The following is a 56,959-nucleotide window of genomic DNA, read 5'->3' as shown; positions in this document are numbered from 1 at the left end:
CCCGCTTTGTCGCAGAGAAGACGACTGAGAAAGTATGGCAAGCGGTTGAAGAATTGAACTACGCCCCAAGTGCTGTGGCGCGAAGCTTGAAGTGCAATACAACACGTACACTGGGTATGTTGGTGACTAAATCCACCAACCCCTTTTTCGCCGAACTGGTTCACGGTGTGGAAGACTATTGCTATAAGCAAGGCTACACGCTGATTCTCTGCAATACCGAGGGTAACCTTGAAAAGCAACGCGACTACCTGCGTATGTTGTCTGAAAAACGCGTCGACGGACTCATTGTGGTGTGCTCTGACCTCAACGAAGATTTGATGCTGTTATTAGAAAAAAAACGCGATCTGCCTATGGTCGTGATGGATTGGGGCAGTCATCATATCGATACAGACCGTATAGAAGATAACGCTGAATTGGGCGGTTACCTTGCTACCAAACACTTTATTGATAATGGTCATACTAGGATTGGCTGCATTTCTGGCCAAATGGATAAAAATACCTGTAAGCATCGCTTAAACGGTTATTTCCGCGCGTTAAAAGAAGCCAACATTCCAGTAAATGAAAATTGGTTGATTGAGGCAGATTTTGAAGCCGATCAAGCGCAAATTGCAGCGAAGCAATTAGCGACAATGTCAGACCGCCCGACCGCTGTGTTTTGTTTTAATGACATTATGGCATTAGCGGCCATTAGTACATTTAACGAGCACGGCTTGAAAGTGCCAGATGATATATCGGTGATTGGTTACGATAATATTGATCTCACCGAGTATTTCTCGCCACCATTGACAACTATTCACCAGCCCAAACGCCGCCTAGGCAAAACGGCCGTCAAGCTCTTGCTCGCGCGAATTGCCAACAACGAGACTCAACAGCAAGTGTTCGAAATGCAACCTGCACTAGTGAGTCGACAGTCAGTTAAAACACTATCTTAATGTTTTAACGAAATTTTTATGAAGAGCACCGTCAATGCCTTGGCGGTGCTTTTTTACGCGACTACTCTTCCTATAGTGCTTTTACTCTAGTTCATCAATTACACCCACCCTGAACCAAGATCACACTTTGCGTAATAGGAGAGGACGACATCGGTGTCTAATTATTATATGCTTAATAGCGATTGAACAAGGCAAACCATGGCGAAAGCATGGGACGCAAAGCCTCCGGCCTAATGGTAATTTGACATGATGTCAAAATATCAACGGTAGCGGGGTTGCCAACATATCAAAGCTGACAAATTTGATGGCTCGTTGACAATTCTGCGATCTTGCCTTGTTACATTATGACGTCTTTTTTAGGCATTAGTAATTCATCGAGATTTTAATCAAATGGATAAACCAGCTTTAAAGAACGCAATGAAGTTATTTGCCAAATTGGGCAGTATAAAGTCCCGTTCAATGTTTGGTGGGTTTGGTATCTTTTGTGAAGACACCATGTTCGCACTTGTCGTTAACAACACTCTCCATTTACGTGCTGGAAAAGAAAACGAAGCACTATTAAAAAAACAAGGCTTATCACCCTACGTGTATAAAAAGCGGGGCTTTCCCGTTGTGACGAAATATTTTGCGATTCCTGAATACTGGTGGGATGACCAAGATAAACTGCTCACTGAAGCCAAAGAAGCGCTGGATGTCGCGACACGCGATCGTACTTTGAAAAAACAAGCCGCACCGTCTCGTTTAAAAGACTTGCCTAATTTACGGCTCGCGACCGAGCGCATGCTGAAAAAAGCAGGTATTGAGACGCCTGAAAGCTTACAGCAACAAGGTGCCGTCAATGCCTATAAAGCGCTCCTTTCTGCGCATGAAAAAGAGCTAAGCTTGGAGTTACTGTGGTCACTAGAAGGTGCGATTACTGGCAAGCATTGGTCTGTGGTTCCACCCCAACGTCGCCAAGAATTATTACAACATTTAGAAAATTAATTCCTCACAACCCCCATACCTCTCTACCTTTTTTGTGAGCAATGTTCGCGTCCAACACCGCCTTTATGGCGGTGTCGCTTTTTCTGAACGAGCTAAACGCTCAATAAATCATCATTCAAACTAATTTCTGACTAATAGCGAAAGTTTCTTGCGATCGGTCGGGTCTGGTTAAAGGTACGATTAAGGACACAGTTCCTCAATGTAACCGACAAATCAGCCAGTTAATTCAGCTACAGTACCTAAAGTAATAACTGGGACCCATTTACTATCGGACGAGACACAGTATGCCAGTAAAAAAGATATTGCTTGGTTTAGTGGTGGTGGCGCTTGTAACACTTTGGTTCAGTTTAGATCTCAGCCAGTGGCTCACGCTTGAAAACGCCAAAGCACAACAAGTGGCATTGAATGATTACATTATCGAAAACGCGACCATCGCAAGCCTGGTGTTTTTTGTCGGCTATGTGGTGATGACCGCCCTGTCCTTACCGGGTGCGGCAGTGGCCAGTCTATTGGGCGCGGCACTCTTTGGCTTTTGGTGGGCATTAGTGTTGGTCTCCTTTGCCAGCTCGATTGGCGCTACCCTCGCCTTCTTGGTCAGCCGTTTTATGCTACGTGACTGGGTCCAAGCTAAATTTGGCAGTAAGCTCGACACCATTAATCGCGGCATAGAGAAAGACGGTCGCTTGTATCTGTTGACCCTCCGCCTGATCCCGATTTTCCCGTTTTTTCTGATTAACTTGGTGATGGGACTAACCTCGTTCAAAACCCGCACCTTCTATTGGGTTAGCCAGTTAGGGATGCTGCCAGGCACCGCGGTATACGTGAATGCAGGGACCCAACTGGCCCAAATCGACGCACTCGGCGATGTGGTGTCTCCGTCGGTGCTTGGCTCTCTCGCCTTACTGGGTGTCTTCCCACTACTGGCAAAGTGGGTCATGGCTTGGATCACGCGTCGTAAACGCTATCAAGGTTGGAACAAACCCCAACAGTTTGACCGCAATATGGTAGTGATTGGTGCCGGTGCAGGCGGCTTGGTATCGAGTTATATCGCTGCAGTGGTAAAAGCAAAAGTCACGCTGGTTGAAAAAGGTTCGATGGGAGGAGACTGCCTAAACACCGGATGTGTTCCCTCAAAAGCGCTAATACGCGCGGCAAAAACCATGCGAGAAATTGGCAAGGCCAAAACGTTTGGCATTCATACCCAAACGCCAGCTGTTGATTTTTCGGCCGTGATGGCACGGGTTAAACAGGTTATAACCCACATTGAGCCTCACGATTCGGTCGAGCGTTACACCAAACTCGGCGTGGAGTGTGTGCAAGGTGAAGCGCACATCGTTTCGCCATGGGAAGTTGAGGTGAACGGCGAGCGACTGACCACTCGCAACATCGTGATTGCCACAGGCGCACGCCCCATGCTGCCCCCGATTCCCGGTTTGGCTGAGGTCACGCATTACACCTCGGATACGATTTGGTCTCTGGCTGAGCTGCCACCACGGTTGTTGGTTTTAGGCGGTGGCCCCATTGGCGCGGAATTGGCGCAAAGCTTTTCATGCTTAGGCAGCCAAGTGACGCTCGCGGAAATGGCTGACCAACTTCTTAGCCGTGAAGACAAAGATGCCGCACAGCTAGTTGAGCAGGCGTTAGAGCGTGACGGTGTCACGGTTTTAACACAGCACAAAGTCAAAGCATTTGAACACAGTGATAATGAGCAAATCGCGTTACTCGATGGCCCTGACGGTGAGAAGTCTGTCTCATTTGATGCGGTGCTAGTCGCGTTAGGGCGCAGTGCCAACACCAAAGGATTTGGTCTCGAAAAGCTCGATATTCCAGTGACCGAGCGTGGCACTATTCAAATCAACGAGTATCTGCAAACCGTCTATCCGAATATCTATGCGGTAGGTGATGTAGCGGGGCCGTTTCAGCTCACCCACGCCAGTGCCCACCAAGCGTGGTATGCCGCCGTGAATGCACTATTCGGGCAATTTAAACGCTTTCGTGCTGACTATTCAGTAATGCCTTCCGCGACCTATACATCGCCAGAAGTCGCGCGTGTGGGCATCAATGAAAAAGAAGCCAAAGCCAATCAGCAAGAGGTGGAAGTGACCTATTACGGCATTGATGATCTGGATCGCGCGATCGCTGATGGAAATGACCACGGTTTTATTAAGGTACTGACACCGAAAGGAAAAGATACCATTCTGGGGGTGACTATTGTTGGCGAGCATGCAGGCGACTTGCTCGCAGAATTTACTCTCGCCATGCGGCACGGGTTAGGACTGAATAAAATTTTGGGCACCGTCCATCCGTATCCAACCATGAGTGAAGCGGTGAAGTATACCGCTGGAATGTGGAAACAAGCCCATGCACCCGAGAAGCTGCTTAACTGGGTCGAAAAATATCATCGTTGGATGCGTCACTAATTGAAAAGGAAGATGACAATGAAACACTGGATAGCGGCGTTAACATTGGCAATTGCGAGTACTGCCAGTTTTACTGCCTCTGCAAGCGCGGAAAACAACAGTTGGGAAAGTATTGAGCAACAAGCCAAAGGTCAAACTGTTTACTTTAACGCATGGGGCGGCAATCAAGAGATCAATGCTTACCTGCGCTGGGCAAGCCGCGAGTTACAACGCGATTACGGTGTCACCCTGAAACATGTCAAAGTGGCGGATATCGCTGAAACCGTCAATCGCCTGCTTGCCGAAAAGACCGCCGGTAAGGATAGCGGCGGCAGTGTCGATATGGTTTGGATTAACGGCGAAAACTTCAAATCGATGAAGGAAAATGATTTGCTGTACGGCCCTTTTGTCAGCACGCTCCCCAATTGGCAAATTGTCGATAAAAGCTTACCGGTTGAAGAAGACTTCACGGAGCCTACAGACGGCCTCGAAGCACCCTGGGGGGTGGGACAGCTGGTGTTTATCCATGATCAGAAAACCTTGGCCAACCCACCTCGCTCTTTCGCCGAACTGTTAAGTTTGGCTAAAGCATTCCCTGGCCGTATTAGTTACCCCAAACCCCCTGAGTTTCACGGCACCAGTTTTCTGAAAGCGGCGTTACTCGAGCTCACGGACAGCCGCGAGGCACTTTACTTGCCGGTTGATGAGGTGGATTTTGACGCCGTGACCGCACCATTGTGGCGCTATCTCGACCAACTGCACCAAGTCTCTTGGCGCGAAGGCGCGCAGTTCCCATCGGGTAGTGCTGAAACTATCCAATTGTTGGACGATGGTGAGCTTCTCGTCGCGATAGCGTTTAACCCCAATGCAGCAAAAGCGGCGGTGGCCTCTGGAAAACTTGCCCCATCAGCGCGTGCGTTTGCCTTTGACCAAGGCGCGCTGTCTAACATTCACTTTATGGCGATTCCATACAACGCCAATGCCAAAGCCGGTGCCATGGTCGCCATCAACTTCTTAATGAGCGAAAAGGCACAGCTGCGCAAAGCCGATACCCAAGTATGGGGCGATCCACCCGTCGTGAAGCTGCCTGACACCGCCGAAGTTAGCCGCTTTAACACCCAACCCGAGCCACACCCAAGCTGGCAAACCGCGCTTGAGCGCGCTTGGCTGAAACGCTACGGCCAATAGAAAGAGGTTGATATGGCACGTTTGCTGTTTGCCATTACCCTAACGGTGTGCTGCCTACCCTTGTTGCCAGGGGTGGGCGGCTTATTCGCGACCGCCTTTGCATTCTTACCCACACTAGGGCTGACAGAGGCTAACTTTAGCGGCTGGCAAGCTGTCATGGCATGGCCGGGGCTATCACAATCTATTCAGCTAACGCTCATCTCGGGGTTAGGCAGTAGCCTGCTCGCGGTGGCACTTAGCTTTATGATTTTACAGGCTACTTGGCACACGCCTATTTGGCAAAAGATCAGTGCACGCTTGCCTGCGCTACTGGCATTACCACACGTCGCGTTTGCGATTGGTCTGGTTTTGCTGCTATCCCCGTCGGGTTGGCTATTTCGCCTGTTAACTCCCCTTCTCGGCGATCAACCCGTGACTTGGGCGCTGGTACAAGACCCTTATGTTATTGGGCTCACCTTGGCGCTGACGCTAAAAGAAACTCCGTTTTTACTATTGATGAGTCTATCGGTGCTGCGTCAAATTGATGTGTCTAGACTGACGATGGTATCAACCAGTCTCGGGTATAACCGCACCGCAACCTGGTTAAAAGTCATTCTTCCGCTTTGGCTGGCCAAAATGCGTTTCCCGATTTTTGCCGTCATCGCCTACAGCCTGTCAGTGGTTGATGTGGCGATGATCCTTGGGCCGAATACGCCGCCTACCTATGCGGTATTGGTATGGCAGTGGTTTAATGACCCGGATTTAGCACTATTTCCCAGAGCATCAGCCGGTGCCCTGCTGTTATTTGTTCTGTGTGGCTTAGCCTTATTGCTATTTCGCTTTTTGGCGTGGCTTGGTTGCCAATGTCTCAATCGCTGGCAATACACGGGCCGCCGCCACGCATGGTTACCCGGCAAATCACTCTGGTGGCCGGTGTTTATCACTCCCCTTGCAATTATGCCTGTGTTGCTGATGTGGTCATTCGCGCTGCGCTGGTCATTTCCCGATTGGCTACCCAGCCGATATAGCTTACGGTTTTGGGAGCAAGAGCTTAGCTATGTGTGGTCATTGGCGGGGAACAGTATTGTTCTGGCGGTGATCAGCGCCAGTGTCGCCTTGCTATTTGCCATCGGATGTCTGGAACGGTCAGTCAATCAGCAACGCTCAGTGCCGAGAGCGATCATCGCTATTCCATTATTGGTTCCTCAACTCTCTATCTTGTTCGGTATTCAGGTGGCGGTGTATAGCCTTCCCGGCCAGTGGCACGTGCCGGCAACCCTTTGGGCTCACATTTTTTTCGCGTTTCCTTATGTGTACCTCGCACTCGATGGGCCGTGGCAGCAATTTGATATGCGTCTTATGCAAACCGCCAGAAGCCTCGGTGTCAGCGCCACGCTTGCATGGTGGCGAGTGAAACTGCCACTCCTTTTGCCCGCCATTATTTTGGCGTGGGCGGTCGGCGCGAGTGTCAGTTTGGCACAATACCTACCCACACAATTGCTGGGCGCGGGACGCATTAATACCCTGACCACAGAGGCGGTTAGCTTATCGAGCGGCCTCGATCGCCGTATCAGTGGCCTGTATGGGCTGATGCAAGCGATGCTTCCTCTCATTGTTTTCGCCTTAGCCACTGTGCTGAGCCGCGTGGCTGAACGCCGTCTTTTACCTACATCAACACCAACTATCTCAGGAGCTGAACACCATGACACTGTGTGTCAACCAACTCACCATAAACGCGCCTGATCAATGCTTGGTGCGTGATTTGTCATTCTCGGTCGCCCCGGGAGAAATACTCACCGTAATGGGTCCCAGTGGCTGCGGAAAATCGAGCCTGCTGAGCGTATTGGCAGGACACATTCAACCGCCCATGCATTACAGCGGCCAACTAACCTTAAATGGTGAACCCTTTGATCACTTGCCGCCGGAGCAGCGCCGTATCGGGATTCTGTTTCAAGATGATTTACTGTTTCCACATTTAAATGTGTGGCAAAACTTGGCGTTTGCGTTGCCATCCTCGATGAACAAAGTACAAAAACGTGATCAAGCTATCGCAACATTAGGGTCTGTCAATTTAGCGGAGTTTGCCGATTATGCCCCCAGCCAGCTCTCCGGCGGGCAGCGCGCGCGGATCAGTGTGTTGCGTGCATTACTCGCCGCGCCCGATGCTATCTTGCTTGATGAACCCTTTAGTAAGCTGGATAAGCCGCTACGACGGGATTTTCGGGCCTTTGTGTTTGAGCAAATTGCGCAGCGAAACATTCCTGCGTTGATTGTGACGCATGATGCCGAGGATATTGCGGATCAGAGCCGCTGTTTAAATTGGCCGGCTCGCCCGACTGACTCCGCACCGCAAGAGGAGATGCAAAATGCTTGATCGTTACGCCATCACGGTGATCCGCTGGCCATTGAAGCAGGCAGCGGTGCGGCTTACAAAATGGGAGCTAAAACCCGATACCGTCACGCTCTCAGGCTTTTTGATTGGCTTGCTGGCCGTGCCCGCTCTCGCGCTGCAAATGTATTGGCTGGCGCTTGTGTTTATTATCATCAACCGACTTTTTGATGGCCTTGATGGTGCGCTCGCCCGCGAGCAAGGGCTCACGGACGCGGGGGGCTTTTTAGATATTACCCTCGATTTTATCTTCTACGCGGCCATTCCTTTTGGCTTTGCCCTAGCCGATCCGGCCAATAACGCCATCGCCGCCAGTTTTTTGCTGTTTTGCTTTATGGGGACTGGCGCAAGTTTTTTAGCGTTTGCAATTATGGCCAGCAAACACCAGATTGATAACCCGGTTTACGCCAATAAGTCGATGTATTACATCGGCGGGATCACCGAAGGAACGGAGACCATCGCGAGTTTTGTGTTAATGTGCCTTTTCCCAACATACATGGCGTGGATTGCCGGCATCTTTGGCGCAGCCTGTTTAATTACCGCAGCAACACGAGTCTGGGCGGGGTACCAAACGTTGCGTACGCTCGATACGCCCTCCTCCTAGCTTATAGCCACTGGTGCTGCAGCTGCTCTTTATCGCCTAAGTAATCTAGCAGCCAGCGCACCGGTGGTGATTCTTTATCCGAGCGCCATGCAATGCAGCACGGACTACTTAATAGCGGCTCTTCAAGCGCAAGCTCCACCAGCTCTCCTCTCGCAATCGCATCTTCTGCCATGTGTGAAGGCATCACACCAATGCCTAACCCTGCCTTAAAACATTGCATGGCACTGTGCCAATTCGGTACCGTGAGGCGGCGCTGATTATCCAATAGCCAAGTGGTACGGCGCGGTAAGCGGCGCGAGGTGTCTTCCAAACAGATAGCTGGATACGGCGCGAGCTGATCATTAGCCAGTGGCTGGGCACACTGGACGAGTGGATGCGAGGGGCTCACCACAAACCGCCAACGCAGGGTGCCCATTTCCCGATAGCGAAACGCCCCGCTCACTGGCACGGCAGCCGTGGCACCAATCGCAATATCGGCTCTATCATCCGCCAACGCATCCCATACGCCGTTAAACACTTCCATGGTTAGTAACAGCTCGACATCAGGAAACGCATCGTAGAAATCCCGCACCAGCGTATTGACGCTATCTTCGCGCACGACGTTGTCCAGCGCTAACGCGACACTTTGTGTCCAACCATTGGCCACACGTTGTGTTTGCTGGCGAATAGTTTCCATGTTCTTAATCATCTCACGCGATTGAGAGACAAAAAACTCTCCCGCCGCCGTCAACCGAACCTGACGATGAAGCCGCTCAAACAGGGTAACCGCCAGTTTGTCTTCAATCTGGCGCACCGTGTAGCTCACCGCACTCGGCACTTTGTGCAACTCGTCGGCCGCCGCGGAAAAGCTTCCTCGCCGTGCGACCACGTCAATCACTTGAAAATCTTGGTAAGAAAACATTCAAATCAATTTTTTTGAAAGCAATGTTCAAATCATAGCGTTTCACAGCATAGATTGTTAGTCATAAACTGCTTGTTACACTAATCTTTGCATCAAGAGATAAAAAATGAACAAACAAGTGCCGTTTATCACTCTGTTCTGGCTAGCAGGGTTAAGTATGCTGGGCTTTTTAGCCACTGATATGTATCTGCCCGCTTTTGAAGCCATGCAAGTCGATTTTGCTACATCGTCCGCAAATATTGGGTTAACCTTAAGTATATTTTTGCTTGGTATGGCTTGCGGTCAACTGGTTTATGGTCCGCTGTCCGACCGCGTTGGCCGTAAGCCTGCGCTATTGATCGGCTTGCTTCTTTATATTGTCGCGACTGTCGTATGCCTTTTTGCGAGTAATATTTATCTGCTACTCGGTGCACGTCTTGTTCAAGCATTGGGCGCATGTAGCGCGATTGTGATTTGGCAAGCGGTGGTCATTGATCGCTATGAGGGTAAACTGGGTCAGAAAGTGTTCGCCACTATCATGCCATTAGTTGCCTTATCTCCAGCTCTAGCACCATTATTAGGTGCCTACTTGCTCCAGCATTTTGATTGGCGCAGTATTTTTGTGGTTTTATTTGTACTAGGACTTGTTTTCGTTGCTCTTACTCTACGTGAAAAAGAAAGCTTAGCTAAGCCAGTACAAGACACTAAAATTATTGATAAACTTAAGAGTGACTACCAACAAGTTTTTAAATCAAAAAAATTCATCGGTAATATGCTCATTTTCGCGGGTTGTTCCGCAGCATTTTTTGCCTATCTGACAGGGTCACCGTTCGTGATGTCCGCCATGGGTTATACCGAAGCGGATATTGGTCTGAGCTATATTCCACAAACCATTGCTTTTGTCGTCGGTGGTTATGCCTGTCGTCATGCCCTCAACAAGCTTAAAGATCACAGTATCTTGCCTTGGCTGCTTAAGCTGTTTGTCATCAGTGTCGTGGTTATCTTTTTGATCAGCTGGCGTACCGATGTCACCAACATCTGGGCAATTTTAGGTCCGTTTTGTTTCCTCGCGGCGGCGAACGGCGCCATTTACCCACTGGTCGTCAATCGCGCATTGGAAGATTTCAAATCCTGTAGCGCGACCGCTGCGGGGCTGCTGAACTTCTTGCAAATGATGATCTGCTTCTTGGCGAGCGCCGTGGTGTCTGCGTTTGCGGCCTCCGGCTTGATCGCCGTCACCACCGTCATGCTATCAACCTGCGCGGTGGTCATTATTGGCTTTGGCTTGGTCTGGCATGCAAACCGTCAAGCGCAAACGCTAGCAGCCGCGTAATACCACTGATTTTAGAGACTAAAAAGGCGTCTTTCGGGACGCCTTTAAGTGGCTTATTGCTTATCCGCTGGACTGCGGCATCGCGCGAGAGATGATCGCGGTCATATCAATGTGCGAAGGGAGCGTACCATATTGATGATATTCTGACGTTTCGACACGCGCTTGCACGAAGGACTCGGCAATGTCTGGTTCTCCATAACGCAACAGTGTCGCAGCTTGCCACAGTATCGCCATTTTCTCTATCACTTGGCGAGCACGATAAGCTAACATCTCAGCATTACCTAGGTGTCGTTCCAGAAGATCTACCGCTCTATCAAAAGCGTCATTCGCCCCTGTCGCACAGCGTAATTCTGCAATGAAGACCGATAAGGTATCCGGCTCTCGAGTCAGCACTCGGAGTAAATCCAAACATTGCACATTACCCGATCCTTCCCAAATGGCGTTAACAGGGGCCTCACGATAAAGCCGACTGGCGACATTTTCGTTTACATAACCCACCCCACCCAAGCACTCCATCGCTTCGTAGGTATGCTGTACCGCGCGCTTACAAATCCAATATTTACCAATAGCCGTGCCAATCCTAACCAAGGCGGCTTCATGTGGGTTATCCAGTTGTTCAAGCGCCCGAGCCAATCGCATGGAGAGCGCGAGCGCGGCTTCTGACTCTAAGGCCAGATCAGCCAAAACATTTTGCATTAGTGGCTGATGGTGCAAAGGTTTACCAAATACCTCACGACCTGCAGTATGCCAAATGGCTTCTTTGGTGGCTTGTGCCATAAGAGCGCTAGAGCCTATCATGCAGTCATAGCGCGTTAATGCCACCATTTGAATAATGGTTTTAATCCCCTTTCCTGGCTCACCTAACAGCCACCCCTGCGCATCACGAAACTCAATTTCCGAACTGGCATTTGATTGGTTTCCTAGTTTGTCTTTTAAACGTTGAATGTGAATCGGGTTTTTACTCCCGTCTTCTCGCCAACGTGGAACCAGGAAGCAGGACAAACCGTGGTCAGTTTGTGCGAGAACAAGAAAGGCATCACTCATGGGTGCTGAACAAAACCATTTATGCCCCACCAGTGAATAACGTTTACCTCCTCCGGGCGCTTCACAAGGCGTTGCATAGGTTGTATTAGCCCGCACATCCGATCCTCCTTGCTTTTCGGTCATTGCCATTCCGATAGTGACACCCGCTTTCTCAAACCAAGGAATGTTACGTCCATCGTAGCGACCACTCACGATTTTAGGCAGCCATTTTTCTGCGATATCTGCTTGAGCTTGTAATGCGGGTACGCTGGCAAATGTCATGGTGAGCGGACAGCCAGAGCCCGGATCGGCATGGGTGTGAAGAAATGCCATGGCAGCACGAACCACATGACGCCCCGAGGCTTTTTCACACCAAGGCATGGCGCAATGGCCATACTCGATAGCATGTGCCATGAGTTGATGATACGCAGGATGATAATCAACCTGATCAATGCGATAGCCAAAGCGGTCAACAGGCCGGAAAGTGGGCAGAAACTGATTAGCATCCATACCCGCCTCTAACAGGTCGCCGCCAATACGTTCACCAAACGAGGTTAAACGGTCTTTTCCCCATTGCCCGCCAAATTGCGCGACCCAATACTGTAAAATACGGTCCGCAGTGAAGGCATTATAATTTTCCAACGGCTTTGGTTGATTAAAAACAACATGTGTATCCGATTGATGGTTTTTGCTTTCCATAGCTTGTTGCGCTCTCCATGTCATTATCGAAAGTCATCATGTAAGTAGACGACGCGTTCACCTTTATGACTGTCACTCGTCCAAGACAAGGCTGCCGTTATCATCAAACTGCCAACAATCGCCATAAGCGACTTCCCAAAGGTAGTTATCCGGATCGGCAAAGTAGCCGCTGTAGCCTCCCCAAAAAACGTCTTGTGCGGGTTTAACAATACGACCGCCACATCGCTCTGCCAACGCCAACACCTCATCCACTTCCTCTTTGGACCGCGTGTTATGGGCCAACGTAATGCCACCAAAACCCGTCTCCGCCACAGCTGTGCCAAGTTTAATGTCATCAGCCAAGGCATCAATGGGGTACAGCGCCAAGCGTGTGCCTGCCGTACTAAAAAACACAATCCCCTCTTCGGGATGACTATGCGTGGGAAATCCCAACTGGCGATAGAAATCATAAGAGTGAGAGAGATCTGCAACCCCCAATGTGATGATACTAATTCGTGCTTCCATACCGTTGCTCCTTCGCTTAATCGGTAGGGGCATTACCTCGCTTCGATATCACACTGTAGCGTGTCAGCCAACCGGTAAGTGTGCGAATAATCACAGCCTTACAGAGTGCCTAACTGGACATGGCGCGTAATGTTTTTCAGTGTGACCCCTGCAGCTGCAAGACGAGATTGCATATCATCCAGTGCGCGCTGGTAGCCATCACTTTGCTCAAAGCTAGATAGCGTTTGCCTGTCTTTAAACATCAGCCGCACGGTTAAGCTTTGTGGAAAGCGTTGATAATTCACCTCATGCGTGAGCCATTCAAACCCCTCGACCTTTTCCATTGTCAACTCACAGACGTCAGTCAGTGCTTCTCGAATAGCTTTGTCATACTTCTTGTCTGTTTTTCGCATGATGCTTCTCTTCTACTGCTGGGTTTTCTTGTGTTTGGGATCCGTGCGGCTGTGCTCGACAAAAATCAGCTCTTCGGTGGCAAAGCCTCGCTGTTTCGCCGCTGCAATAAACTGCTCTTTCACGGACTCCGAGACAGTTGGCGTGCGCGATAACAGCCATAGGTAATCGTGGTCAGGACCCGAAATAAAGGCATATTGGTAATCATCATCCAAATCAAACACCACATAGGAGCCATAGAAAGGACCAAAGAAGGATACCTTTAGGTACCCCGTCTTATCGTTTTCAACGAAGTACGCCTTGCCTTCTGCCTCTTGCCATTGACCCTCTTCACGGCTGTAGCCACGATTAATCACTTTGACGCCGCCGTCTTCACGTAAGCTGTATGTTGCGGTGACATCCGATAAACCCCGCTCAAAAGAGTGATCCAGTCGCGCGACCTCATACCAAGTGCCTAAATAGCGGTTAAGCTCAAAGTCGTTGACGGGAGTGACTTGTTTCGGCATGCCTAAACACCCAGTTAACATTAAGGACAATAACCCAATCATCCAGCCTCTTTTCATTGTTATTCCCTCTTTAAATCCAACATGATGAGTCTTACTCAGCAACAGGTTTGATCGTTTACATGCTTTGTCAATTTTTGGTCAACTCGCTGTTTTTCTGCTTGCCAAGGCGCCAAAGTGGTGCTTATATAAGCGCTCTTTAGTCACAGAGGTAATCACAATCCATGGACAGCGACCGATGTCGTGTTATGCCCTCCCCCGCTTCCTTTAACGAGGAGGTAATCGTATGTTAACACTCTTTATGGAACCCCAAACCTGGGTGGTCTTTTTTACCCTTCTGACCCTTGAAGTGGTGTTGGGTGTCGATAACTTAGTCTTTATCTCCGTATTGTGTGAGCGTCTCCCCAAAGAGAAACGCCGCTTCGCGCGTACCTTGGGTATTGGTCTTGCCGTGATCAGCCGGATTGGCTTGTTGCTATCCATCGCTTGGGTCATGTCGTTGACTGCGCCACTGTTTACGATTGGTACGGAACCGGTTACCGGTAAAGACCTTATCATGCTGTTTGGCGGTGGCTTTTTGCTGCTAAAAAGTGCCAAAGAGCTGTGGGTATGGCTGGGTCATGGCGAACCCGTGAGCCACTCGACACAAGTACGCACCGGTATGGCAGTGATTTTGCTGCAGATCGTTGCGGTAGATGCGGTGTTCTCGATGGACTCAGTGATCACTGCGGTCGGTCTCACCCAAGATGTGCCCGTGATGGTCGCCGCCATTATTACCGCCGCCATCATTATGATGATCGCGGCCGAACCCGTAAATAATCTGGTCAGCCGTTATCCTGGGTTTAAAACCTTGGCCTTGCTGTTCTTAGTGCTACTCGGCGTGCTGCTGATGGCCGAAGGTGCTGGCATCCATATCAACAAAGGCTACGTGTACGTTGCGATGGCATTTGGTTTGATACTTGAGCTCTGCCACATTCGATTGCGTAACAAGCAGCGCTTGAACATCAAGCGTATTCGTCCGCACTTTTCGTTAAAAGTGTCACGTCGGATTGCTGACAGCCGTTAATTCTCAGGGGCCGTCGCCACACTCTTGATGGCGGCGGCCCTATCTTTAAACTGGATTTTTCCCACACAGCATTGACCCAATTGCGCATAGTGCGCTTGGACACGCGCCACGAGCTGCTCAAGTGGCATGACTTGCCCACTTGGCTGCCAGTGCTGCCCCCCGTCTTGGCTCAACCAGCAAATGCCTTGGCTATCCACCAGCCGATCGTCTTCAGTGATCACGCTGTCACTCAGCGCCTCAAGCGACGCCGAGTCTGACGCGTAAGATAGTTCGTCATCGCCATGCCAAATCAGCAGTGCTGGATATTCAAGAAACGCATTCATTGCTTGGGCTTAAACATGGCCAAATTGAGTTCAACAGACGGACCCATCCAACCCACGTGAGCCGTATGGTCAATGTAGTCATCGCCCGTCACGCCATGCAAAAACACGGTTAAATCACCGCGATGCACCTCAAGCCATGCCATCACCTCGTCAAACGCAGCCTTATCAAAGGCGATTTGGAAGCTCCATCTTGGGTGTGGGCCAACGCATTTGCGATGAAAGCGGCCAAGGTCGATGGGCAGTGACGATGCAGCGGCAGCCTGATAGATAATATCCGCCTGCGCTTCGGTCTCGGCCTCATAGTAGACATGCGCGTGGTAAGCCTGATGGACATTGGGAAAAGCGTGTAAAGAAGACATAAGCATCATTCGATTCAATACGGTGGAATTGAGAATAGTTTACGTGAAACCAAGGCAAAGAAATAGTGACGAACGGTGTGGCTATTTAATCATGGCGTTAGTCAATACAACATCATGTCATGATAATAAGAAAAAAGCGGCCGAAGCCGCTTATAAAGGATACTGCTATTTCGTTACGGTCACTTAATTTACTACTGAGCCATCAATGTTCCCCGGATTGAGTGCACCCGCAGCGCCAAACTCAACCGCTTGACGGATCATTTCAGCGTGCACGGCTTGCTCAGCAACTGCCTCCGATTGCGGGAAGATAAAGGTGCTATGGCTCGCGTTTTCCCCTTTAAAGGTGACAAAAGAACTACTCCCTGCCTGCACAGGCGAACCCGTATCCACTGCTTCGCTAGGCACTTTATCAAGGAACTTTCTCGCTAATGGCTCAGAACCAGCGAAATTATCAACGATGCCCGGAACCGTGTAGGCGACGTTGTTCGGTACCGTGTCATCCCCATCGACTTGTTGCATATAAATCGGCGTGGTGCTGCCATCAATATAGCTTGCATTTGTATAGGGATCGACGGTATCGAGTAGCGTCTGTGCGGCATAATTAAATTGCTGAATCACACCCTGAACCTCGGCTTTCGCACTTGCTGAGCCGGTTGACTCGAATGTCTCGTAACAGCTCACATTATTTTCTGCGCTATTATCGAGCGTGCAATTGTCACCGGCAAAGGTCTGATAGGCGGCACTGCCTTTAAAAGCAACGCTGTGCTTAATCAAAGGACCAAACTTGTCTGACCCGAGAAGCAAGTTAGCAATCTGCCCCCCAGAATTCGCCACGCTTAGCGCAGAGAAACCATAGTATGTGCCCGCCGCATTGTCACGGTTTGCCGCCGCAAACGCAGTGGTACCAACAATACCGCCCAGTGAATGACCTAGTAGGCGTGAATTCCGAATGTTTAGATCTAATACTGTATTTGTGAGGTTCGATTCATCGTTATGTAACGCTGCACGCACACCCATTAGATCCAGCGCACTCTGACGTACATTATCACGCGCCACGGCCAAGTTGTTAAGGTTCAGGTACGCTGTCACATCCACGTTGGCAGAGCGCTTCGCATCTAAGCTACGCTCGCCATGAAGCGGCAAATCAATCGCCATAATGGCTTGATTGGCATTGGCAAAGTTAGGCGCAAAGAAGTACGCATTTTCTTTTGCCGAGGTAATGCCGTGCTGATAAACCGTGAGTTGGGTATTGCTATCAACGGTTGCTGGTGTAAACAGCAAGAAGGGCACCTCTTGCACCGATTTAATCTGCGGCACTGGGCTGTAGCGGGTAATAATCCGCTCAGGGTCTAATTGACTGCCGTCGGCTTTGGTTAGCGTCACACCAGCCAACTTGAAAAGCTCGTTGACGATCTGTGATTTATCGTTACCGGTTAACACAGCAACATCGACACCCGCCTCAGTCAACTGCGCGGCAATGGTCGCTTTTTGCTCAGGGTCTTGCAGGGCATTCAACACCTTCGCCAAGCTAGGGGTGGCAGACTCAAACGGTTGGCTATTCCAGTTGCTATCCGTTTCCAAATAGTAAGGTAGCTTGATGGTGCCTTTGCTCACATTAACATTGACGCCGTTAAACGCTGCTTTAAGCGTCGCCTTAATATTATCGGCATCATTGGGATCGAAGTACTTGGTAAACTGGGCATCGGCGTCCAATGCCGTATCGTAATCCTGAGTGCCGGTAATATCGATGGTGTAGGCATCCGATAAATCAGCATTATTGGGGTTGGCGCCCGCTTTCCACACAGCAGCAAGGTTCCCTGCAGTTAAGCCATTTGCCGTCGCTAGCTTGGTGTAGTTTAAGCTGTCACCTACCGATTGGGTGGAGAACCAGGTGGAGTAGACGATGGGTGAATTAGCCCCCGCGGCCTGCGCCAGCTGTTCAACACCTTTAATAACCGTTGCCGGTTTTTCTAACGCAGTATCGGTATAATCTTTATTGGTCGACTTAAGCGATGCATAGCTCGTTGACGTACCGACGGGATTGCCATTGATATCCCTCATCTCATCGGTAATCACCACAATGTATTCACTGCTCGGTGCTAAGTCGCTAGTGGGTAATATCGTCAGTGTGTCTGTCGCCGCACTGGTGATAGCATTGAAATCGCTACCGAGCGTTAGCACCTTTTCTGGCCGCGGATTCTCCCCAGTCAGCGATTCAGTTAGCTTCACCAGATAAACACCGCCAGAGACAGGGCCATCGGCCAACCCCGCGCCTTTAAAGTCGAACACCAACGGCATGGTAGTCGACCAACCATCCATGGTATTCATCGCCGCACGCGGATTGCTTAGTGTATTATCTCCATCAGTGGGTAAATTTAAAGTGCCGTCGTTTGGGTTCATTAATAAAAAGGTGGGCACCGGGACAGATTGATTTTTCCCCTGTAAGGTAAAATCGATCTTGGTGTCACGATCAAGTAGGGCTTGGACCTCAGCATTAAAGTCAGGATTGGTCGAGCTGGTCTTATCATCCCCACAGCCTGCCAATAAAAGCGCAGCAGCCACTATCGATAACGAAAAAGAATGCTTTAACATGAACGGGCTCCCATTTTAAAAGGTATAATTGAGTTGCACTGCGCTTAAATACGCATCGCCTTTCGATGAAATATCTACAGGGCCGCTACCTTTACTCGTCTCTGTAAAGTTTCCATCACGGCTTCTAATCCAGGTAATCGCCGCATCAATGGTTAGATCTGCATTGTATTGGTAGGTAAAGCCAGTCGAATACCAATAACGGTCCGAATCAGGAATACTCAGGGTCGCTTTACCCGCTTTTTCATCAAAGGCGATCCCTGCGCGCCCCGTCCACGCATCATTAAACTGATAGGTACCGCCGAGTGAAAGGCGTACGTTATCTTTATATTGTTCGTCTTTATAAAAGCACTGGTTCGCTGTGCCATCATTACACTGGCTAGACGTTGCTTTTAGCTCTTTAAATGAACGCCAGCCTGTCCGTTTCCAGCTGTAATGCATGGCAAAGTCATCGGTTAACTGATGAAACCCTGATACTTCATAAATTTCCGGTAGGTCGAGCTCTAGATCACCCTTCCCCTTCGACGGTGAAGAGATCCCTGTGTCAAAAGTATTGAGATCACCGTCTTCAAATTCGAGTGCCACTTCAGAGCGGTAGCCAAATCCAATGCGATGATCATCATTAAAGTGATAGGTGGTGCCCACATTAAAACCATAACCAACTGCATCACCTTTTAACGACAGTAAGTTATCTCGCTTATCTCCACCCAGCGCAGCGGCTAATGCGCCTTTATATCGGGTGAGTTCTGCTTTGGCATATACCAAGCTTAATCCTGCGCCGACACTCCAATTGTCGTTCACTTGATAAGCAAGTGCAGGGTTTAGGTTTGTGGTCAATAAATCCGTATGACCGGCAATATCACCTATTTGAAGGTCATCCGGATAATCTGTTGCAACACCATAAGTGGTATATAAGCCGATACCCCATGCCCATTTATCGGTTTGTGGCGACACATAGTAAAACGCGGGCACGGCTTTGACCGGCGCAACGTCTTTGGCTTCTTCGTTATTGGTTTTATCTTTGATTCGAATATGGGGATCAACAATATGAATGGCACCGGAAACTTGGCGTTTTTCTAATAACATCATATTGGCCGGGTTTCGGGCGAGAGTGGATGCGTTATCAGCAATGGCGGCTTCGCCAGAATAAGCACGTCCAAGGCCAGTTGCTGAATGTTCAGCGACCTGAAACCCTGCCCCATGAGCTTGAGTCGCGGCGATAATGCCAACCGCTATCGTTGAGAGCTGCTTCTTGTTCACTAGTCGGACCTCCGAGGTCTCTTGTTTAGTCTTAGACTTGGATGTTATTTGTATGTAAACAGTATGTCAAACGATTGAATTATCTCGATCAATGACAAGGCTGAGGATTATAGGGCCTAGATCACAAAGTAAAAGTTGTTATTAATTGGTAAGACCAGTATGCCGAGATTGAGCAAAATCGACGCAGAGTTAGACTAAAACCCCATCAAAACGCGGTATTTTCAAAGCGTGAATAAGCGTAAACTCGACGGTAGGAGTACAACGTTCAATAACACAATGACAAAGGAGCCACCATGATTGAGCAAGGACAACCTTTACCGACATCCACACTCAGCGAACTCACTGCTGAAGGAATGCAAACCCACGATATCCCTGCCCTTTTCGCCAACAAGAAGGTTGTGCTGTTCGCGGTGCCGGGTGCCTTTACCCCGACCTGTTCAGAGTCACACTTACCGGGCTTTGTGGTGAAAGCGGATGAGATTAAAGCAAAAGGCGTCGATATGATTGCTTGCGTCTCCGTCAACGATGCCTTTGTGATGCAGGCGTGGGGCGAAGCACAAAACGCCAATCAGATTCATATGCTGGCTGACGGTGATGGCAGCTTTACCAAAGCACTAGGCTTGGAAATGGACTCAGGTAAGTTTGGGGGCATTCGCTCGCAGCGTTATGCGATGGTGATTGACAATGGCATCGTCACGCATTTGAACGTTGAAGCGCCAAAAAGCTTTGACGTCTCCAGTGCCGAGGCGATTCTCGCCCTGCTGTAGCGGTTAGCTGGCGGTGGCGTCTTCTCGCCACCGCTTCGTTATTTACACTGACTTTTCAGTGACTTTACGACGAAGTACATACTTTTGCACTTTGCCCGTCGAGGTTTTCGGGAGCGCGGTAAAGATCACCTTTTTCGGTGCCTTGAAGTGCGCCATTTGTTCTCGACAAAAAGCAATAATGTCTGCTTCAGTTACGGCTGATGCTTCGGTCGTTTTGACAAACGCACAGGGGACCTCACCCCACTTTTCATCGGGCATCGCAATCACCGCCACTTCTTCAATATCAGGGTGTCGGTACAGGACGTCTTCCACTTCGATACTGGAAATGTTCTCCCCGCCACTAATGATAATGTCTTTAAGTCTGTCCTTGATTTCGATGTAATTATCGGCATGCCATACCGCTAAGTCGCCAGTGCGAAACCAGCCGTTACTCATGGCATCTTCCGTCGCGCTCGGATTCTTTAGGTAGCCTTTCATGACGATGTTACCGCGAACAAAAATCTCACCCAACGTGCCGCCATCTTTTGCCACTGGTTTAAACGTCACCGGATCGGCAACCATCAGTCCACCTTGCATTGGGGCCCTTACACCTTGGCGCGCTTTCATGCGTGCTTTTTCTTGTTGCGAGAGTTGATCCCAGTGGTGTTGCCAGTCACACACCACACAAGGGCCGTAGGTTTCAGTGAGGCCATAAACGTGGGTCACTTCAATCCCCATCGCTTCCATCCCTTCAATCACAGAAGCCGGTGGTGCCGCCCCTGCGGTCATTGCTTTAACCGTATGGTGAATCTCAGCTTTTAGCGCCGGATCTGCGTTATTCATCATGTTCAGCACAATCGGCGCACCACAGAAATGGGTCACTTTATGGGTTTTTATCGCATCAAAGATAGGCTCTGCCCGCACATGCCGTAGGCTGACACTTACCCCCGCCGTTGCAGCCACCGTCCATGGGAAACACCAACCATTACAATGGAACATGGGTAGCGTCCAAAGATACACAGGGTGCGCATCCATATTCCAAGACAACACATTACTCACCGCATTCAGATGGGCACCGCGATGATGATAGACCACCCCTTTTGGGTTGCCGGTTGTGCCTGAGGTGTAATTGAGTGAAATAGCTTGCCATTCATCGTCTGGCAATGCGTACTGATAATCACAATCGCCTTGTGCTAAAAAAGTCTCGTACGTAATTTCACTGATACATTCGCCATGTGGATAGAGCGGATCATCAATCGCAATCACCAGTGGACGGTGTTTGATCATTTTTAATGCCCGCTTTGCGACTGCTGTCATCTCCTTGTCGACGATAAAAACTTTGCTTTCCGCGTGTTCAAGAATAAACGCGACGGTTTCCGCTTCTAGCCGAGTGTTAATAGTATTGAGTACGGCACCTGTCATCGGCACGCTAAAATGCAACTCAAAGACTTCGGGAAGATTGGGGGCCATCACCGATACCGTATCACCCAGTCCGATGCCGGCCTGGCTTAATGCCGAGGCAAATTGGCGACAACGCTGATCCACTTGCTGCCAACTCCAACATAAATGACCATGAACGCTAGCCGGATAATCTGGATAGACGCTAGCGGCTCGCTCGAGGAAAGAGAGTGGGCTCAGTGTTTGATAATTGGCTGGACTTTTGTCCAAGCCAAGTTCATAGATGTTACTGGCTGACATAACGCGCTCCTTGCTGACTTTGTCTAGATAACTAGATCAACCTAGCATGTCATCAAGCTTACGCTATACAACTTAAGTCGATATGGTGGCGAGAACACAAAAAGGCCCAGCAATGCTGAGCCTCGGTAATTAATGATACGTGAAGTTAGAAGTGTAATGACGCGCCAAGCACAACTTTGCGCTCTTCGCCCAACGTGGTTTTATTTTGTACACCACCGGCGAGATAGCTTTCGTTGAAGAGGTTTTCAACATTCACACTCAGTTTCAAGTCCGTTTGTTCACCGGCTTTGATAGTATGGCCCACACCTGCATTCACCGTGGTGTAACCTGGCTTATGATAAGTGTTTTTCATATCGCCATAACGGTCACCGACATAACGCGCACCTACGTTCACATAGGTTTGGTTATCGACATCATAGCGTGACCAAATGCTGGCGCCCCACTCTGGTGTGTCAGCAGGCTGTTTGCCATCGTTCGCCGGGTTGAATGGGTCTTCGATGCGCGCATCTAAATACGTCGCTGAGCTATGCACTGACCAACTGTCAGTCACTTGACCGGCAAGGCTGACCTCAACCCCTTTATGCGTTTGTTTACCTAATTGTGTGGTGCGTGAAGTGAGACTGCCTTGTCCGGTTATTGCCTCTTTGACCACTTTATTTTCTTGTTCAATTTGGAACAAGGCGGCACTGAATAACGCTTGGTCGTTCAGTAACGCTTGCTTGTAACCGAGCTCGTATAACTTACCTTTTACCGGATCCAGCGCCATGCCGTCATTGATATCGGTATCACTATCCACCGGGTTTTTCGGTTCAAAGCTCTCGGAATAAGTGACGTACAGGGTTTGTTCCGGTGACGGATGATACATTACCGCGGCTTTAGGCAACACGTTATAATACGTGTCCGTCTCGTTATCCTCGCGATCGTAGCGAAGCCCTGCAAGCAGCTGCCATTGTGGATTCAATGTCATTAAGTCTTGCGCATAAAAACCAATGGAATCAGTAGGATCAGGATCACGCGGAGTTGCTGTGCCATAATGGATGTCCGGCTCCGGATACGCACCACCAATCACGGCGGTTTGGTTTTTCTCCATCACACGCTGACCGACATAGTCATTACGCAGCGCATTGGAACCAATCAGCACTTGGTGATCGATATTCCCGAACTGAAATGCACCGGTGACATCAATATAAGCCGTATCCAGTACCCAATTGTCGTGACGGTCCATGGCAAAGTATTTGAACGATTGGGTATTGGCGTCATAGGTTTCACGCTGTCCAAATCCTTCATGGTAATGACGTTTATAGTCTTGGCGATTGTAGCCTGCTTTGACTTTCCAATCCGGCGTTAATTGGCTGACAATATCGACTCCGTAGTTCTCGACATCAATGTCCATGAACGACCAAGGTGCTTCCCAGATAAATTGGCTACCCAGTTGCGGTTTACCATTGATAATGTTGGCGCCGTTATCGCTGCTGCTGTCATCAATCACACGATCATAATGAAGAGAAAGCTGGGTATCGGGCGTGATGTCATAATCTAGCATCAAGCCTGCAATTTGACGATCGAGCTCAGGTTCACTGCCATCTAAATAGCGACGTAATGAGCCCTCGCTTTGCTTCGATAGCACCACCCGACCACGTAAGGTGCCGCTCTCGTTGAGAGAACCCGATGCATCGGCGACGGTGTGTTGATAATCGTTAGTACCGACTTTCTGGCTGATTGACGCTTGGAACGCTGCGGTTGGACGTTTGGTGACCATATTTACCAAACCACCCGGTGCGGACTTGCCATAGAGCAAACCTGCTGGTCCTTTTAATACCTCAACGCGTTCCATCAGCTCAACAGGATGACGATAATAAGACCATTGCTGCTGGCCATTACGCAGGTAGCCTGTTCCAGTATCAAGTTCAAAACCACGTAGCATGAAAATCTCACGATTGCGGTCCGTACCACCTACACCAATGCTGGCGTCATTTACCAACACATCTCCTAGTGTCGTGGCGTTTTGCTCTTGAATCAGCGTTTGATCCATCACAGCCACTTGGCCCGCTGTTTCTAGTTGGCTAACATCCATGCGCATTGCTGTTTCATTGCTATTGGCGTTGAAACGAGCCTGATGGCCTTCAACCACATAGACTTCATCAACCGGTTCTGTCGAGTTAGTTGCAGCTGCACTGGATAGGGGTGACAGCGCGACAGCCACAAAAACGGCAAGAGGGTGTTTTTTCAACATGAGACTTCCTGTAGCTAACGATTATTTGAACACACCGAAAAATAAACGATAACCAGTCTCATTTCTATTTGTTTTCACCTGTACGCAACTGATTGCACATTTCTTAGCCAGACTTGTATAGATCATGTTACAAAGACGCTAATTTTCATCAGCTTATTGATGATCCACTGTTTGATAATCTCGGCCTATAGCGCGTAACCAGCGGGCGAGATCTTGCGTGGCTATGACCCAAGTTTGATCATGACAAAAAGGCTGGCATTCCACCGCTTGGACTTGCCATATCGCATTCGCGATCACCAAACTCACGCGATGCTCAGGATCATTCATCACATCAAATACCGATACGGCACCTGATTGCGCTTGCAAATAGGTGTCGAGTTGCTGCGACGAGGCAAACGATAAGCGAGACGTGCCCAAGGCTTCACTCAATCCGGCTAAATTAACGGTGGCTTTGCCCGGTAACACCACCAAGAAAAACTGTTTACCCTTTCTGTCTTTCAACAGTAAGTTCTTGGTCGGGTTTGCATCAGTATGCAAACCGAGCGCGTCTGCTTGTTCACACGTATAGACAGGCTGATGGCGGTATATTTTTACTGAAATACCGTGCGCTTTGAGGCTTTGAAGCAGCGCAGCCTGTTGACCTGAAAGTGGTGGCGTCCCTGTCATAATCTTCCTTATTAGTTTGCTAGCTCGTCCCCATCCGTCCCTTACAGGCACAGACTGTTAGTTTTATCGTACGCCCAGCAAGCCCATATTCACTATTAGGCTTTCTTATGTGACTTAAGAATAATTAAATACACTTATTTAGAATAAAAATGTAACTTTATCGCAACGTTAATCACAAGGAGAGAAACATGGTACTCAAAGTGAGTTTTCACTCGGGTCGTCAAGTGACCTATCATCGACATGCTAAAACGCTACACGCTCACTTAGCGACGACCAAGCTGCCTACACGCTGGTCCAAGCGCCCTCTACACTCTGTGCGTAGCACGCGATAACGCATTACTCCGACTTAGGTTGATGCTGGGGCTGCGAGGTAACTGGCTGAAAGTACTGTGCACGGAGCGCTTGTAACTCACCACGTTGAGCCGCACTGTCCAAATACGCGTCAATCTGCGCCACTAAGTCATTCGCTTGTGGCGCATATCGGCTGACTTGAGCATGAAATGCTTTCGGATTAGGCAGCGCGATGTAAGCAATATCGCGTGAAAATTGATAGAGATCTAACCGTATCCCTCCTAAAACGGGCTCGATTTCACTGGCAAGAAAGCGACAACGACCCGCCTCTAACATCCGCAAGGCCTGCTGCAAAGTGTTGGCTTCAAACCTCGGTCGGGGGTTCTCGCCAAATGCGGCATAGTTATAGCCATTCACACCACAAACCGATTGTATCGCCGATAAATTCGGTTGTGCATGTGTGTCAGGAGCACCCACGTACAGGTAACCCAAAGATATAGAATAGAGTGGCTGCGTAAAGCGACTGTATTGCGCTCGCTCGGGTTTATAACTCGCATCCCAGGTAAGATCACAACGGCCTGACTCACGTGCCAGTTCATGTTGCACACGCGCCCAAGGCATAAATACCAGTTGATAGGCTATGTCGTTACGCTCTAATGCGGTGAGTACCAAATCTGTCGCATAACCTGTCAAGGTATCCGCTTTTTGCTGTCGCGTTTCTCCCTGCCAATAGGTGTATGGCGGCCAAGGGCTCCCATCACCCACACAAACCTTAAGCGGCTCTGATGTCGATGGCTCGGCCCATAGTTGAAAGGAGAAAAGAGTTAGCCAAATCGCAATGCACGCTTGTATCCAATGGGTCATCCAGCCACTCACTTTGTTGACTCGCTACGCTATCTATAAGACTAGCATGCCATCTCTATCGATATGCTCAGGCGCTTTGCTCGTTATTCGGACGTTTCAGTTAACGACAACGAAAGCGTGAGAACCGCATCTCGGCTGCGCCCTGTCTCCACGAATCCCAGCGCTTGATACAATGAAACGGCGGGATTTTCTGCAAAAACACGCAACGCTAAGTGCGCATAGCCAGACGTTTGCGCATAAGCGACCGCCCAATTGATTGCCTCGCGGCCGATCCCTTGCCGCTGCTTACTCGGTTCAATCTGTAAATCACGGATAAAAAGTGTTTCACCGTCTGCCTTCAAGCGAATGACGCCACAACGCTTTCGCTCATGGCGAATTTCATAATTATCAAAAACTCGCCAACTTTCCATAAACATCTGTGGATTCCAAGCGATCTTCCTCGCTTCATAGTAAGGGGCCATATTCTCTTGGATCAGCTTTTGGCTGTAATTCGCATCCGTTGTCGGACCAATCGCAACATCCATGTCGTTCTCCTCTTATCCACGCTTGGCTAAACGTGCTTTGACGGCACTTACACCTTGCCAATCTTCTAACTCTTGTTCGGGGTGCTCGGATCGAAATTGCTGATACAGCGCAATGCCCTGCGGATCTTCCAGCACATCAACCGTCACGCCTTTCTCTTTCAGCATCGTCTCGTTACCGCTCGCACTGGTGACATCCCCCACCACCACGCGAGAAAAACCGCGCATGCTGATCAATGCCGCGCAAACATCACATGGGCTTAAACTGGTAAACAAGGTTGTTTGGCTGAAGTCAATTCGCCCAGCATCACGTATCGCGGCCGTTTCGCCGTGATTGTAGGGGTGATTTTCTTGTACCAAGGTATTGTGCCCCTTACCTACGATTTGACGTGTTTCATTGTCAACAATCACCGCACCGATAGGGCACCCTCCTTCATCAGCGCTTTTTTGGGCCAACAACACCGCGATGCGCATCAAATCCGCATCGGTCAGTTTTTGGCTAAAGCTGTTATCCACCAGCACCGGCAAACTGCGCGTTGGCATATGCGCCACGGCACGCAGCGCCGCTTCCGTTACCGTGCTATTTGCATTGAGTAGCATCGACGTTCTCCTTATTCGGCTTCGCTGATGACACTGACCTGAGCTAATCCACAAGATCATCAATTTACCACCAATGAATGAACCAAACAGTGATAAGGTTTGTATTGGTCAGTTCGATATTTGTTATTGGTTAAATCAACCTTTTGCGCCTTCGTCTGTACTTATAAGCCAAGGGTGGTGACAGCAATTCTGTTCAGGGATTTTTATGATAAAACGTTTAATTATTATGTTAGTCGCATGTGGCCTCGTTTTTGGGGGAATTTTTGCTTACAAAGCAGTAGGCAATCATTTTATGAACCAATTTTTTGACAACATGCCTGCCCCTACGGTCACCGTGACGGCCACTACAGTCTCAACCCACCCTTGGCAAGAACAACAAACCACCATTGGCAGTTTTGCGGCCATTAATGAAACCCAGCTAACTACCGAGGCAAGCGGCATCGTCAACAATATCTTGTTCGACAATGCGACATCGGTGAAAAAGGGACAATTACTGGTCACCTTGGATGCCAGCGTTGATGAGGCAGAATTACGTCGACTCGAGTCCGTGGCAGAATTGGCACAACTTGAACTGCGGCGTTATCAGCGGCTATTTAGAGATAAAAACATCTCCGAGTCAGAGCTAAAACGTAAAGAAAGTGAAGCCAAACAAGCAATTGCCGCTGTCGACAGCCAAAAAGCGCGCATTGAGCAAAAGTCATTAACCGCGCCTTTCGACGGCATCATTGGCATCCGAGAAGTCAGTCTTGGCCAATTAATGTCCCCGGGGACAGCGGTTGCGACACTCACGTCAGTGACCCCGATTCACCTAAACTTTACCCTGCCCGAGCAGCAGCTCAGCACGCTGAAAAATGGTCAAACCGTTTCTGCCACGATTAGCGCACAGCCTGACGAGGTCTTTACCGGTACAGTGACTGCAATTTCGCCGGTTGTCACGCCATCGAGTCGCAGTGTCGACATTCAAGCCACCTTTGACAACCCAGATGCCGTTTTACGGTCAGGTATGTTCGCACGCGTGAGCCTTGATCAAGGTGAAGAAACGCAAAATGTCTTGCTGGCACCACAAAGCGCGATTCAATTTAATCCGTATGGCAACGCGGTATTCGTGATCCAAGAGCAAGACGATGCATTGACGATACAACAGCGCTTTGTGCAAACGGGCGCGCGCCGCGGTGACATGATTGTGATTAAAGACGGCCTTCAACCCGGTGACCGTATCGTTACCTCCGGCCTCCTCAAGCTCCGTAACGGTAGCAACATCAAGGTCAGTGACAATGAGCGTGTTCAGCCGAGCGAAGATCTTGATCCCAACGTTGTGAATCAATAGGAGCGATTCGATGCGATTTACCGACGTCTTTATCAAGAAACCCGTCTTGGCCTCCGTAGTGAGCCTATTCATTATCTTGCTCGGCTTACGCGCCATCACCGACATGAATGTGCGTCAATTCCCCGAGATCAAAAATGCAGTGGTCAGTGTCTCTACCACCTATATCGGTGCAGATGCCGACTTGATCCAAGGCTTTATCACCACGCCGCTGGAGCGTGAAATCGCTGCCTCAGAAGGGATTGATTACTTAGTCTCCACATCAACCGCCGGTGTGAGCACCATCGAAGCCTATTTGCGCCTTGATTACGATCCGAATGAAGCACTCACGCAGATTGCCGCACAGGTGAATAAGGTGCGCTCAGAGCTCCCTGATGATGCCCGTGAGCCCGTCGTCACCCTGCAGGTAGGGGAAACGGTCGCAGCGATGTACCTCGCGTTTTATTCTGACGTCCTCACTGATAATCAAATTACCGATTACTTGGTCCGGGTGGTCGAGCCACAACTGTCGACGATTCCCGGCGTGCAGCGTGCTGATGTGTTGGGTGCCAGTAGCTTTGCCATGCGAATCTGGCTCGACTCGGTCAAAATGGCCGCGTACGATCTCACCGGTACGGATGTGATTACCGCCCTGCGCAGCAATAATGTGCTTGCGACGCTAGGGCGCACCAAAGGCCAAGACGTGGCGATTGATTTAAACGCCGCCACCGACATTCATGACGTGAAACAATTTGAAGATCTGGTGATCAGCAGTGATGGCCAATCTGTTGTGCGTTTGAGTGATGTGGCGACCGTTGAGCTCGGCGCGGAAAGTTACCAAACATCGGTTAACTTTAACGGGCTCGATGCCACCTTTATCGGCATCGAAGTCTCGCCAGATGCCAATGCGCTGGATGTAATTGAGGCGGTGAATCAGGTGTGGGATGCCGACATTACCACCCAATTGCCTCAAGGGTTGTCAGCGTATATCGCCTATGATTCAACCGAGTATATTGATAATGCCATTGATGAAGTAGTGATATCGATTATTCTCGCCTTAGCCATCGTAGTCTTTGTGATTTATGGCTTTTTAGGGTCGTTACGCTCAGTGGTCATTCCTGCGGTCGCGATCCCCGTATCGCTCATCGGCACCTTCTTTTTAATGTGGCTGTTAGGATTTTCCATCAACCTACTGACACTGCTTGCCATGGTGCTGGCGATTGGTGTGGTGGTTGATGATGCGATTATCATGCTTGAAAACGTGCACCGCCATATCGAAGAAGGTAAAAGCCGAACACAAGCTGCGCTGGAAGGCGCGCGCGAGCTGGCGTGGCCGATTATCACCATGTCGACTACCTTGGTCGCGGTGTTCCTGCCCATCGGCTTTGTCGGTGGCTTAACCGGGGTGTTGTTTATTGAGTTTGCCTTTACCCTCGCCGCGTCGGTGATCTTATCCGGCGTGGTGGCACTCACGCTCTCGCCCATGATGTGTGCCTATGTCCTCAAGCCCTATCGAGCGGACAAAGCGACCCAAGAGCGCTCCCTTGAGCATTGGCTGGATAAGCAGTTTGACCGATTGCATCATCGCTACCAACGCACACTCCATAGCTTGTTGAATACCAATGCGGTGATCCTCACGTTCGGCGCGATTGTTTTAGTGTCTTGCTATTTCTTGTTTATCACCAGTCCCTCTGAGCTTGAACCCGCTGAAGACCAAGGGTTTGTGTTCTCCATACTCGAAGCCGACAGCCAAACCACGCTGGATGCGTTGTCTGCCAGTACCGACGAATTAAACCGACTGATTGACGATGTACCTGAAATCGACAACGTCTTTATTATCAATGGCTCTGGCGGCACCAATAACGCAATAGCCGGTATTGTACTCGCGCCGTGGGATGAGCGAGAGCGCAGCACTCAAGCGATCTTGGAAAACGAAATTCAGCCCTTTATGGACAGCCAACCGAGCTTAAGTAGCTTTGCCTTGGTGCCCCCTTCACTGCCGTCTCCGGGCGGCGGCACGCCGGTTGAATTTATTATCGGCTCAACACAACCCTTTGAAGCGATTAATGAAGTGGCGAACAATATCGTGGGCAAAGCGATGCAGACTGGGCGGTTTATCTTTGTCGATACCGATCTGAGCATTGACCGCCCCAAACAAACGGTCAAGATCGACCGCGAAAAAGCGGCTTTGATGGGCGTGAGCATGCAACAGCTTGCCGCGGATATGGGCTCACTGTTATCTGGGGCGGATGCGGGACGCTTTTCACTGGAAAACCGCTCTTATCGAGTAATCCCCCAAGTGGCGCGGAGTGAACGCCTCACACCGGGACAATTGCGCCAGTTTTACACTCGCAACCAAGACGGTGAATTAGTTCAGCTGTCAACGTTAGTGACCTTAGAAGAAAGTGTGCAGCCTCAAGCATTACGCGGTTTTCAGCAGCTGAATGCGGTGAAGATTTCCGGTGTACCGCGTCCTGGTGTCCCCTTGGGGGAAGCGCTGGGTGTGCTCGAAGAGATTGCAGCAACAGAATTGCCAGCAGGCTTTAGTGTTGATTATGCCGGACAGTCACGCCAGTTTATGAGCGAGGGCCAGCAACTGGTCGTGACCTTCTTCTTTGCTTTGATTGTGATTTTCTTGATCTTGGCGGCGCAGTTTGAGTCGTTTAAAAACGCGATCATTATTTTGGTCACCGTGCCAATGAGTGTCTGTGGCGCGCTGATATTTATCAGCCTAGGGTTTACTACCTTGAACATTTACACTCAAGTTGGCTTGCTCACTCTCGTTGGTCTGATTGCTAAACACGGGATATTGATCGTCGAGTTCGCCAATCAGCTCCAGCAAGAAGGACGGACCAAACGTGAGGCGATTGAAGAAGCGACCGCCATCCGTTTACGCCCTATCTTGATGACAACGGCAGCGACGGTGCTCGCCATGATCCCGCTATTGATTGCCTCAGGAGCCGGTGCTGGCGCCCGTTTTGCCATGGGGCTAGTGATTGCCAGTGGGATGACACTGGGCACCTTGTTCACCCTGTTCGTAGTACCTGCTATGTATCTGTTCTTAGCCAAAACCATCACGCCGGCATCCACCGAGTTGTCGCCAGCGCACACGCATCATAGCGATTAATCGAAAAATCGCACCCATTGGGGCCACTGCAACGTGGCCCCTTTAGTCTCGGGAAACAGCCCTTTGATGTCCGGTTACACTCTAGGAGGACATAAAACGCGCGAGAACAAATTCCACCAGCAATCGAACACGCAAAGGCACTTGTTCTCGGTCTCGATAGAGCAAAAATAGCGTACGCGCTCGACTGCACCATTGCGGCAACACGCGCTGTAATTCGCCCTGTTCTATCAAAGGTAGCGCGGAATAATCAGGAATATAGCCGATGCCAAATCCGGCTTGCACGGCATGGGTTAACATTTGAATTTCATCCACTTCGGCACGTATGCCCGTGGTGGCTTGATAATCAAACGCTTCCCCCGTTTGATGGTGTGTGAGCTCCCAAACCGTCATCGGATGACAAATCACCACCGGCTGACCACTCAGATCATTGGGTGAGCGCACGTCGTGATAATCACTGTCAGGACTGGCACACAGAATGAAGTGAATATCGGTGAGCGGCCGTGCAATCCACTTTTCTACTACCGGATTCCCGACCCGAAACACCACATCCATGCCTTCCGCTTCAATATCTATCAAGCTATTGGAAAAGTTAAGATCCAGTTGAATCTCGGGGTACTCACGCATAAAGTCGAAAAAGACGCGGCGTAAAAACTGCTTACCGGCATTGATCGGTGCGCTAATACGAATTTTTCCTTGGGGGTGATGTTTCTCACTGACGAGATCATCATTGAGTGCCTGCAACTCATCGAACAACCCTGCGGCACGTTCAAAATAGCGATGACCAATTTGAGTCAGCGAGATACGATGTGCATCACGATTGAGTAAACGCAGAGCAAGATCTTGTTCAAGCTGGCGAATACGACGACTTAGGGTGGATTGCGGCATGGCAAGCTGCTGCGCCGCGGCTTTAAAACTCCCCAACTGCGCCACAGTACAAAAACAGCGCAAATCGTCTAACGAATAGCTAGGTTTCATATTTGGAATCTACCGTTCTGATATTGCCGGTTTATTCATATTTTGAAACTTATACACTAGCGCACATCACTCAACAAGTCAGGTCTTGCTATGACAACTACTGCTTCACTATGGAAAGCCGTTGCCCTTCTCATTTTATGTGCCTTTTTTTGGGGTAGCACTTTTCCTATTGGTAAAGATGCGCTGAATGAAGTGAATGCGCTCACCTTGGTCTTTTGGCGCTTTGCCGTCGCCGCAATTTGTCTAGGCTTTTATCTCAAACTCACCCGTACCCGCATCCCTACACTCAGCGCCAAGCAGTGGCTGTGGGCGACTACCGTCAGCGCCGTGGGGATTGGCGGTCTTAACCTCTGTTTATTCACTGGGCTCGAGTACACCCAAGCGACCAATGGGTCATTAATCATGGCGCTCAGCCCGTTGGTGACTTCACTTATCGCCTGCATCGCGATTCGCGCATTGCCACGTAAAGGGCAAGTTTTCAGCTTGGTGGTGAGTTTATCGGGCGTGCTCGTGGTGATCACCAATGGGCAGTGGCAGATGCTCAGCCAATTAAACTTTAACCAAGGTGATCAGATGATTTTCACTGGCATGTTTGCATGGAGTGCGTACACCTTCTTCAGCCAAGGCATTGGCCGCTGGATGCCGGTGATCCCCTACACGTTTTTGGGCATGCTCAGTGGTGCGACTGTGATTGGCATCATGTGTGCGCTTACCCCAAAGGTTCATCCATTTGGCGAAGTCTTGACTGCAAGTCCGCTGGCCGTCTCCGAACTCCTGTATATCGGTGTGCTGGGTACCGTCGCTGGTTACTTACTCTGGCTCAACGGCGTGCGCCATCTCGGCTCTGCCAATGCAGCACTCTTTTTTAACTTTGTGCCTGTGTTCGCGGTACTCACCGCGTTTTTGATGGGACAAGCCGTGAGCCAACTTCAGGTGGTGGGCATTGTCATTGTGATCGCAGGGCTGTTGCTGCCACGCCTTCCTCACCCACGCCACTGGCGCGTTGCTCGAACGACAAGCGAGGCTAAATAAAGCAGTAGCCTTTCCCGTGCGCAGTTTGGAGCCTTTCGGCAGGGAAGCCCGCATCGGCCAATTTTTTTCTGATCCGGCTCAGGTGCATATCCAGACTACGATCATCTGGCGCGAAGGTTTTCTTCAATACTTGGCGATACAGCAGCGGTTTACTGAGGGTCGTGTCTTTGTGCTGCGCAAGGAGCCACAGCAACTCAAATTGAAGCGGGGTCAATTTCACCGGCTGTTCGTTAACACGCACGCGGTGCGTATCCTTTTGCATCCAGAGATTATCGATTTGTAGCTGCCCGGACGTATCTCGCATCGCAGACGTTGCATGGCGACGGTGCATGGCGATCGCTGAGCGCGCTAGGCACTCTTCCAAATCAACGGGCGTCGATAATACATCATCAGCGCCAGCATTCAGCGCCGCGACACGGTCGGCCGCCGCTTGACTCGCCATTAACGCAATAAACGGGCATTGCTCACTAAGCCAGCGCAATGTTTTGGTTTGAGCACCACCTTCCGGCACCCAGCTGATAAGCTGAACCGTATCCCAATCCGGCATGACATCATCAGGCCCAATCACAGTGACATCACAGCCATACTCGCGTAGTTTCGCTTCGAGAATGGCGATAAATGACATATTTTCCGGACCACGCACGACGATGGCGGGTTTGGCTATCGAGAAATACTCCTCGTACATGGATACTGTCCTAGCTGAATTTGATAGCGGCGAAAATGCAGGGCCGCCATGTCATCGAAAGGCGGCCTTGCAAGGGCAAAGCGATATTGTCTTACAGCTTCGCTATTTAAAGCAACTGAGAGTACGACGCCATTGGACGTTTGGGTTCACTCATCGTGCTTAAATGCTGCGAATTTCACCTGAACCAGCCCCGTTTGAGCAGCAGAAACATTCGGCCTCAGACTTAAAACCGGTCGACACGATAAGGCTGCATATCAATTGATGTGTTCTCACCATCCATCATTTGTCCGATAAGTTTTCCAGTGACAGGCCCCAGCGTAAAGCCTTGGTGCCCGTGACCAAACGCGAGCCATAATCCGGGTTTATTCGGCGTGGGTCCGATGACAGGCTTCATATCCGGCATACACGGACGCCCACCTTTCCAAGGCGCCGTATCCACGCGAGTGCCCAGTGGATAGAGCTCGCGTGCTACCTTTTCCGCTGCCGATAATTGCCGCTCGTTCAAGGGAGCATCCAATGCTGTCAATTCTGCCCCTGTGGTTAATCGCACGCCCGCGCGCATCGGTGCGAGCAAATAGCCCACTTCAGCGTCCATAATCCAATGATTGAGCGGGGTGTTAGCGTCACCTTGGTAGTGCATGTGATAGCCACGTTTGGTAAACAAAGGTACCTCTATGCCTTGTTGGCGCAACCAGTAAGATGACCACGGGCCCATCGCCATCACAACCTGATCCGCACGAAGGCGCACGTGATCTGTTTCGATGACCCACTGTCCGTCTTCCTGCTTAAGTGCTCGCAAATTGGCACGCTTTATCTCTCCGCCTTTGGCGATAATATCGTCGGCGTAGGCTTGTACCAAGGCTCCGGGATCGGTGACAGTCCAAGGTTGTTTCCAATGAATTGCCCCCGCTAGCGGCGCGGCTAAATGCGGCTCCAACGTAGCGAGCTGCGCTTTGCTGATCACCTCATACTCCACACCGTAACTGGCATAGTCAGACGCGGCACGCGCGCACTCTTCATCCAGCGCTTTTTGGCTGCGGAATAACTTGAGGTAACCTTGCTTACGGATCAGTGAGGCCGCGCCCGCGGATGCGATCATTTCATCATGCGTATCGAGGCACTGCATGATTAATGCCGCATACTCGGGGACCAATTTTTTGTATTGGTTTTCACTCGAGTGATGCCAATATTGCAGCAATGGATGCGCGGCACGCAGAACACTGGTGGGCCGATAACGAATATCGACAGCACGATTAGGTAACACACGCAGCAAGGTGGCAAGGTCGCGCGGAAAGGCGTAGGGCCGAACAGCTTCACGCTGAATAATACCTGCGTTGCCAAACGACGTTTCTTGCCCAGGCGCCATTCTATCGACGACCGTTACATCGTAGCCACGCTTCAACAAATGCCAAGCAACAGACACACCGACCATGCCCGCTCCCAGTACCACCACATTTTTGGCCATTTTTTCACTCCCTGAACACGCCAAGTCATTTATCTCCGCGGCGAAATTTATCCGCGTAATTCCTTGCTTTTACACATAACCAATAACGACATCAATAATAAAATGACGAGTTTTCCGGCGCTCTCTCAGTCCATGAACGATTGAGATCGCATTTGGCCAGCCGACGGGTGAAAACGTTGCGCATGCAGTCGATTTCAGTCGTCCAACTGCACACTTTCCTGCTTTCTATCCTCAGCTTGCCTTAAAGACAACGCAGCAATATGTGACAGTGGTCACTCATGCTCAAAAAGTAAAAGGATGAAATATGGCTGACTATGATCCTAATAAAGGCTTCGTTGCCATTTTGGGGTGGAGCTTAAATGCCATTGACGCGATCAGCCGTTTCGATCGTCAGTACGTCGTCGTGGCGCCCACATGGGCTGAAGACTACGCAAAAGAACACGATATTCCTTTTTTGCCGTGGAATTTTGAGCGACTCAACGACCGCTCTTTTGAAATTGCCACCACCTTGCAAGAAATGGGCGTCGATGTCGCGATTCCACTGTTTGAAGAAACCGTGGAATGGGCAGGCGCCATTAACGCCGTTCTGCTTAAAAATCCTAAATTAATGGGCCAAGCCCTTCTCTTCCGCGATAAATCGCTGATGAAACGTCGCGCACAAATCGGCGGTATTCGTGTCGGGATCTTTGAAGAAGCACAAGATAAGTCCGATGTGGTCCGTTTTCTGCGTCGAGTGAACCAAGCCTTACTGAAACTGGATGGTGACCCAAACGATCCTATCCACCTCAAAGCGTTTGATAAAGCGGGCTGTGAAGGTCACTGGATGATTCGCGAACCGGACGACCTCGACCGTGTCTCGGATGAAGAGTTTCCCTTGTTGATGGAGAGCCACTTGGATGGTTGGGAGTTCGCCGTCGAGGCCTTTATTAAAAACCGAAAAATCCAGTTTTTAAATATCTCTGAATACGTCACGCTCGGCTACTCTGTGTTCGTGCCAGCCTCACCAGAGCTTGAAAAATACCGAGAGAAAGTGACCCAAGAAATTGAAAAACTGATTGATGCCTTTGATATCGACTTTGGCTTTATTCATCCAGAGTATTTCGTCACCAAGGATGGCCGCATGTACTTTGGCGAAGTCGCCTATCGTCCACCCGGTTTCCAAGGCTTTGAAATCATTGAGCGTGTTTACGGTTTCAATTGCTATCAAGCCATGGTAGTGGCCTTTGATCCTAAAACGACCGACGAAGAATTGGAGGCTTTCTTCCCTACTCCGATTGAAGATGCCAAAGGCGTTGCCGGTACCTTTGGGGTCTACCCTCGACGTCGTGTTGTCAGCCAGCTTGCCATTCCTGAAGAAACAGAAAACCACGAGTACTTTGAATTTCATGAGCTTCAGTCACCGATGGAAAACAAAGTACCGAAGCGCAGTGCTTTCGGCACACACTGGGGTCTACTACACTTTTACGGAGATGATCCGCACGTTATGCGCGATCTATTAAAAGCACAGGAAGATCTCGACTTTTATGTCTAGCTTATTGAATAAGCTTGATCACGCTATCGAACAACTTGGTCAAGTCAGCACTATCGCTAAAGCCCGCCACCAGTTTCATGTTTTAGATATCTGTGGGCGGGTGCTAGGACAAGAAAATGGCATTGAAGCGCTATGTATGCGTATGCCTGCCTTGCAGGAGGCAGGCATATTTCAGGGAACCGATTGGGCTGAACCTGAATATCTGTTGGCAAACTTAGTCCCAGATACGTTGGCGTACGCCGAGAAAAGCACCGTGGTACTTGACTGTTTAAGCCAGCTACGGATGCTCGCGATTGTTGACGGTCAACTGAGCACGACACGCGTTTCACCTGCTGACGCTCGACAGTTTCTCGCCAAAGTCCTGAGTCTCAACTTATCTTGGGTAATGGGCTTTTCCGATGAGTCTAGCCGGATACGGCTGGGTTCTCTCGCCCCTGCGATCAGTGAACTTTATCGATATCTACTCGCACATTTGGGGTATGAAACGATTTTAAGTGAGCTTGTAGACGAAGTCTGGCGAGTACTCACCCAGCGTCCGATCCAAGTCAATCCCATCAAGACAATGATTAACCACATTTCTATTCTTGTGTCTCAAGAGCAAATCCAACTCGGTGACGCAAAGCTCGGGATTGATCGCTTAGTCAGCGCCTTGTATGGCCCAACACAAGGGTGCTACGACGACCCCGGCTTACCCGCTTATTGTGAACGCTTATCCGCCATGGATACGAACTCACTACAACAAGAAGCGATGGGTTTCGCGCGTGCCATGCACGATGTCGGGTTAGTCTCTGATTACCATGCGACGTTTTTACGCTGGCTACTCGAGAATGACCAGCCCGATGTCCTGCCTACCGCCTTGGGTCTGAGTAACACTGGGCTAGATTGTTTGGTCACCTACCGCCAGCTCGTGCATACCTTGATTCAAGAAGCTGTCCATCCGCAAACCGCTCAAGCGATTTACGGTCTCGCGATGATGTTAGAGCGCGGTGTTTTGTTCGATGCACCCGTCGCGCCCAGCCTGTGGCGACAAATTAATCTGACCCTGCACCCAGACGTCGCAAATGCGCTATCACTTGCGTTTGGGGATCACCTTCCAGCCCGCGTCCACTTATTGGCTGGAGTCATGTCCGTGCTTGGTCAGCCGCTTGGTGTGGCACAAGGTAACAATCCAACCTGCCAATCAGCGCGGGCGATATCCATGTGGGCGTATAACGACCCGGATTATTTGCTGAACTCTATTGTACAAGTGGCCTGCAATAATAACTTGCGAATGCATTTTGAGGGGCAAACGCTGGACTCAAGTACCTTGTTGCAAGGGCTGAGTCAGTCACTGCCGATTGATACCGATCCGGTGTCCGTTGCACTCGTTCCTCATCTAGATAAGTTATATATTGAGATGGGTCGTCTGTGTGTAGGCAGACAAGAAGACCCTCACAAATGGATTAACCCAGAGTTTCACGGTTGGTATGTGGGGCGTGAATTCATGATTGCAGTTGACGTGCAGACAGGTATGTTGAAGGCGTTTGATCAGTTTATCGAACGTTTCTATAGCCGCTACCACCCCTACTACAACGGCAATATACCAGTCATTCATCCCCAACCCGTAGGCATTGCCGTGACCAATAGCCAGGGGGTATTTGTGGGCTGGCACGCCATTACCTTGATACGCATCGCTCTCGATCAAGACAGCATCATGCGGGTGTATTTTTATAATCCCAACAACGATAGCGGGCAGGATTGGGGGCATGATGTGGTGGTATCAACCCAAGGAAAAGGAGAGCAATACGGCGAAGCTTCCCTGCCCTTTGAACAGTTTTTGTCACGTTTATACCTATATCATGACGACACTATTGCAGTAGGCACCTCGGCCGAACTGCCTGACGATGCGATCGGTCGCATCAAGCAACTCGCACTCGATAGCTGGGCAAAAGACAGGTATGTCGCCTCTGCCTCACCCGCTGCTGCGGCACCACCCCATTGAAAAGCACATTCAATGGCTTTTTCTACCTAAGCCACAAACGGTCAACAATTAGACAGCAACACCTTTGATTCTGTCGATACCGCCCTCATCACGTTTACTAGGCTTAGAAATAAAGGTGAGGATATTGAATGAAAACGCACACATCACGACTCACCCAACCACCTCGGGAGCACAATGCGCAAGGAGAGGCGCGTCGAGTCGGTGTAGAGCTTGAACTAAGCGGTATGGAGCTCGACGAAATCGCACGTATCGTCGCAGATAAGTGGTCGCTCACGGTTGAAAAAGGAGGCCGCTACGATCGCCATCTAACTGGGGATGACGCTGGCGATTGGGTTGTTGAGTTAGATTATGCCAAATTAAAACGCCTTGGCCAGAGTGATAGAAGCGAGAAAACACTGGCCAATAAACTCGACCAGTCCGCCGAAGACGTCTTAGCGTGGGCTGCCAAGCTGGTCGTGCCGGTAGAAATTGTCACGCCACCTCTCCCGCTAGACCGCCTCGATAGCGTCGAGGATTTAATTGCTTCACTACGTCAACAAGGTGCCGAAGGAACCGAAGACAGTCCAGTTTATGCATTTGGCATGCAGCTCAATCCAGAGCTGCCAGATCTAAGCGCCAAAACGATTTGCGCGCACTTGAAAGCATTTTTATGTTTGTATGACTGGCTTTTAAAACGGGCCGACATTGATCTGTCGCGGCGCCTAACCAACTATGTCGACCCTTTCCCGAAAGCCTATATTGAACGCGTGCTAGCGGCTGATTATTGGCCAGATCTGAATACTCTGATTGATGACTATCTTGCCGATAATCCCACACGAAACCGTGCGCTTGATATGTTGCCCTTGTTCGCACACCTCGATCCTGAGCGCGTTAATGCGGCCGTCAACGACGGGCTGACTAAGGCGCGACCCACGTTTCACTATCGGTTGCCAGACAGCAAAGTCAGCCAACAAAACTGGGGCATTCACGAAGCATGGAACGACTGGGTGGAGGTAGAAAAACTCGCCGCCGATCCTGCGCGACTGGACGCATGTTGCAAAGCCTATTTGGGCTATCTCAACGATCCATTAGCGCGTATCGTTAATAACTGGGCGGAAAAGGTGCACAATTTATGGATAAACCCGTCATCGCAATAACCGGCCCGAGCAAAGGCGCAAGGCTGCCACGTTTTTTTGTCGCTGCGGCAGTCAAACTTTATGGTGGCAAACCGTTACAGTTACACCCCGGCACCGCCTTAGATCCAGACGCCTATCAAGGCGTGGTGATTACTGGCGGGCACGATGTCGAGCCTGTGCTGTACGCCGCCGAGCCCGAAGTGAAACCCAACTACGACTCTGAACGCGATGCGCTAGAGAGCGCAGTTATCAAAAGCGCATTGGCGAGCCAAAAGCCCTTGCTGGGCATTTGCCGTGGTGCTCAACTTCTCAACATCTGTTTGGGTGGCACCTTGCACCAAAGCTTGCGCGAGCAACGCAAAAAAACCTCTCATCGCTGGACAGTGTTCCCGATGAAAACCTTGTGTATATTGCGTGATGTCAACGGCCATATACAGCAACGGTTGGGGCAAGGCAGACGCAAAATAAATAGTCTACACAACCAAGCGATTAACGAGTTAGGCGAGGATTTAACGGTAAGCGCACGTGATTTAGATGGCATTGTACAGGCCATTGAGTCGCCTAACCGCCCTTATACACTGGGGGTACAGTGGCATCCAGAGTTCTTGCTTTATCTTCGCTGTCAGCGTGCACTGTTTAAGGGCCTAGTCGAGCACGCAACACGCTTCCAGCAGCGACAAGCGGCATCTCAGTAAAGATGTCTGTTAGTTGGTGAAAAACAAAAACGCCGAGGCACATTCGCTCGGCGTTATCAGGTAGCGACTAACGCTTTGACCGCGCATTCAGTCGCTTCTCTATTTGGCGTTTTTCCCACTTATCACCAAAGAGATCGACAATGCCCAGAGCATTAACACCGTGGCTGACCACTGCAATCCCCCATCCCATTGCAGCCCACCAAGCCCAGTAATAGCCGGGGCTAGTTTGCCAGTTGATAATAAACAAAATCGCCATTACGACCACATAGTGCGTCAAATGAGAATAAAACCCGCCGAGGGCACGGACGCGATTGGCAATCGCTCTTTCTTCTGGACTCATTGAAGTATCTGCCTGCATGTCTGTCTCCTTTTGCAAATCACTAATGTCGATATCAAACACAGCAGCCAACGATTTCAGCGACTCCAATCCGGGTTTGTGGCCGCGTTCGATACGTTGAATCGTTCGAACACTTAGCCCACTAAATTGTGCTAATTGGTCTTGCGACCACCCTTTTTGAACTCTGAGTGCTTTCACGTTCATCCTTGCTCCTTTGTGCTCTTCCCTGGCGACACTATGCAAAATGGGGGCGACATTACCACGACAGCACCCCGACATCTTAACGACAGTTATTTAAAATCAATCACTTAAAAACAAACACCGACCGATAGCCAATCCGTATATTTTATCCTTAGCAAAAGGTATCAATATACAAGGCTTCAACTTTATCGCGCGCCCACTGCGTTTTACGCAAAAACTTCAACGATGATTTCATCGAAGGTTCATTAGAAAAACAGTTCACATTGATATGTTGGTAGAGGCCTGACCAACCATAGTGTTCAACCAAACGGGTCAAAATGGTTTGTAGGGTTAACCCGTGCAGCGGGTTATTGGGTTGTGTATCCATAAGGGTTCTCAGCAACTCGAGCACGCGCTCGTCAATAAAAGCGCTACTTTACGTGACGATATTGCAAAACGCGAATTTAACCACGGTAGCGCGCCAGCTTATAATCAAGGTTTAACTGGTATCAAGGAAACCGTGTCACCGTGCAATATGATGTCATCTTGAGTAAAAAAGCGTTCCATTCTCATGGTTCATTCCTGATGGTTAGGCAAGTTGACGCGATATAACGGGTTAACGGGCTGATCAACAAAGTAAGCCCAAACATGATCATATACGGCATGCTGATTTGGATACGGCGCCAAGGCTTTTGCCTCATCAAGTGAGCACCAGCGAAACTCGGTGTGTTCCTCATTAAGCGTGATGGCTTGATTATCATCACACATCACCACAAATACAGGGATAAGTTCGATCACATTCACCGATGCTTCGTAAAACTGCTCCAAAAATTGCGCGTTATATAAATCAGCCACCGCAATCTGGGTTTCTTCGCTAAACTCACGGACGATGGCGTCCACTCCGGTCTCACCCGCTTCAATCGAGCCCGCAACATGGCACCAGAAGCCACCTTTCACTCGCTTCATCAGTAGCATTTTTGTCTCCCCGTCAATACGAGAGAGCGCTACGCCCGAGACCACGGAAGTATTCACAGGGATCATTATTTCTCCTCTGTTTCAAATGCCGCCACTTTTGCATAAACCACAGTGCTAGAAATCGCACCGCTCGGCAGGATACGGTCATTGATAAGTATCGCTTCTTGATGATACCCACAGCGCTCGGCTACCGCACGGCTGCGGGTATTTTCGTAGGCAGTTTTGATTTCGACACGCTTGGCATTAAGGTCATTAAACGCATACTGCTCTAGCGTTCGCACCGCTTCGCTCATATAGCCAAGGCCTTCTTTGGAGCTGCGCAGCCAATAGCCTATTTCAAAATAAGGAATCGCGATGTTGCGGATGATTAAGCTGATCACACCCACCAGTTGCCCCGTCGATTTTTCAAAAATTGAGTAGCGTAGCTCATTGATAAACATGTCGAAGTCATCAATCGCTTGTTGGGTGTTTTCAATCGAGCTCGATTCGGTCAACGCGTGCGGAAGCCAATCCATAAAAGGCGCAAGGGTGTGCTGACTTTCCAACACGGCTTCTAAAATTAAAGGCTGATGGGTCATATTGGGCGCCACTAGCAACAGACGGTCACTGTCCAGTTGGTCTACGCGCGGGGAATCATCCATTAATATCCACCCAGTACCGCGCCAATGATTCATTGAACACTTCACCATTGATGATGTTTTCCAACGTGCCGCCATTGGCTTCAATTACTTTGCGCGATGCCATATTGTCTTCATTCGCGGTAATTAGAGCGCGAGTGATCCCTAGCTCTCTCGCCTTGGGCAGTGCTAAGGCTAACATTTGCTTGCCACATCCGCGTCCACGATATGATGGCGCAATGTCGTAGCCAATGTGTCCAGCTTCTTGGGTTAGAAATGGCGTATTGATGTGATGGCGGATCCGAATCGCGCCAATGATTTGTTGCTCAGCATCAAGCAGCCAAAAATGACTACACGGCACATACCCTTTACGAAGGTTTTTACCCAATGCCTCATCCGATAACCGAGTCACGTAAGTGGGGAAATCGTCTTTCCCCGGCCGATAGTAATCGGCATTGTCGGGGTCAAACTGAGCAAAATCATCATAAAAACGTGTAAAGGCTGCTTGGTGATTGAGTGCGGGGGCGACTAATTCCATGTGCTTGTTCCAATTCTTGTCATAGAACAAGGSTATCTCATTGATATTAAGAAATAAACCCTTATTGGCCGCCTATCATCCGCCGCCTTAGCGCTCGCCACCTAGATGTGATTGAGTTGTTGATTGCCGCGCATCACTGCCAACGCATCACCGCATCAAACGTTTGACAATGTTGAACCGCTTGCTCCGCCTCTTGCAGATAAACTTGTTGGGCACTTGAGGTTGGATAGGTTAAATACTCGGAACATTTCGCACTTTGACCGTTACCCACCACAATCTTGGCGCCCGGTTGCAAGGTGCACTGTACCAATTTATCGAGCGGCGACCATTGATAACAAATCTCATAGTCTTGGCGATAATCCGCCACCAAGCCAGACGGTTGTGATAACGCCCACCAGTGACCAAACTGACTATGCGGGTTGGTGCTATTCCACGCACGATACACTGTTACCCCTTCAGTCGCCTGATATACCTTGCCTTGGCAAAGCTTCCCTTCCAATGGCTGACCCAGCGACGCCGCCAGTAGCGCTGGATCGTCCACGGCTACAAACTTATCTGCCAATGCGCTTGGCAACGCCGTGCTACCGACACATTCTGCAGCGTCGGTCGTTTCATTACCAACGGGCGTACTGGTACACGCTTGCAGTGTAACGATCAGTGCGCCAAGCAGTGCTTTTTTCATCATCCTTGCACCCATTCGTGTCGTAATATGGCGTAAACCACCGTATCCCACCACCGTTCTTTAAAGAAACGATGCTGATGAAAATGGGCCTCTTGTCGCATGCCAAGTGAACGACAAAGCTTGGTTGCAGCGAGATTATCGTAAATGGTCTCAGCGTATAACCGATGCACGCCCAAACAATCAAAACCGAAATTGGCCAGTGCGACAGCCGCCTCTCTCATTAGCCCCGCGCCCTAAGCCTCCACAGCTAAGCCGCACCCGATGGATGCTTGATGGTTGTCCTCAAGCCTTAAACCGACAGTGCCAATACATTTTTCTGATTGCTTGCAGATAACCGCCAACTGATAAGCCACGCGTGGATTTGCGTTGGCTTGTTCAATAAAGCGCGCGTGTAAGTCTCGGTATGTCTCTGGCTGGCAGTCCGTTTCGCTATAAAAACGCTGGTACTTCTGGTGTTGCGTTAAGTGAACAAACGCCTCTTCATCGCTCGGCTGCATGTCACGCAGCACAAGTCGACGTGTTTCAATCATAAACATCCTTGTCTCTCTTGTTGTTTTAGCTCAGCGCCTTAACCATGGTGGTGGCGCCTGAAAAGCCGACTAACCATTTTAGGTGCGGAAAGCGCTCTTCTTTAGTGGCGACAAAGCCTTTGGTTTCATAAAGCTTGCGGGCTCTGGGGTTACTATCAATCACATCCAACCGAACGCTTTCAAAGCCATGCGCTTGGGCATAATCCATAATGGCATCCAACAAGTGGGAGCCAATCCCCTGCCCGCGTACCGCGCTATCAACAGCAATGCCATCCATCACCAATTCATTGGGTGCCGCTTTACGCTCAAACAGCGCCAATACTGCACAGGCCCAAGTACCCTTGATGAGCCCCAAGCTATCGATCAGTTGTTTTGCGCCCATACCCTGTGTCAACGCGCCGGCTTGGGTTTGAAACCCAGCCAACCCCACCACCTTGCCGTTTTGCATAGCAGCAAACGAAAAGTCTGGGACGAAACATCGGGATAGTATCGCCACGCGCGCTGCCTGATTAGGGATTGCCCGTGCGAACTTCATCCCAAACGCCTGCTCATATAACTCAGCGACGTTTTGTGCTTGCTCAAGCGGCCATCCTTGCTGGGTCGCTATCTCCATTTCTGCCCTCGCCTTTAAAACCGGTACCGGAGGCTGGCTAGGCCATAGTGAAGCCAAGAAAAGTTATAGACTTCATCGTTATCCGCGCCGCCTTCTAGGGTGCGATAACCCAACGCGCCATACCAGCCATCACCAAGGTGATACTCCAACATTAGCGCCGCATCGACTGCTCGCCCCATGGGTGACCACGCGCCTTCCAGATCTAAGATCAACGCCGCGCGATCGGACAAGCGATATTGACCATATCCATGCAACAAGGGCACCACGCCAACGTTGGATTTCGTTGCTTTTGTTTCACCTTGCGCGAGGGTGATTTCTGCATCTCTCACCAATGCGGCGGCACCGACGCCCCACTGCCAAGGCCCCTGGTCGTAAAACGTCCAGCGGTATGTCGCACGATAGGTATTGAATTGATAGTCCGCATCAATGGCTTGCCCAGCAGCAAAACTCTGATCCTGAAACTGGATGCTTTTTGACAGCGTGCCGCGTCCATCGACAGATAAAGGCGCAAAGGTTAGGCGTACCGCATGCTGGGGATTAAAGTGATACGTGCCATATAAACGCACATAGGGCGTGGCAGACTGCCCAGTTAAATCGGTCATATCAAAACGAGTGCCGGTATCTCCGGGGATGCTGACATTATTTTTGCTAAACGCCACCCCACCCGTTTCAACGCGAAAATCCAACCCTTGCGCATAAGCACCCGTTGATAGTCCCCCCACAAACAACACACTCATGATTTGAGCTATCTGTTTGCACATCGTGTGCAAGTCTGAGCCTGCCCTAAGCCATTGTCGCTTGATCACATGGCGGTGAATGGCCTCACTGTCCTCGGCAAGAAACTCATCTGCGGTCCCCGCAAACTTTACTTGTTGGTCAGGTAACGATACCTGGCGAACACCCTCTATGTCTTCATTCTTTAGCGGAGCGACACTTATCTCGATAAGCTTACTGGTAGCGTCTGGCATGTTAGCTTTCATCATCCTTGTTATTGGTATAGGGCTCGCGCGTTAGTCTTCGTGATCAATAGTCTTAGCGGTCAATGCTGAGCACTCGAGGTTAGGGAGCACCGAACAACGCGCTGCTTCCATAAGAAAGCGGACATAAAAAAAGGAGCCCTGCTTAACAGTACTCCCTTATCATAGCTTGCCAGTTAGGTTAAATCACTGACAGTTCAACCTTAATATTACCACGCGTGGCATTAGAATACGGGCAGACTTGGTGTGCTTGTTCCACCAATGACTGCGCGGTGTCTTTATCCAGATCACCGACAGAAACCGCCAACTTCACGGCAATACCAAAGCCGCCATCAATATCGGAATACGAGCCTTTGACTCGCTTATTCATCACATCGCCAAACTATTACTTGGTCATGCCACCCTTTATTGAGACAATTGCCGCTGTTACTTCGACAATTACGGACAACAATGAAATTATTAGCTCGCAATCTTGCTCGCACCACCACCGAACACCAACTTCGTCAGCTGTTTTCTGAGTATGGTGATGTCACCGAATGTAATCTGGTACTGGACCAAGAGACTGGCGAATCCAAAGGCTTTGCTTTTGTGACCATGCCTGATGATACACAGGCTAAAGCCGCGATGGCGGCGTTACACTTAACCAGCGTTGCGAAAAGCAAAATCCGCGTTAAAGTCGCAAACTAACCGCGACACTCTCTTTTGCTATTCTCATCCACTGGGGTGGGAATAGTTCGCTATTAGCGTCAATACACACTGTGCTGACATCAGACCTCTTCATAATTCACCCTTCTCGTCCATCAAAACGCATATCCCAAAACGAACAATCCCTCGACATCGCTGTGCATTATCTATACTGGCATGACGTATCAGAAGTTTGCAGTAAACATGACACCAACACCGATTAGGGGTCCGTTATGAAAAAGATTATCTTTCTGTTTCTACTCTCGATGTCCTTTACCGCAAGTGCTCAGATCAAGTTAGTGACGCTCGAATACCCTCCCTACATCACGCGAGACGGTAATGTGGTCGATGGTGTTGCTGTGGAACTGGTTGAACGCGTTTTCAAAGAAATGGAGAAGCCCATCAGCATTCAAGTACTGCCATGGGGACGAGCGATAAACTATGTCGAAACCGGAGAAGCTGATGGCATTTTCACGGCATTTAAAACCGACGAGCGCGAGACATTTGCCCGCTATATTGATGAGGTACTGTTTGACCAAAATATCGTCGCCATTGGTAACAAAACCGCCAACGTAACTTGGGATAAAAACACCATTAATAAGTTTCAAATTTGCCTGATCAACAACGTCAGCTACGGAAAATGGTTGGATGATATGGTCGCGCAAAATCGCTTCAAAGGCGTCAGGCGCGTCAGCTCACCCGAACAATGCGTCCAACTCCTCCAAGCAAACCGTGTTGATTTTTGGGTCAACAATGAGTTTGGCGCCCGCTATGTTGCCGTTCAAATGGGCGTGCAATCGGATATTGCCATTCAAACGCCACCCATTGAGTCCACCCCCAGCTATATCGCCTTTTCTAAAAAAGGCCAGATGAGCGAGCAAGATGTGAAGCAAGTTAACGACACCGTTGCAAGCATGAAAGCAAGTGGCGAATACGATCGTTTAATTGAAGAATACTTCGAACAACTCGCATCCGCCTTGAATCAATAATTCCGACGCGTGCGCTCACCCACTTTAAGCGGTGAGCGCACCATTCAGCGAGCCAGCAAACTCAAACAGTAATTTGGGGACGCAATGGCTTAGAAGATTGACAGCCCGTCCCACACTCGTCACCATCATCACGGTGAGTTCTATTTTCAGGTCTGATCAATCAACATGGCAAAGCCGAATAAAAAAGGCCCCACTAAAACCATCGATATTTTCTGTAAACGTTGTAATGCGCCACTGTTTAAATATCGCAAAGGTGGCAAAGGTGCATTGGTGAAGTGCTTTAAAGAAAGGATTGTTGAAGATGCCACCACCACGCCGTGTCACTGCCCTCAATGCGAACAGCCCTTTGCGCGTGATACCCTAGTGCGAGGCACACCAGCCTATAAATTTATTGGCGGTAAGGTATGGTTCAAATGAAGATCACCCCTTTAGGCAATACGTTAGGGGCGCAAATCGATAATATCGATTTATCCCAGCTTTCAGAGGCTGAGTTTGCGGCGCTGTACCAAGCATTTTTACGCTACAAAGTGCTTTTCTTTCGCGAGCAGCCTCTATCTACCGACAACCATGTCGCACTGGCAAAACGCTTCGGCGAGCTTGAGCCACGTCACCCGTTTTTTCCGCACCTGCCCGACAACGAGCAAGTGGTCGTGATTGAAACCAGCCGCGGTAATCCACCCAGCCAAAGCTATTGGCACACCGACATGACATGGCAAGCGGTGCCGCCCAAGTGCTCGATTTTGCACGCGCAATATGTACCAGAACATGGCGGGGATACGATTTGGTGTGACATGGCAGCAGTATGGGCTGATCTCACCGACGAAGAAAAAGCCGAGCTACGCGAGCTCGACACCATTCACGCACTGCACGCCTTTGAAGGCAGCCGTTACGATCATCAAGACGCCGACGGCCAGAGTGTGGTGACGAAACGCGCTCAAGACTACCCACCGATTCGCCGTGCCATGGTGCAAACCCACCCTGAAACCGGCCAAGACGTGCTATTTATTAACGAGCAATTTACTCGCGCGATTGCCGATTGGCCAGAAGCAGCTAGCCAACAACGGCTTGCGACACTGTTTAGTCAAGCACGCCAATCGAAATATCACGTTCGCTTTCGCTGGCAAAAACACTCGGTGGCTATCTGGGATAATCGCGCCACCCAGCACTACGCGGTAACCGATTATGGTGACGCGCCCAGACGATTGCACCGCGTCACCGTTCAGGGGGACAGTCCTCAGTAACAACTCATGGCGCTCAGACGCGGGTATATTGATACAGATTGTTGCGATGCCCATAAAGCATGATTTGGCTTTGCAGCCGAAACCCTAACTTTTCAAGCAAGCGGTTTGAGGGTTGGTTGTCCGGTAAGGTAACGGCCTGAACAGTACTTAGTCCGCTCGCTAACAGGGTTGCTTCAAGCACCGCCTCGGCGGCTTCTGTTGCGTATCCTTGCCCGGTATAACGCGATAAAAACGCGTAGCCTAAATCTGGATATGCCAACTCATCGCGCTTAAGCACACCGCACATACCGATGGGCTCACCATCTTCCCGCCGTTCCACCAGATTTAAACCGAAGCCATGTGCTTGATAACTCGCGAGCGGCCCGTGACGGAGATACTCGATCGCATCTTGCTCAGTACGCACCTTTTTATCCGCGATATAGCGTATAAACGACGCATCATTAAGCAGCTCCACAATAAACGGCGCATCGTCGAGTGTAAACTGTCGCACATTGAGCCTTTTTGACCGGCATATCAGTGTCATAAATCACTCGCCTACTGAAACATTCTATCGCACCATAATCGCATATTGGCGCGAATAAGTATCTACGCCGGCAACCAACACTGATAAAAATCGGTCTTCGCATGTTTGGGGTTAGCGCGAACAAATTCCCAGCCGTGCTGGCGATAAAAGGCTAACGCACGATGGTTATCACGGCTTACAGATAGCAACGCTCGGCGGCACCCCGCGTTTGTTAAGGTAGTTTCGATATAGCGCTGCAGCAAAGGGGCCAGCCCTCGACCACGAAAAGCAGGTGCAAGGTAGATGAGATGCACATAACCCGTCTCAGGCTCGGTCGACGTACTGCGAAATTCAAGCTGCCCAGCCCATTCTCCATCGAAAAATATATGCCGATAAAACCACTCGGGCTGATTCATGCGTTTACTCACCCGTTCATAATAGCCCGTTAGAAAGTCTTCAAACCCCGCATCGGAGCCAAAGCTACACACAAAAGCGTCCCGACGTGCAGCTACGCAATAAGCAAAATCGGTTTCAAGATTGATGGGACGGAAAGTCAGGTGCATGGGTGTATCCTTACTCAAGATAATCTCTATCTCCATTACGCGCGCAAAAGTTAGTGCTAGATAGCACGGGTCATCGTTAACTCATCAACAGAATGACCATCGATTCGATAGCAATCCGACATATTGCCAATCACTTTAAAGCCACATTTTTCGTATAGTTTTTTGGCGGGTAGATTGTTAGAGAGCACGTTCAAGTCAAGCCATCTGACATGCTCTGTGTGTTGACAAAACACCACCACGGCATTAATTAATGCCGCCCCTACTCCTTGTCGCCTAATACGACTTTCAACTCCCATCCCAAGCATAACGCGATGAGCCTTGTATGGTTCGTTATACTGACGCAAGTCAATATGACCAACAATGGTATTATTCTCTTCTTTAGCCAACCATAGTTTTCTCCAGCCTGTCTGCCCTACCTCAAACTGAAATCCGTCTTGAAACTTCGCTTTTAACTCTTCGGATACATAGCTACATGCTTTAGAAAGCGGCTGGAAGCTTGGCGCACTGTTGGTGTTATTCTCTTCAAGCTGAGCATTCAGATAGACATAGAATGCTTCTAAATCTGCTGTCTTTGCCTCAACGATTTTCACTGGCTAGTTTCTCTGTCACATAAGTAATAAAAAACATGGCGATACTCACCCGATGTTACGTTTCGAACATTGATTACAAACCACCTTTTTCTTTCTCTCCGAGGAATTGACTAAAGCGTAATAAATAGCCATCGGGGTCTTGAACCAAAAACTCTCGTTGACCGCAAAGCACCGTCCCTTCGTCATACCAGTTTTCTTGTTGATCTTGATAAAGAGGAGTTTCAGACGCAACCAAGCGTTCTAGAACCGGCGAAATATCACTTAACTCTATTTGAAAATTAACACCTCGCCCGAGTGGGTAGACGAGTGCCCCTGTCTCCCATCCGGCGTCGTGCATTTGCTCAATCATAATATGAACCTTCTCATACTCTAAGTAAGCAAATTTTGGTGTGGTGCGTTGATTTCTAATTTTGAACCCAAGCAAACCCTGATAAAAATGGAGCGATCTTTCAAAATCACTAACAGTTAACTCTGGCACCATTGGATTACAATATTCTTCCATTAAACCCCTTTATATAATAAACAACGAACTTTTTACTCTTAATCTCTTGACGAGCTTACTTGCATTAAACACTAAGTGACGTTTGGTTTACTAACATCACTTAGCGAATGTTTTTCTTCAAAGTTATTACACTTGATATCTACTTCACGAGATAATATATCTGCGATTTTTGATGGTTCATAAAAGCTCGCTGACGGAATACGTATCAGTTTATGATGACCATAAAGCGCTTCATTTACGTACTGATCGCGTGCCTGTCTTTTCGTCCATTGATGCGTCGCATCATCTAATTCAATCACAGCGAGTATTCTTGTCGTTTTGTCAGTTATCACAAAATCCATACGCTTCGCCCATGTACGAGAGTTATGCCGGAAGTCGACGGGCTTAACGAGCGCCATAAGAGACACTTGGCTGTGAATGACATAATCAGAGGGAAGAGCCTTTTGGAGAGCAAAATAGAGTTTCTGCTCGTTTCTAGTCGCAAGATGTGATTGGCGTTTATGCTCAACCCTCTCAAATCGACGTTTATGCGGATTATCATCATCTATCTGATTATCAGCGTATTTTGAGCTCTCCGTTTCTTGACTAAGAGACGGCTCCTTTCTCTTCCACCGAGTATCCGTTGGTTGGCTATCCTTTGTAAACTTCCACACCAGATAGATAAAAACGATTAAAACACCAAGATATAACATTATCAATATTCCCTGATTGTGTGCCCAAGAAGCACACTCCATTGTGGTTTACTTAGATGACAACTCGTTGATTTTTTCCCTTGCTAACTCTTCTCATTCATCAAACAGGCCCACGGAGCCCAATTAGGTTTCCAAATGGATCAGCGACTTGGCACATAGATAGTCCATGCTCGATCGCTATTGGACCGCGGTATAACTCAGCGCCGATTGCCTTAAAGTGCTCTAGAGCGCTTAACAAGTCATCAACCAGCCAATACAGCACAGTTCCGCACTTACCATTGCGGACTTTTTCATCGGCTTGCACAATTTCCAACTGAAAACCATTTAAGTCGAGGGCGGTAAAATCAAAGTCTGGATAATACATAGGCGTTGCATTAGGGAAAGCCTTGCGATACCACTCTAGCCCTTCATTTACATTCGGTACATGTATAAGCAACGCAGATGGATAGACGGATATACCATTGGAAGAATCTTGTTTATTATTCATTGAAAGTGACTCGAAAAACTTCTCGATAAAAAATGAACTGTCGTAACCCAGTAATTCATCAAACCGTCTTAGCAATCAGCCGACGCCGCTATCGTTAGTGTGATTTAGGCTCAATTAACATGATCTTATATGTATCCCTAATCACACTGAAAGGGTGAAGCTTAATATCAACTATGGGTATCTCTATTTTTACACCATACGCTTCTCACACCAACACGCCTAAAGCCGACTGACTTACAGTTACGACTACTCGTACTGTTTGGCATGACATCAGTCAACACCACTTTAACACCTAAAGAAATAGCATCTTCAATTCGTGCTCGAAGTAGCGCAGTCTGACACCCTTTCGAACGATAACTTTCTTGTGTATACGCATTGGCGAGTATTACATATTCGCCCTCGATATAACTCGTTGCCCAAGCACATGGCTCACCGTTTATTTTCGCAACATAGCAACGAAACATTTCTGTACAGTAAAGCGGACGTTTCTTCTGCCAGATTTCGTTAGAACACTCTAAACCTGACGTTTTAAGTAGAGATAAAAAATCATCAACATTATCATGTGACCATCGTTCAACTGACACTTGCTGGGATTTATCTGCACACGTCACATAATCATTCGACTTCAGTTCGAGAAATTCATGCTCATATTCCGGCATAAAGTCACGATTTAATAACCATGTTGTCAGATCATTTGTTGTTGCCTGCGGTTCGACGGAGATTTCAGGGGGCAAGTTATGTGTGTAAAAACTCAGATAACTCTCTAAAGTCTCTATGCTAGAAAATTCATGGATGATTATCTGGTTATCATACTTACGTGTTTTGTCCACGAAGACAGAGCAACCTTCAGATTCAACCGAAAAAAGTTCACTGTCTAAATCAGTTGAGAGCGTTCGTTCATTATTAAAGTAAAAATAAACGTTATAGGCGTCTCTTACTTTTTTATCTTGCATCGTTCCCTCGATACTATATTAAAAATTAACAGATTATCCCTTTATTGATAATCAACATCACTTAGACACAACCTTGAATACAGAAGGTAACTATATCTAATCAATTAACTTTGACGCTAGTCTCTCTAAGTACCACTTTTAAGGTAACAGTATATACGCTTACTTATTGGCTGCTCTCGCGCTGAAAGAAGTGCCAGAGGCAGCTAATCGTTTATTAGCTATTTGGTGAAGTGTATCCCGTTGTTGTCGCTACGACTTCAAAACCACGCTTTGATACGATTGGTTTACTCATATCTGAGGCATCGATTATAAGATATTTAACCCGTTTCGATTTCGCTTCAGCGATGCGTTTGTTAAGGAGCAAACTATAATACCCATTACCGCGAAATTCTTCGATTGTGCTTCCGCCCCAAATACCTGCAAATGGACTGCTTCCATTAAACGTTAGCCAGCCAGAAGTGACTGGTTGATCGTTGACATACACTACATAAATGGACACTGAATCTGGAGAATTTTCTTTGAGACTCATTAGGTAGTTGTATTGCCAATCGAAGTCTCCACCCCAAACTTGTTCTTGAACCCTTATTGCGTCACGAATGCCTGTGCTGTCAGAAACCTCTGTGATCTGAGATTCATCAAAGGGCTCACCAATGGCCTTTGAAAGATCCAAAACCATAAATGATTCGGTATCTTCTTTTTCAAAACCATTAGCGAGTAATACACTGCCGATATTACTTGGATTATCGGTACTATATGTCTTCCACTCAAAGCATAAGTTGCGTTGGCTAAAGTATACTAGCTGCTCTTTAACTATTGATTCAGCAATATTTTCGTCAAAATCAAAGAAAGAAATATAACTACCACAACGATCTTTTGATACGAACTTCGTCAGATTATTATCTGACTCCTTTACACCATTAAACGAGGGAACAAGCTTTCGCTCAAACTCATTGTAGTCTCGCATTACATCCACTGTATTCATTTTATCCTCATTGATTGCTACCTTGCAGAAATACGCTAGTTATGAACTAATCAACACAATCAGGCATAGCATCCAACGTCTTTCCTAACCAAATTGAACTAATATAATGCCCATTTTTTCTTGCGTACTCGTCGAAAACACCAACCTCTTTAAAACCAAAGCGTTTATGCAAAGCTATTGATGCATCATTTGGCAACGCAATACCGGCCAGTGCGCGATGAACACCGCACGTGCTTATCGATGAGAATAACCGCTTATACAGCCTAGTCCCTAAGCCTTTGCCTTTCGCCTCTGGCGCTAAATACACTGTCACCTCGACCGTATCGTCAAAAGCAAAATTCACCCTATACGGTTGGGAGCATGCAAAACCACATACTAAGCCGTATTCTATCGCAACATAAAGCTGATGCTTCGTTCCACTTGAAAACTGCGAAAACCATTCTTGGCGATTCTCTACTGTGAACGGCTCTACCTCAAATCGAGCATTGGTATGTTCGATGTAAAAGTTAAAAATGTCGGTAATAGCCGATACATCTGTATGCTTGCCAGTCCTAATTTCCATGCAATATCCTTACTCTATATCGTCGATGTTCACCATCACTCGAATTATCAAGACGACACCGTCTAGCTCGGTACTGTTTTAGGAGAAAAAAGTTGAGCTCGCTAAACACCACTTTTCTCTTTATTCAGAGATTAATTACAAAAAATTGCCATTATTGCCTGTGAACGTGAGATGATGGTGAGCTTAGGTTCAATGCTCAAAGACGGCGTGATGTGGGATAGAGATCTCGCCAAAATTCAACGATTGACGACATGCTCGTTTGTTACGTGCGTATTTTATTGACTTCGGCATCATCAATTTCAATACCATTATCAATAAAATATTTCACTTGTTTAAACATATCGCTATCGTTGGTGAAATTTAAGCTATATATTGGTTTACCGATTGATAACGCATGTTCAATTTCCAATGATATCCAAGGTGATGTAAATGAATTGTCTGTATTCACGGAGTTTTTTGTTTGCAGAAATACAATACACCTTGATTGTTCAATTCGCTTTTTTAGCACCATTTTGGTGTAGTCACTTACTAGATTTCGCTTCAAAAAATCATTATCACTAGTCCAGTCACAGTAAACACTTAAATCATGATTATTAAGGCTCTGCTTAACCTGCCTTACTAAATCAGAGTCTTTATAGCTATGCGAGGCGTTGTTTCCTAAATCATTGAACTTATCATCCGAGCCGCGATCAGATCATCAACGCCTCAAACAGGTCACCGATGATGAGCAAAGCCAAGTATAAAATCAGCAATTGGAAGCAATACAATCAAGCACTGATTAATCGTGGTTCGATTACCTTTTGGGTTGATGACGCCGCTATCCAGACTTGGCACTGCAAAGAGCATCATGGCAAACGAGGCAGAGGGTTTACGTTTACCGATGGTGCCATTGAAACAGCACTGATGGTTAAAGGCATTTTCAAGCTCCCTCTTCGCGCCCTTCAAGGCTTTCTCGACTCGATATTTGGTTTGATGGACGTACCGCTAAAATCGCCGTCATACAGTTGTATCAGTAAACGGGCGAAGACGGTTGAAGTTAATTACCGATTACCCAGTCGTGGGCCCGTTGCTCACGTCGTCATTGATGCCACCGGTTTAAAAGTGTTTGGCGAGGGAGAATGGAAAATGCGCAAACATGGCAAGGAAAAACGCCGTGTTTGGCGCAAGCTGCATCTCGCGATTGACGACAGTACACATGAAGTGATTTCTGCCGTCGTTAGCTTAGCGTCTGTTGGTGACAATGAAGCCTTGCCGACGCTGCTCAACCCGTTACGCCGAAAAATTGCCCAAGTCAGTGCTGACGGCGCTTACGATACGAAGGCCTGTCATCAGGTGCTCAAGAAAAAAGGCATCAAACCGACCATTCCACCGCGCAGCAATGCGGGTTACTGGGAGGACGGTCACCCTCGCAATGCAGCCGTCAGTGCCTTGAAATCGGGTAACTTGGCAAACTGGAAACGAGAAGAAGGTTATCACCAACGCTCTCTGTCAGAAACAGGCATGTCTCGATACAAAACGTTAATCAGCCCTCAGCTGACACTACGTGATTACGATGCACAAGTTGGCGAAACATTGGCCAACGTGAAAGCAATAAACAAAGTCATAAGACTTGGTATGCCTGTTAGTTACCGAGTTGATTGATGGGGGCAACCCCATTGGGATCAGTGCGTTAGGTGAATGATTTGATCAACAACGCCGCTATGCGAGATAAACGCATGGAACTTCTTTTTATTTTGTATAGTATTTGACTCTAATCTTTGGTACAAATCTTCTGGAGAAACAATAAACCGATCTGTCTCTGTATTATACGATTTTACTATACCCTTAAAAT

57 protein-coding genes, 3 pseudogenes and 1 riboswitch (1 of these 61 cut by a window edge) are annotated in these 56,959 nt (G+C 49.0%); of the genes and pseudogenes, 22 read left to right on the top strand and 38 right to left on the bottom strand.

The genetic code is table 11. From position 1 onward, the window contains the following. The 7 genes from purR to BZG84_RS05060 all read left to right on the top strand — a co-directional run. Positions 1 to 932: the 3' portion of an HTH-type transcriptional repressor PurR gene (purR, locus tag BZG84_RS05090; protein WP_077663108.1), read on the top strand. Its footprint begins 73 nt before the window's first position; only the last 932 of its 1,005 coding nucleotides appear in the window; its start codon lies off the left edge, out of view; it ends in the stop codon at positions 930 to 932. A 180-nt stretch (positions 933 to 1,112) separates the two neighbouring features. Continuing rightward, positions 1,113 to 1,215, top strand: a riboswitch (cyclic di-GMP riboswitch). 107 nt (positions 1,216 to 1,322) lie between these two features. Continuing rightward, a complete protein-coding gene (locus BZG84_RS05085) occupies positions 1,323 to 1,916 on the top strand; it encodes a TfoX/Sxy family DNA transformation protein (RefSeq protein ID WP_077479339.1) in 594 nt (197 codons plus the stop codon). Positions 1,917 to 2,200: 284 nt separating this feature from the next. Then, on the top strand, positions 2,201 to 4,336 hold the full coding sequence (lpdA, locus tag BZG84_RS05080; RefSeq protein ID WP_077479338.1) for a dihydrolipoyl dehydrogenase: 2,136 nt from the start codon (positions 2,201 to 2,203) through the stop codon (positions 4,334 to 4,336). Between the two features lie 12 nt (positions 4,337 to 4,348). Continuing rightward, positions 4,349 to 5,503, top strand: coding sequence for an ABC transporter substrate-binding protein (locus BZG84_RS05075; RefSeq protein ID WP_077479337.1), 1,155 nt, complete (start codon positions 4,349 to 4,351; stop codon positions 5,501 to 5,503). Positions 5,504 to 5,515: 12 nt separating this feature from the next. Continuing rightward, positions 5,516 to 7,225 carry an ABC transporter permease gene (locus BZG84_RS05070; RefSeq protein ID WP_077678013.1) on the top strand — a complete coding sequence of 570 codons (1,710 nt, stop codon included), beginning with the start codon at positions 5,516 to 5,518 and terminating at the stop codon, positions 7,223 to 7,225. After that, complete coding sequence (locus tag BZG84_RS05065; protein ID WP_077479335.1) at positions 7,185 to 7,856, top strand: ATP-binding cassette domain-containing protein; 672 nt, start codon at positions 7,185 to 7,187, stop codon at positions 7,854 to 7,856. The genes BZG84_RS05070 and BZG84_RS05065 overlap by 41 nt, the downstream gene beginning before the upstream one ends. Next, positions 7,849 to 8,475, top strand: coding sequence for a CDP-alcohol phosphatidyltransferase family protein (locus BZG84_RS05060; RefSeq protein ID WP_077479334.1), 627 nt, complete (start codon positions 7,849 to 7,851; stop codon positions 8,473 to 8,475). Before BZG84_RS05065 ends, BZG84_RS05060 begins: the two co-directional genes overlap by 8 nt. A 1-nt stretch (position 8,476) precedes the next feature. On the opposite strand, the gene punR is transcribed toward BZG84_RS05060, so the two are convergent. Then, on the bottom strand, positions 8,477 to 9,376 hold the full coding sequence (gene punR / locus BZG84_RS05055; RefSeq protein ID WP_046073314.1) for a DNA-binding transcriptional activator PunR: 900 nt from the start codon (positions 9,374 to 9,376) through the stop codon (positions 8,477 to 8,479). 106 nt (positions 9,377 to 9,482) lie between these two features. Between punR and punC the strand changes: the two genes are divergently transcribed. Next, positions 9,483 to 10,688: a purine nucleoside transporter PunC gene (gene punC, locus BZG84_RS05050; RefSeq protein WP_077678012.1), complete on the top strand. Its 1,206-nt coding sequence runs from the start codon at positions 9,483 to 9,485 to the stop codon at positions 10,686 to 10,688. Between the two features lie 60 nt (positions 10,689 to 10,748). On the opposite strand, the gene BZG84_RS05045 is transcribed toward punC, so the two are convergent. The 4 genes from BZG84_RS05045 to BZG84_RS05030 form a co-directional block, all read right to left on the bottom strand. Next, positions 10,749 to 12,410 carry an acyl-CoA dehydrogenase family protein gene (locus BZG84_RS05045; protein WP_108743593.1) on the bottom strand — a complete coding sequence of 554 codons (1,662 nt, stop codon included), beginning with the start codon at positions 12,408 to 12,410 and terminating at the stop codon, positions 10,749 to 10,751. 72 nt (positions 12,411 to 12,482) lie between these two features. After that, positions 12,483 to 12,914: a VOC family protein gene (locus tag BZG84_RS05040; RefSeq protein WP_077479331.1), complete on the bottom strand. Its 432-nt coding sequence runs from the start codon at positions 12,912 to 12,914 to the stop codon at positions 12,483 to 12,485. Positions 12,915 to 13,012: 98 nt separating this feature from the next. After that, positions 13,013 to 13,306, bottom strand: a complete 294-nt coding sequence (locus BZG84_RS05035) for a hypothetical protein (protein WP_077479330.1) — start codon at positions 13,304 to 13,306, stop codon at positions 13,013 to 13,015. Between the two features lie 12 nt (positions 13,307 to 13,318). Further along, positions 13,319 to 13,867 carry a lipocalin family protein gene (locus BZG84_RS05030; RefSeq protein ID WP_077479329.1) on the bottom strand — a complete coding sequence of 183 codons (549 nt, stop codon included), beginning with the start codon at positions 13,865 to 13,867 and terminating at the stop codon, positions 13,319 to 13,321. Between the two features lie 226 nt (positions 13,868 to 14,093). On the opposite strand from BZG84_RS05030, the gene BZG84_RS05025 reads away from it, so the two are divergent. Continuing rightward, positions 14,094 to 14,873: a TerC family protein gene (locus tag BZG84_RS05025; RefSeq protein WP_077479328.1), complete on the top strand. Its 780-nt coding sequence runs from the start codon at positions 14,094 to 14,096 to the stop codon at positions 14,871 to 14,873. Here BZG84_RS05025 and BZG84_RS05020 read toward each other — a convergent pair. From BZG84_RS05020 to BZG84_RS05005, 4 genes are all read right to left on the bottom strand, one after another. Further along, entirely contained in the window at positions 14,870 to 15,196 is a 327-nt protein-coding gene (locus BZG84_RS05020; protein WP_077479327.1) for a DUF4144 family protein, read from the bottom strand. The two genes, BZG84_RS05025 and BZG84_RS05020, sit on opposite strands and share 4 nt — an antisense overlap. Then, a complete protein-coding gene (locus tag BZG84_RS05015) occupies positions 15,193 to 15,555 on the bottom strand; it encodes a DOPA 4,5-dioxygenase family protein (RefSeq protein WP_077479326.1) in 363 nt (120 codons plus the stop codon). Before BZG84_RS05015 ends, BZG84_RS05020 begins: the two co-directional genes overlap by 4 nt. A gap of 183 nt (positions 15,556 to 15,738) precedes the next feature. Further along, the gene (locus BZG84_RS05010; RefSeq protein ID WP_077678010.1) at positions 15,739 to 18,147 is read right to left on the bottom strand and encodes a VolA/Pla-1 family phospholipase; all 2,409 of its coding nucleotides are present in this window, start codon (positions 18,145 to 18,147) and stop codon (positions 15,739 to 15,741) included. A gap of 15 nt (positions 18,148 to 18,162) precedes the next feature. Continuing rightward, the gene (locus tag BZG84_RS05005; RefSeq protein ID WP_077479325.1) at positions 18,163 to 19,404 is read right to left on the bottom strand and encodes an outer membrane protein transport protein; all 1,242 of its coding nucleotides are present in this window, start codon (positions 19,402 to 19,404) and stop codon (positions 18,163 to 18,165) included. Positions 19,405 to 19,697: 293 nt separating this feature from the next. On the opposite strand from BZG84_RS05005, the gene BZG84_RS05000 reads away from it, so the two are divergent. Further along, positions 19,698 to 20,171: a peroxiredoxin gene (locus BZG84_RS05000; protein ID WP_077479324.1), complete on the top strand. Its 474-nt coding sequence runs from the start codon at positions 19,698 to 19,700 to the stop codon at positions 20,169 to 20,171. Between the two features lie 42 nt (positions 20,172 to 20,213). Here the strand turns inward: BZG84_RS05000 and BZG84_RS04995 are convergent, their stop codons facing one another. The 6 genes from BZG84_RS04995 to BZG84_RS04970 form a co-directional block, all read right to left on the bottom strand. Beyond that, complete coding sequence (locus BZG84_RS04995) at positions 20,214 to 21,848, bottom strand: acyl-CoA synthetase (RefSeq protein WP_077479323.1); 1,635 nt, start codon at positions 21,846 to 21,848, stop codon at positions 20,214 to 20,216. Between the two features lie 145 nt (positions 21,849 to 21,993). Then, positions 21,994 to 24,081 (bottom strand): TonB-dependent siderophore receptor, encoded by a 2,088-nt coding sequence (locus tag BZG84_RS04990; protein WP_077479322.1) that lies wholly within the window; start codon positions 24,079 to 24,081, stop codon positions 21,994 to 21,996. Positions 24,082 to 24,234: 153 nt separating this feature from the next. Further along, the gene (locus tag BZG84_RS04985; protein WP_077479321.1) at positions 24,235 to 24,747 is read right to left on the bottom strand and encodes a prolyl-tRNA synthetase associated domain-containing protein; all 513 of its coding nucleotides are present in this window, start codon (positions 24,745 to 24,747) and stop codon (positions 24,235 to 24,237) included. Positions 24,748 to 25,083: 336 nt separating this feature from the next. Then, positions 25,084 to 25,902 (bottom strand): substrate-binding periplasmic protein, encoded by an 819-nt coding sequence (locus tag BZG84_RS04980; protein ID WP_077678009.1) that lies wholly within the window; start codon positions 25,900 to 25,902, stop codon positions 25,084 to 25,086. A gap of 83 nt (positions 25,903 to 25,985) precedes the next feature. After that, positions 25,986 to 26,426, bottom strand: coding sequence for a GNAT family N-acetyltransferase (locus tag BZG84_RS04975; RefSeq protein ID WP_077480143.1), 441 nt, complete (start codon positions 26,424 to 26,426; stop codon positions 25,986 to 25,988). A gap of 12 nt (positions 26,427 to 26,438) precedes the next feature. Further along, positions 26,439 to 27,023 carry a nucleoside deaminase gene (locus BZG84_RS04970; protein ID WP_167370410.1) on the bottom strand — a complete coding sequence of 195 codons (585 nt, stop codon included), beginning with the start codon at positions 27,021 to 27,023 and terminating at the stop codon, positions 26,439 to 26,441. Positions 27,024 to 27,315: 292 nt separating this feature from the next. On the opposite strand from BZG84_RS04970, the gene BZG84_RS04965 reads away from it, so the two are divergent. Both BZG84_RS04965 and BZG84_RS04960 read left to right on the top strand, forming a co-directional pair. Continuing rightward, positions 27,316 to 28,350 (top strand): efflux RND transporter periplasmic adaptor subunit, encoded by a 1,035-nt coding sequence (locus BZG84_RS04965; RefSeq protein ID WP_241825753.1) that lies wholly within the window; start codon positions 27,316 to 27,318, stop codon positions 28,348 to 28,350. A gap of 10 nt (positions 28,351 to 28,360) precedes the next feature. Beyond that, a complete protein-coding gene (locus BZG84_RS04960; protein WP_077678008.1) occupies positions 28,361 to 31,453 on the top strand; it encodes an efflux RND transporter permease subunit in 3,093 nt (1,030 codons plus the stop codon). 81 nt (positions 31,454 to 31,534) lie between these two features. Here BZG84_RS04960 and BZG84_RS04955 read toward each other — a convergent pair whose 3' ends face one another. Then, a complete protein-coding gene (locus BZG84_RS04955; RefSeq protein ID WP_077480139.1) occupies positions 31,535 to 32,428 on the bottom strand; it encodes a LysR family transcriptional regulator in 894 nt (297 codons plus the stop codon). Positions 32,429 to 32,518: 90 nt separating this feature from the next. Between BZG84_RS04955 and BZG84_RS04950 the strand changes: the two genes are divergently transcribed. After that, entirely contained in the window at positions 32,519 to 33,460 is a 942-nt protein-coding gene (locus BZG84_RS04950; RefSeq protein ID WP_077480138.1) for a DMT family transporter, read from the top strand. On the opposite strand, the gene BZG84_RS04945 is transcribed toward BZG84_RS04950, so the two are convergent. Together BZG84_RS04945 and BZG84_RS04940 are read right to left on the bottom strand one after the other, a co-directional pair. After that, entirely contained in the window at positions 33,453 to 34,145 is a 693-nt protein-coding gene (locus tag BZG84_RS04945) for a response regulator transcription factor (RefSeq protein WP_077480137.1), read from the bottom strand. The genes BZG84_RS04950 and BZG84_RS04945 overlap by 8 nt on opposite strands. A gap of 223 nt (positions 34,146 to 34,368) precedes the next feature. Further along, on the bottom strand, positions 34,369 to 35,610 hold the full coding sequence (locus BZG84_RS04940; RefSeq protein ID WP_077480136.1) for an NAD(P)/FAD-dependent oxidoreductase: 1,242 nt from the start codon (positions 35,608 to 35,610) through the stop codon (positions 34,369 to 34,371). A gap of 304 nt (positions 35,611 to 35,914) precedes the next feature. Here BZG84_RS04940 and BZG84_RS04935 point away from each other — a divergent pair, with 304 nt between their 5' ends. From BZG84_RS04935 to BZG84_RS04920, 4 genes are all read left to right on the top strand, one after another. Then, positions 35,915 to 37,141 carry an ATP-grasp domain-containing protein gene (locus BZG84_RS04935; RefSeq protein ID WP_077480135.1) on the top strand — a complete coding sequence of 409 codons (1,227 nt, stop codon included), beginning with the start codon at positions 35,915 to 35,917 and terminating at the stop codon, positions 37,139 to 37,141. Beyond that, positions 37,134 to 39,122, top strand: coding sequence for a hypothetical protein (locus BZG84_RS04930; protein ID WP_077480134.1), 1,989 nt, complete (start codon positions 37,134 to 37,136; stop codon positions 39,120 to 39,122). Before BZG84_RS04935 ends, BZG84_RS04930 begins: the two co-directional genes overlap by 8 nt. A gap of 128 nt (positions 39,123 to 39,250) precedes the next feature. After that, positions 39,251 to 40,258: an amidoligase family protein gene (locus BZG84_RS04925; protein ID WP_077480133.1), complete on the top strand. Its 1,008-nt coding sequence runs from the start codon at positions 39,251 to 39,253 to the stop codon at positions 40,256 to 40,258. After that, on the top strand, positions 40,234 to 40,932 hold the full coding sequence (locus BZG84_RS04920; RefSeq protein WP_077480132.1) for a gamma-glutamyl-gamma-aminobutyrate hydrolase family protein: 699 nt from the start codon (positions 40,234 to 40,236) through the stop codon (positions 40,930 to 40,932). Before BZG84_RS04925 ends, BZG84_RS04920 begins: the two co-directional genes overlap by 25 nt. A 67-nt stretch (positions 40,933 to 40,999) precedes the next feature. On the opposite strand, the gene BZG84_RS04915 is transcribed toward BZG84_RS04920, so the two are convergent. The 10 genes and pseudogenes from BZG84_RS04915 to BZG84_RS04870 all read right to left on the bottom strand — a co-directional run. Then, entirely contained in the window at positions 41,000 to 41,473 is a 474-nt protein-coding gene (locus BZG84_RS04915) for a 2TM domain-containing protein (RefSeq protein WP_077480131.1), read from the bottom strand. 148 nt (positions 41,474 to 41,621) lie between these two features. Beyond that, positions 41,622 to 41,837, bottom strand: coding sequence for a VF530 family protein (locus BZG84_RS04910; RefSeq protein WP_077480130.1), 216 nt, complete (start codon positions 41,835 to 41,837; stop codon positions 41,622 to 41,624). A gap of 188 nt (positions 41,838 to 42,025) precedes the next feature. Beyond that, on the bottom strand, positions 42,026 to 42,490 hold the full coding sequence (locus tag BZG84_RS04905; RefSeq protein ID WP_077480129.1) for an NUDIX hydrolase: 465 nt from the start codon (positions 42,488 to 42,490) through the stop codon (positions 42,026 to 42,028). Continuing rightward, positions 42,490 to 43,065: a GNAT family N-acetyltransferase gene (locus BZG84_RS04900; protein WP_241825752.1), complete on the bottom strand. Its 576-nt coding sequence runs from the start codon at positions 43,063 to 43,065 to the stop codon at positions 42,490 to 42,492. Before BZG84_RS04900 ends, BZG84_RS04905 begins: the two co-directional genes overlap by 1 nt. Next, on the bottom strand, positions 43,058 to 43,579 hold the full coding sequence (locus BZG84_RS04895; RefSeq protein WP_077480128.1) for a GNAT family N-acetyltransferase: 522 nt from the start codon (positions 43,577 to 43,579) through the stop codon (positions 43,058 to 43,060). The genes BZG84_RS04900 and BZG84_RS04895 overlap by 8 nt, the downstream gene beginning before the upstream one ends. Positions 43,580 to 43,712: 133 nt before the next feature. Further along, on the bottom strand, positions 43,713 to 44,261 hold the full coding sequence (locus BZG84_RS04890; protein ID WP_077480127.1) for a hypothetical protein: 549 nt from the start codon (positions 44,259 to 44,261) through the stop codon (positions 43,713 to 43,715). Then, positions 44,261 to 44,797 (bottom strand): annotated as a pseudogene (locus tag BZG84_RS04885) (GNAT family N-acetyltransferase). Before BZG84_RS04885 ends, BZG84_RS04890 begins: the two are co-directional and overlap by 1 nt. 19 nt (positions 44,798 to 44,816) lie before the next feature. Beyond that, complete coding sequence (locus BZG84_RS04880; RefSeq protein ID WP_077480126.1) at positions 44,817 to 45,404, bottom strand: GNAT family N-acetyltransferase; 588 nt, start codon at positions 45,402 to 45,404, stop codon at positions 44,817 to 44,819. Between the two features lie 14 nt (positions 45,405 to 45,418). Continuing rightward, complete coding sequence (locus BZG84_RS04875; RefSeq protein ID WP_131825069.1) at positions 45,419 to 46,372, bottom strand: hypothetical protein; 954 nt, start codon at positions 46,370 to 46,372, stop codon at positions 45,419 to 45,421. 190 nt (positions 46,373 to 46,562) lie between these two features. Then, a pseudogene (locus BZG84_RS04870) lies at positions 46,563 to 46,715 on the bottom strand (OsmC family protein); the annotation flags it as partial. Between the two features lie 116 nt (positions 46,716 to 46,831). Here BZG84_RS04870 and BZG84_RS04865 point away from each other — a divergent pair. From BZG84_RS04865 to BZG84_RS04850, 4 genes are all read left to right on the top strand, one after another. After that, entirely contained in the window at positions 46,832 to 47,068 is a 237-nt protein-coding gene (locus BZG84_RS04865) for an RNA recognition motif domain-containing protein (RefSeq protein WP_069587544.1), read from the top strand. Positions 47,069 to 47,298: 230 nt separating this feature from the next. Then, positions 47,299 to 48,054, top strand: a complete 756-nt coding sequence (locus BZG84_RS04860; protein ID WP_077663070.1) for a substrate-binding periplasmic protein — start codon at positions 47,299 to 47,301, stop codon at positions 48,052 to 48,054. Between the two features lie 165 nt (positions 48,055 to 48,219). Continuing rightward, positions 48,220 to 48,471 carry a hypothetical protein gene (locus BZG84_RS04855; RefSeq protein ID WP_025739952.1) on the top strand — a complete coding sequence of 84 codons (252 nt, stop codon included), beginning with the start codon at positions 48,220 to 48,222 and terminating at the stop codon, positions 48,469 to 48,471. Next, entirely contained in the window at positions 48,468 to 49,295 is an 828-nt protein-coding gene (locus BZG84_RS04850; protein ID WP_077480122.1) for a TauD/TfdA dioxygenase family protein, read from the top strand. The genes BZG84_RS04855 and BZG84_RS04850 overlap by 4 nt, the downstream gene beginning before the upstream one ends. Positions 49,296 to 49,308: 13 nt before the next feature. On the opposite strand, the gene BZG84_RS04845 is transcribed toward BZG84_RS04850, so the two are convergent. The 10 genes and pseudogenes from BZG84_RS04845 to BZG84_RS16575 form a co-directional block, all read right to left on the bottom strand. Next, on the bottom strand, positions 49,309 to 49,818 hold the full coding sequence (locus BZG84_RS04845) for a GNAT family N-acetyltransferase (protein ID WP_077480121.1): 510 nt from the start codon (positions 49,816 to 49,818) through the stop codon (positions 49,309 to 49,311). A 62-nt stretch (positions 49,819 to 49,880) separates the two neighbouring features. Next, positions 49,881 to 50,360, bottom strand: coding sequence for a GNAT family N-acetyltransferase (locus tag BZG84_RS04840; RefSeq protein ID WP_077480120.1), 480 nt, complete (start codon positions 50,358 to 50,360; stop codon positions 49,881 to 49,883). A 56-nt stretch (positions 50,361 to 50,416) separates the two neighbouring features. Then, positions 50,417 to 50,950 carry a GNAT family N-acetyltransferase gene (locus BZG84_RS04835; protein ID WP_077480119.1) on the bottom strand — a complete coding sequence of 178 codons (534 nt, stop codon included), beginning with the start codon at positions 50,948 to 50,950 and terminating at the stop codon, positions 50,417 to 50,419. 73 nt (positions 50,951 to 51,023) lie between these two features. Continuing rightward, entirely contained in the window at positions 51,024 to 51,452 is a 429-nt protein-coding gene (locus BZG84_RS04830; protein ID WP_077480118.1) for a bleomycin resistance protein, read from the bottom strand. A 71-nt stretch (positions 51,453 to 51,523) separates the two neighbouring features. Next, entirely contained in the window at positions 51,524 to 52,144 is a 621-nt protein-coding gene (locus BZG84_RS04825) for a DUF2726 domain-containing protein (protein ID WP_077480117.1), read from the bottom strand. A 100-nt stretch (positions 52,145 to 52,244) separates the two neighbouring features. Then, the gene (locus tag BZG84_RS04820) at positions 52,245 to 52,631 is read right to left on the bottom strand and encodes a glyoxalase/bleomycin resistance/dioxygenase family protein (RefSeq protein ID WP_077480116.1); all 387 of its coding nucleotides are present in this window, start codon (positions 52,629 to 52,631) and stop codon (positions 52,245 to 52,247) included. 167 nt (positions 52,632 to 52,798) lie between these two features. Next, positions 52,799 to 53,584 (bottom strand): GNAT family N-acetyltransferase, encoded by a 786-nt coding sequence (locus tag BZG84_RS04815; protein WP_077480115.1) that lies wholly within the window; start codon positions 53,582 to 53,584, stop codon positions 52,799 to 52,801. A 214-nt stretch (positions 53,585 to 53,798) separates the two neighbouring features. Next, entirely contained in the window at positions 53,799 to 54,566 is a 768-nt protein-coding gene (locus BZG84_RS04810) for a GNAT family N-acetyltransferase (protein WP_077480114.1), read from the bottom strand. Positions 54,567 to 54,612: 46 nt separating this feature from the next. Then, a complete protein-coding gene (locus BZG84_RS04805) occupies positions 54,613 to 55,128 on the bottom strand; it encodes a GNAT family N-acetyltransferase (RefSeq protein WP_077480113.1) in 516 nt (171 codons plus the stop codon). 262 nt (positions 55,129 to 55,390) lie between these two features. Further along, positions 55,391 to 55,762 (bottom strand): annotated as a pseudogene (locus tag BZG84_RS16575) (TIR domain-containing protein); the annotation flags it as partial. An 89-nt stretch (positions 55,763 to 55,851) separates the two neighbouring features. Here BZG84_RS16575 and BZG84_RS04795 point away from each other — a divergent pair. Continuing rightward, positions 55,852 to 56,769 (top strand): IS5 family transposase, encoded by a 918-nt coding sequence (locus BZG84_RS04795; protein WP_077480145.1) that lies wholly within the window; start codon positions 55,852 to 55,854, stop codon positions 56,767 to 56,769. Positions 56,770 to 56,959: the final 190 nt, after the last annotated feature.

Source organism: Salinivibrio sp. PR932 (assembly GCF_001996125.1).
Taxonomy (GTDB): domain Bacteria; phylum Pseudomonadota; class Gammaproteobacteria; order Enterobacterales; family Vibrionaceae; genus Salinivibrio; species Salinivibrio proteolyticus.
Note: the sequence above shows the minus strand (reverse complement) of the source record. Positions and strands in the feature narration are given on the sequence as shown.

Excerpts from the sequence above, each read along its gene's own strand:
- BZG84_RS04815 (WP_077480115.1), bottom strand. The coding sequence starts at position 53,584 with ATGCAAGATAAAAAAGTAAGAGACGCCTATAACGTTTATTTTTACTTT.
- BZG84_RS04960 (WP_077678008.1), top strand. The coding sequence starts at position 28,361 with ATGCGATTTACCGACGTCTTTATCAAGAAACCCGTCTTGGCCTCCGTA.
- BZG84_RS04890 (WP_077480127.1), bottom strand. The coding sequence starts at position 44,261 with ATGAAAAAAGCACTGCTTGGCGCACTGATCGTTACACTGCAAGCGTGT.
- BZG84_RS04880 (WP_077480126.1), bottom strand. The coding sequence starts at position 45,404 with ATGGAGATAGCGACCCAGCAAGGATGGCCGCTTGAGCAAGCACAAAAC.
- BZG84_RS04895 (WP_077480128.1), bottom strand. The coding sequence starts at position 43,579 with ATGGAATTAGTCGCCCCCGCACTCAATCACCAAGCAGCCTTTACACGT.
- BZG84_RS05025 (WP_077479328.1), top strand. The coding sequence starts at position 14,094 with ATGTTAACACTCTTTATGGAACCCCAAACCTGGGTGGTCTTTTTTACC.
- BZG84_RS05010 (WP_077678010.1), bottom strand. The coding sequence starts at position 18,147 with ATGTTAAAGCATTCTTTTTCGTTATCGATAGTGGCTGCTGCGCTTTTA.
- BZG84_RS04990 (WP_077479322.1), bottom strand. The coding sequence starts at position 24,081 with ATGTTGAAAAAACACCCTCTTGCCGTTTTTGTGGCTGTCGCGCTGTCA.
- BZG84_RS05060 (WP_077479334.1), top strand. The coding sequence starts at position 7,849 with ATGCTTGATCGTTACGCCATCACGGTGATCCGCTGGCCATTGAAGCAG.
- BZG84_RS04825 (WP_077480117.1), bottom strand. The coding sequence starts at position 52,144 with ATGTTATATCTTGGTGTTTTAATCGTTTTTATCTATCTGGTGTGGAAG.
- BZG84_RS05035 (WP_077479330.1), bottom strand. The coding sequence starts at position 13,306 with ATGCGAAAAACAGACAAGAAGTATGACAAAGCTATTCGAGAAGCACTG.
- BZG84_RS04830 (WP_077480118.1), bottom strand. The coding sequence starts at position 51,452 with ATGGAAGAATATTGTAATCCAATGGTGCCAGAGTTAACTGTTAGTGAT.
- BZG84_RS04900 (WP_241825752.1), bottom strand. The coding sequence starts at position 43,065 with ATGGATGATTCCCCGCGCGTAGACCAACTGGACAGTGACCGTCTGTTG.
- BZG84_RS04910 (WP_077480130.1), bottom strand. The coding sequence starts at position 41,837 with ATGGATACACAACCCAATAACCCGCTGCACGGGTTAACCCTACAAACC.
- BZG84_RS05000 (WP_077479324.1), top strand. The coding sequence starts at position 19,698 with ATGATTGAGCAAGGACAACCTTTACCGACATCCACACTCAGCGAACTC.
- BZG84_RS04805 (WP_077480113.1), bottom strand. The coding sequence starts at position 55,128 with ATGGAAATTAGGACTGGCAAGCATACAGATGTATCGGCTATTACCGAC.
- BZG84_RS04975 (WP_077480143.1), bottom strand. The coding sequence starts at position 26,426 with ATGGATGTTGCGATTGGTCCGACAACGGATGCGAATTACAGCCAAAAG.
- BZG84_RS04810 (WP_077480114.1), bottom strand. The coding sequence starts at position 54,566 with ATGAATACAGTGGATGTAATGCGAGACTACAATGAGTTTGAGCGAAAG.
- BZG84_RS04950 (WP_077480138.1), top strand. The coding sequence starts at position 32,519 with ATGACAACTACTGCTTCACTATGGAAAGCCGTTGCCCTTCTCATTTTA.
- BZG84_RS04845 (WP_077480121.1), bottom strand. The coding sequence starts at position 49,818 with ATGACACTGATATGCCGGTCAAAAAGGCTCAATGTGCGACAGTTTACA.
- BZG84_RS04955 (WP_077480139.1), bottom strand. The coding sequence starts at position 32,428 with ATGAAACCTAGCTATTCGTTAGACGATTTGCGCTGTTTTTGTACTGTG.
- punC (WP_077678012.1), top strand. The coding sequence starts at position 9,483 with ATGAACAAACAAGTGCCGTTTATCACTCTGTTCTGGCTAGCAGGGTTA.
- BZG84_RS04925 (WP_077480133.1), top strand. The coding sequence starts at position 39,251 with ATGAAAACGCACACATCACGACTCACCCAACCACCTCGGGAGCACAAT.
- punR (WP_046073314.1), bottom strand. The coding sequence starts at position 9,376 with ATGTTTTCTTACCAAGATTTTCAAGTGATTGACGTGGTCGCACGGCGA.
- BZG84_RS04875 (WP_131825069.1), bottom strand. The coding sequence starts at position 46,372 with ATGCCAGACGCTACCAGTAAGCTTATCGAGATAAGTGTCGCTCCGCTA.
- BZG84_RS04865 (WP_069587544.1), top strand. The coding sequence starts at position 46,832 with ATGAAATTATTAGCTCGCAATCTTGCTCGCACCACCACCGAACACCAA.
- BZG84_RS04855 (WP_025739952.1), top strand. The coding sequence starts at position 48,220 with ATGGCAAAGCCGAATAAAAAAGGCCCCACTAAAACCATCGATATTTTC.
- BZG84_RS04850 (WP_077480122.1), top strand. The coding sequence starts at position 48,468 with ATGAAGATCACCCCTTTAGGCAATACGTTAGGGGCGCAAATCGATAAT.
- BZG84_RS05040 (WP_077479331.1), bottom strand. The coding sequence starts at position 12,914 with ATGGAAGCACGAATTAGTATCATCACATTGGGGGTTGCAGATCTCTCT.
- BZG84_RS04935 (WP_077480135.1), top strand. The coding sequence starts at position 35,915 with ATGGCTGACTATGATCCTAATAAAGGCTTCGTTGCCATTTTGGGGTGG.
- lpdA (WP_077479338.1), top strand. The coding sequence starts at position 2,201 with ATGCCAGTAAAAAAGATATTGCTTGGTTTAGTGGTGGTGGCGCTTGTA.
- BZG84_RS04860 (WP_077663070.1), top strand. The coding sequence starts at position 47,299 with ATGAAAAAGATTATCTTTCTGTTTCTACTCTCGATGTCCTTTACCGCA.
- BZG84_RS04965 (WP_241825753.1), top strand. The coding sequence starts at position 27,316 with ATGAACCAATTTTTTGACAACATGCCTGCCCCTACGGTCACCGTGACG.
- BZG84_RS04915 (WP_077480131.1), bottom strand. The coding sequence starts at position 41,473 with ATGAACGTGAAAGCACTCAGAGTTCAAAAAGGGTGGTCGCAAGACCAA.
- BZG84_RS04980 (WP_077678009.1), bottom strand. The coding sequence starts at position 25,902 with ATGACCCATTGGATACAAGCGTGCATTGCGATTTGGCTAACTCTTTTC.
- BZG84_RS05020 (WP_077479327.1), bottom strand. The coding sequence starts at position 15,196 with ATGAATGCGTTTCTTGAATATCCAGCACTGCTGATTTGGCATGGCGAT.
- BZG84_RS04840 (WP_077480120.1), bottom strand. The coding sequence starts at position 50,360 with ATGCACCTGACTTTCCGTCCCATCAATCTTGAAACCGATTTTGCTTAT.
- BZG84_RS04940 (WP_077480136.1), bottom strand. The coding sequence starts at position 35,610 with ATGGCCAAAAATGTGGTGGTACTGGGAGCGGGCATGGTCGGTGTGTCT.
- BZG84_RS05045 (WP_108743593.1), bottom strand. The coding sequence starts at position 12,410 with ATGGAAAGCAAAAACCATCAATCGGATACACATGTTGTTTTTAATCAA.
- BZG84_RS05085 (WP_077479339.1), top strand. The coding sequence starts at position 1,323 with ATGGATAAACCAGCTTTAAAGAACGCAATGAAGTTATTTGCCAAATTG.
- BZG84_RS04920 (WP_077480132.1), top strand. The coding sequence starts at position 40,234 with ATGGATAAACCCGTCATCGCAATAACCGGCCCGAGCAAAGGCGCAAGG.
- BZG84_RS05075 (WP_077479337.1), top strand. The coding sequence starts at position 4,349 with ATGACAATGAAACACTGGATAGCGGCGTTAACATTGGCAATTGCGAGT.
- BZG84_RS04970 (WP_167370410.1), bottom strand. The coding sequence starts at position 27,023 with ATGCTACTCAATGCAAATAGCACGGTAACGGAAGCGGCGCTGCGTGCC.
- BZG84_RS04985 (WP_077479321.1), bottom strand. The coding sequence starts at position 24,747 with ATGACAGGGACGCCACCACTTTCAGGTCAACAGGCTGCGCTGCTTCAA.
- BZG84_RS05015 (WP_077479326.1), bottom strand. The coding sequence starts at position 15,555 with ATGTCTTCTTTACACGCTTTTCCCAATGTCCATCAGGCTTACCACGCG.
- BZG84_RS04795 (WP_077480145.1), top strand. The coding sequence starts at position 55,852 with ATGAGCAAAGCCAAGTATAAAATCAGCAATTGGAAGCAATACAATCAA.
- BZG84_RS04945 (WP_077480137.1), bottom strand. The coding sequence starts at position 34,145 with ATGTACGAGGAGTATTTCTCGATAGCCAAACCCGCCATCGTCGTGCGT.
- BZG84_RS05070 (WP_077678013.1), top strand. The coding sequence starts at position 5,516 with ATGGCACGTTTGCTGTTTGCCATTACCCTAACGGTGTGCTGCCTACCC.
- BZG84_RS04930 (WP_077480134.1), top strand. The coding sequence starts at position 37,134 with ATGTCTAGCTTATTGAATAAGCTTGATCACGCTATCGAACAACTTGGT.
- BZG84_RS05065 (WP_077479335.1), top strand. The coding sequence starts at position 7,185 with ATGACACTGTGTGTCAACCAACTCACCATAAACGCGCCTGATCAATGC.
- BZG84_RS04995 (WP_077479323.1), bottom strand. The coding sequence starts at position 21,848 with ATGTCAGCCAGTAACATCTATGAACTTGGCTTGGACAAAAGTCCAGCC.
- BZG84_RS05030 (WP_077479329.1), bottom strand. The coding sequence starts at position 13,867 with ATGAAAAGAGGCTGGATGATTGGGTTATTGTCCTTAATGTTAACTGGG.
- BZG84_RS04820 (WP_077480116.1), bottom strand. The coding sequence starts at position 52,631 with ATGAATAATAAACAAGATTCTTCCAATGGTATATCCGTCTATCCATCT.
- BZG84_RS04905 (WP_077480129.1), bottom strand. The coding sequence starts at position 42,490 with ATGATCCCTGTGAATACTTCCGTGGTCTCGGGCGTAGCGCTCTCTCGT.